Below are 57,490 nucleotides of genomic sequence, written 5' to 3' on the forward strand. Positions count from 1 at the left end.
TTGAGCAGCGCGCGGCGCAGCATGCGCTTGGTCGACTCGTCGAGGTAGCCAAAGTTGTAATGGTCGTCGCGGGCAATGCCCGTGGACTGCGTAGCCTGGGCGGAGGTCATGCCAGGGTCTCCTCTTGCGTCTGCGGTTGCGTCTGGACGGCAGCGGGCACGGCACCATCCTGGTCCGCGCGCAGCCGGCGCAGCAGTTCCAGGTTGGCCTGGAAGTCCACGTAGTGAGGCAGCTTCAGGTGCTGCACGAAGCCGGAGGCCTCGACGTTGTCGCTGTGGTACAGCATGAATTCGATGTCATTGGCCGGGGCGTCGGCGGCTTCGCCCAGCTCTTCGGCGCGCATGGCGCGGTCGGCCAGCGCCATCGACATGGCCTTGCGCTCGTTGTAGCCGAACACCAGCCCGTAGCCGCGCGTGAAGCGCGGGGCTTCGTCGGCATTGCCGGCGAACTGGCTCACCATCTGGCATTCGGTCAGTTCGATCTCGCCGATGGTGACGGCAAATCCAAGCTCTTCCACGAACAGTTCGACCTCGGCCGTGCCGTAGCGGATCTCGGCCGCGAACGGGTGCGAGTTGCCGTAGCCGCGCTGGGTGGAATAGCCCATCGACAGCAGGAAGCCTTCGTCGGCGCGCGCCAGGTTCTGCAGGCGCGCGGCGCGGCTGGCGGGGAAGGACAGCGGCTCGCGCGTCAGGTCGGGCGGCGTGGGGTCGCCGGCGGGGATCGCGTCGGCCTCCACCAGTTCGTCGGCTTCCAGCAGCCCGGTCACGCGCGGCATGCTGGCGGCGAGGGGTTCGGGCGAGGGCGGCAGCGGTTCGGGATCGCGGCCGGCTTCAAGCGAGAAATCCAGCAGGCGCTGGGTGTAATCGTAGGTCGGCCCCAGTACCTGGCCGCCCGGCACGTCCTTGAAGGTGGACGAGATCCGGCGCTGCAGGCGCATCGCGCCGGTATCGACCGGCTGGGTGTAGCCGAAGCGCGCCAGCGTGGTGCGGTAGGCGCGCAGCAGGAAGATCGCCTCGATCTGGTCGCCGGCGGCCTGCTTCAATGCCAGCGCGGCCAGGTGCGGGTCGTACAGCGAGCCCTCGGCCATCACGCGCGATACCGCCAGCGGCATCTGTTCGCGGATCTGCGCCAGTGTGAGTTCCGGCACCGCGGTATCGCCGCGGCGGTAGGCATCGAGCATCTGGTACGAGTTGAGGATGGCGCGTTCACCTCCTTTGACGGCTACGTACATGTCATTCCTCCACCAGCGTGGTGCGCGTCAGGGCGCAGAAGCGGTCGCCGCTGGCCAGCAGCAGGTCCACGCCGAGCGGGAAGCCGGCGTTGTTGGCACGCCAGCTGGCACCGAAGTCCGCGGGCAGGCCGGCCACGCGCAGCAACTGCGTGGTGTCGATACCGGGGCCGCGCAGCGTGAACGGGTCGCCGTTGGTCAGCGAGGCGACTTCCACCAGCAGCGTGGCCGAGCGGTCCGGGAACGCCGGGTCGCCCTGCGCGCAGTCCGCCAGGGCCGGCATGGCGTATCCGGCGGGCACACATACGAAGGCCGCGGCGCCGACATCATCGGTAAGCGGGCAGCCACAGTGAAAGCGCAGGAACGCGCGTGCCGCCGCCGGCACGCCGGCGGGCAGCCAGACCGGGGTATCGGGATCGGCCAGCGTCAGCAGCAGCGCGGCCAGCGCGGGCGACAGGCCGTCGGGCAGACCGCTGGTCACGGGCAGTGTTTGCAGCCGGCCCGGATGGGCAAACGCCTGCAGCGCGGCGCGGAACACCTGCTGGGCGTCGTCGACCGGGTTATTGAAACCCGGCAGCAGCGAGGCGGCAGGCGCGGACAGGATCGGTTGGGTGGCAGTCATCTCAGTCCTCTCCCCGGACCATGGTGAAGAACTCGACGCGGGTCTGGGCGGCGGTGGCCGCCGCGTGCGCGGCGCGCTCGGCCTGTGCGCCGGCCAGCGGCGCGAGCACGAGCTCCTGCACGCGCTGGTGCCAGGCCGGGCGCTGCAGCAGCGCGTCCAGCACTGCAGCCTGTTCCGCATGGCTGGCGCTGCGGCCCTGGATATAGGCCACGCCCGCGGTGGCGCCGGCTGCACCGTCTTCCAGCACGACCGCGCAGCGCGTGACCGTGATTTCCCCCAGGTTGAACTGGGCGCCGGTACCGCCCGCGCGGGCCCGGACCATCGCCATGCCGGACTCCGGCTTGCGCAGCAGCCGGTAGGCCGGCAGGGCCTGTGCCTGGCCGAGCCGCTGGTAGGCGCCGTCGAGCGCGTCGGTGGGCGCGGTCGCCAGGATCCGGAGCCAGGCGGCGCGGGCGCTACGGTCGGCATGAGCCTGCGCGGTTTCGCTTTGCATCATCACCCCTATACGTCTATACGTTTAGATGTCGTTGCTGGAACACGCAGCTACTAGACCACATGCAGATGAATGTTTCATGACTAGGCAGGGTATCGCTCGGGCACCGGCGCCGCGGGGCGCCAACTCAGGCACAATCGCATGGCATTGGTGAACGCTTGATGACAAGAGGCAGCGCAAGATGTCTGATCGAGAAGTGGAACGGGGTTCGGGCGTGGCCGTCTGGCGCCAGATTGGCGAGGCGCTGGCGGACGACATCCGCAAGAAGCTGTACCTGCCCGGCGAACAACTGCCCCCGGAACCGGAACTGGCCACCCGCTTTGCCGTGAACCGCCACACCATCCGCCGCGCCATGGGCGAACTGGAGCTGAGCGGGCTGGTGCGGATCGAGCAGGGCCGCGGCACCTTTGTGCAGGAGCATGCGATCGACTACGCGATCGGGCGCCGCACGCGGTTCTCGCAGAACCTGGCCGCGCAGGGCATGCGCGGACATACCGAGATCATCGACAGCCAGGTGGTGCGCGCGCCGGACGTCGCCAAGCAGCTTGGGCTGCCGCGCACGGCCGAGATCCTGCACGTGCAGATGATCGGCAAGGCCGAGGACCGCACCATCGACGTTGCCGAGCATTACTTCGATCTCAAGCGCTTCCCGGGTATCGACGAGGTGCTGCGCGCCAGGCAATCGGTGTCGCGCGCGCTGGCGCATTTCGGCATTGCGGACTACACGCGCAAGTGGTCGCGCATCACGGCAGCCATGCCCAGCGCGCCGGTGGCGCGGCTGTTGAACCAGCCCAAGACGCGCCCGGTGCTGCAGGTGGAGGCGCTCAATGTCGATATCGACGGCGTGCCGGTGCAGTACAGCGTGGTGCGCTTTGCCGGCGACTGGGTGCAACTGACGGTTTCGGACGGCGAGTGAGGCCGTGGCGACCATGGCGGGGGCGCCGTGCAGGCAGCCGGACCCTGACATTGGTCTAGACATCCGGCTGTCATCTGCTCGCGATAATGTGTCGCAGACAACCACCAAAAGACCAGGGCAATCGCCGCCGGGCGCCACTTGCCGCTGGTAAGCTTGCCGCATGACAGCGCACCGTTACGCCATCTACCTCTCGCCAGACGAGCCCTTGCTCACCTTTGGCAACCAGTGGCTGGGCCGCGACGCCGGGTCCGGCGCCCGGCTGCCCGCCCCGGAAGGCATGGCGCCGCCCCCATCCGACTGGGTCAGGGCGCCGGCGCACTATGGCCTGCATGCCACGCTGAAGCCGCCGTTCCGACTTGCGGACGGCACCGATGGGCCGATGCTTGACGCCGCCGTCCGTGGTTTCGTGCAGGGCCTGGCGCCGTTCGGCGCGCCGCTGGCATTGCGGGCGCTGCGCGGCTTTGTCGCGTGGTGCCTGGCCGATGCCGGCTTGCCGGAAATGCAGGCACTGGCCGATGCCTGCGTGCTGGCGTTCGAGCGCTTTCGCGCGCCGCCCTCCGCTGAAGAACTTGCCCGGCGCAAGCCGGACCAGCTGACCGGCGAAGAGCGCCGCATGCTCGACGCATGGGGCTACCCCTATGTGTTCGGCACGTTCGTGTTCCATATCACGCTGACCGGCATGCTCGACGCCGCCGGGCAGGCCGCCGCGCTCGAGCGTTTGGGTGCCGCCAGTGGGCGTTTGCTGGAAACGCCGCTGCATGTGGACGGGATCAGTGTGTTCGTGCAGCCGGCACCGGGCGATGACTTCATCGTGGCGCGCCACTACGGCTTCGACGGCAGCACCACCGACGGCGCCGGGGCGGCGCATCTGGCGGCATGACGGCCCGACCTCCGGCCGACGGACACGGCCTGTTCTACGTGATGGGGCCGTCCGGCAGCGGCAAGGATTCGCTGCTGCGGGCGCTGCGCGAGCGCCTGCGGCAGGACGACCCCATCGTCATCGCGCATCGCTATATCACCCGCGAGGCCGATGCCAACGAGGCCTCGGTTGCGCTGACCCGGGATGAGTTCCGGCGCCGCCGGGCGCTCGGCTGCCTGGCGCTGGACTGGCACAGCCACGGGCTGCACTACGGCATCGGCATCGAGATCGAGCAATGGCTGGCCAGGGGCCTGAAGGTCATCGTCAACGGCTCGCGCGAGTACCTGCCGCAGGCCGTGGCGCGTTACCCGAAGCTGTGCGCGGTGCACGTGCGCGTTCGGCCGGAGGTGCTGGCCTCGCGGCTGCGCCAGCGTGGCCGCGAGTCGGAAACAGCGATTGCCCGGCGTCTGGCGCGCGCGGCGCAGGCGTTCCCCGTGCCGGCAGGGTGCCGGCTGGTCGAATTCGACAACAGCGGGGCGCTGGAGAACGCCGCGGAAGCGTTCGCGCGACTGGTCGGCGCGACATCGGCAGCGCATCAACTTTAAGCTAGCCAGGGCGTGGAGCGCAGCATCCGCCTGCTGGCCTTGCCATCAGAGCCCGATGCTGAAGCTGATGCCGTGCTCGATGAAGCCCAGCTGTCGATAGAACTGATGGGCCTGCAGGCGCCGCGCGTTAGACGACAGCGCCAGCCTGGCCGCACCGGCCTCGCGGGCCAGGCGCATCGCTTCCCGCATCATCGCCTTGCCGATGCCCATGCCGCGCGCCGACGGCGCCACCACCACGGCCTCGACAATGGCCTCGGGCCGCCCGTCGTGGACCATCACGGGAAATACCAGCAGGCTGAAGGTGCCAACCGGCACCTCGTCCTCGTCCACCATCATGTAGCAGCGATAGTCCGGATAGCGGCGCATGGTGGCGTAGCGCTCGCGCATGGTGGCCAGCGGCAGCGGCGGTTCATCGTCCATGGCTGCCAGCAGCGCGGACAGGTGCCGCAGTTCCGAGTCGGAACCGCGCACTTCGCGCAGGGCAAGCACGGCGTCCGTCATGGTATTCAGCGTTTCAATACGGGACAGGGTCAGCATGGTGTTAAACCAGTACCTTGCGGATCTGGGCGGAGAGGATGTCGATGGCCGAGACGAACAGGATGATGATGATCATCACCGCACAAGTCTCCCCATACTGGAAGCTGCGGATGATCTCCCACAGCACGGTGCCGATGCCGCCGGCGCCGACGATGCCCACCACCGACGCCGAGCGCACGTTGGACTCGAAGCGGTACAGCGCGAACGACAGCCACAGCGGCAGCACCTGCGGAATCACGCCGTAGACGATCTCCTCGATCGGGCCGGCGCCGGTGGCGCGCACGCCTTCGACGGGGCGCGGGTCGATGGCCTCCACGGCTTCGGCGAACAGCTTGGCCAGCACGCCGGTGGTGTGGATCCAGATCGCCAGCACGCCGGCAAACGGGCCCAGGCCGACGGCCACGATGAACAGCATGGCAAACACCATCTCATTGATGGCGCGGCACGCGTCCATGATGCGGCGCGCGGGCTGGTAGGCCCACGCCGGCACGATGTTGGCCGAGCACAGCAGCCCCAGCGGCACCGCCATCACCACGGCCAGGGCAGTGCCCCACAGCGCGATCTGCACGGTGACGAGCATTTCGTCCAGGTAGTGCTGCCAGTCGCGGAAGTCGGGCGGGAAGAAGTCGGCGGCAAACTTTGCCATGTTGCCCGAGTCGCGCAGCAGGTCCAGCGGGCGCATGTCGGCGCCTTGCCAGGACAGGGCCAGCATGGCCAGCAGGACCGCCCAGGTCAGCATCACGGCAAGGGAGGTGCGCGGCGGGCGCACCTTGCTTTGGGGCGTGGGAGGCAGGCCGGGCCTGGCGGTGACAGTCATGGAGCGATCCGGAATCAAGCGGGGGAAGCGAAATCGATGCGGGGCCGGCGGCGGCTTGCGCCGTCGGCCCCGGTAGTGCGTGCTTATTGCGTGCTGGTGGCCTGGCCGGCGGCCTTGTCCAGCTCAGCCAGGCGGCGGCCCACCTCGGCCAGACGCTTTTCCTTGTCGGCGGCGGCCAGGGTGGTGTCCGATTCGATCCTGGCCTTCTCGCGGGCCAGCTCGATCTGGCGGATCGGCACCAGTTGCGCATCGCTGGCGGTGCGGAAGCCCTGGTAGGTCAGCGTGGTCAGCACCTGCTTTTCACGCGCCGCGGCGGCGCCCTTGCCGTAGTTGACGAAGAAGGCCTGGATCTTCTTCTTCATTTCCGGCGGCAGGTCCTTGCGGTAGACCATCGGGTCGGCCGGGATCAGCGGCGACTTCCACAGCACGCGCACCTGGTCATAGGCGTTCTTGCCCGTGTTGATGCGATAGCGCTCCAAGTTTTCCGTGTTGTTCACGGCCACGTCCACTTGCTTGTTCAGCACCGACAGCAGGTTGGTCTCGTGGTTGCCGATGCGGACGGCCTTGAACAGCGTCTTCGGATCGACCTTGTTGGCGCTCCACAGGTAGAAGCCCGGCACCGCCGTGCCCGAGGTGGAGTTGGGGTCGCCGGCGCCGTAGCTGAGATCCTTGCCGCGCCTGATCACGTCCTCGACGCTCTTCAGGTCGCTGTCCTTGTTGACGATCAGCAGCGACCAGTAGCCCGGATTGCCGTCCTTGTCGATCACCGAGGCAAAGACCTCGCCGCTGGCGCGGTCCACGGCCTCCATCGCCGACTTGTTGCCGAACCAGGCGATCTGCACCTTGTTGAAGCGCATGCCTTCGATGATGCCGGCATAGTCGGAAGCAAAGAACGGCTTGACCGGAACGCCCAGCGTCTTGCTGAGATCGTCGATCAGCGGCTGCCAGGCGGACTTCAGGTTCGACGACGATTCGGTCGAGATAAAGCCGATGTTCAGGCTCTTGGCATCCTGCGCGAAAGCGGGCAGGGCAACCACGCCCGAGGCCACGACGGCGAGAAAGGTTCTGCGAAGCATGGACAACTCCGGTGGGAAGCGGTTTGGGGTAAGGCGGTTGGGTGGATCGGCCGCCGTTCAGGCGGCTGCCAGGTGCATCGTGACCATCGCCGGTGCCGGCATGGCGGTGGTGGATTCGCCTTCTTCCGGCACGGAATCGAGCAGCAGCTCGTCGGCTTCCGTGCCGTAGAGATCGCGCAGCATGCCGGGTGTGAGCGCCGCGGAGGGGCCGTCATAGACCACCTTGCCGTGGCGCAGCGCCACCACCCGGGGGCAGTAGCGCATGGCCACGTCCACCTGGTGCAGCGACACCAGCACCGCGACCTTGCGCGTGCGGTTGATCTGCCTGAGCAGCGACATCACCCGGCGCGAGGATTCCGGGTCGAGCGAGGCGATCGGCTCGTCGGCCAGGATCACCTTTGCGTTCTGCACCAGCGTGCGGGCAATGGCCGCGCGCTGCTGCTGCCCGCCCGACAGCGTCGAAGCCCGTTGAAACGCATAGTCGTCTATACCAACTTGCGCAAGCGCATCGAGCCCGCTCTGGACTTCATCGGCCCTGAAGATGCGCAGCAGGCTGCGCCACTTGGGTACCCGGGCCAGCATGCCGACCAGCACGTTGGTGATCACCGGAAGCCGGCCCACCAGGTTGAACTGCTGGAACACAAAGCCGATCTCGCCCCGCACCTTGCGCACATTGCCGGCCAGGCGGCCGTTGCGCTGCACGTGGCGCCCGTTCACGAGGACCTCGCCGGTGCCGGCATCGCCGGTGACAAATCCCGCCACGTGGCGCAGCAGCGTGGACTTGCCCGATCCCGATGCGCCCAGCAAAGCGACCATCTCGCCTGGCGCGATCCGCAGCGTGACATCGTCAAGCGCCTTGCGGTCCGCGCGGAACGATTTGGAAAGGCCGCGGACTTCAATTGCGTGCGTCATGGCGACTCCGTGACTTGAATGACCTGCGCATTCTGGCCGGGGTGGATGACAGAACGATGACTTGGGGTGCGATCCGGACAGGAGATGCTGCCGGCGTGATCCCAGTGGCGGTTATGCACGCGGTAAAGTCTCGTATATTCCCGTGCTTTGGGCAGATTTCCGGTTGCGCCATGCCAGCGCACTCATGCTTCGAATGCATGCATCTGCCCCGACTCCTGGCTGCGACGTCCAAAACTAAGTGTCTGAGATGAAAAAGCTTTTCCCAAAACGAATCTGGGCCCTCGCCGCCGCGGCCCTGCTTTGCGGCACCAGTGCCCACGCTGCCGACCGCGTCGATCAGGCGGGGCTCGAGCGCGCCGTCAACGAGGCCATCCGCCCGGTTATGACAGCGCACAACGTGCCGGGCATGGCCGTGGCGGTCACGGCCGGTGGCAAGCAGTACTACTTCAACTACGGCGTCGCCACGAAGGAGGGCGGACGCAAGGTCGACGCCGATACGCTGTTCGAGATCGGCTCCATCAGCAAGACCTTCACCGCCACGCTCGCCGCCTATGCGCAGGCCGGCGGCGCCTTGTCCCTTACCGACAACGCAGCCAGGTACCTGCCCCAGCTTGCCGGCAGCAGCCTGGGCAAGACCAGCCTGCTGGATCTCGGCACGTATGCGGCGGGCGGGCTGCCGCTGCAGTTTCCCGATGCCGTCACCGATATGGACAAGATGGTCGACTACTTCAGGAACTGGCGTCCCAGGTATGCGGCCGGTACCCACCGGCAATACTCGAACCCCAGCATCGGCCTGTTCGGTTACCTGGCCGCCAGGAGCATGGGCCAGCCGTTCGATGCACTGATGGAGAAGACCCTGTTCCCGGCGCTGGGGCTGCGCAGCACCTATATCACGGTGCCGAAGGCGCGCATGGGCGACTACGCCTATGGCTATGCCAAGGACGGCAAGCCAGTCCGCGTGACACCCGGCGTGCTGGATGCCGAAGCCTACGGCGTGAAGACCACGTCGGCAGACATGATCCGCTTTGTCGAAGCCAACATGAACAGCGCCGGGCTGGATGCCAGGCTGCAGCAAGCGATCGCCGGCACCCACACCGGATACTTCAGGGTGGGCGACATGGTGCAGGGGCTGGCCTGGGAGATGTATGCCTGGCCTGCCAGGCTCGACAGCGTACTGGCCGGCAGCGCGCCGCAGGTGGTGTTCGAGGCCAACCCGGTGACCCGGCTGGAGCCGCCGCTGTCCGCATCCGCCGGCACGCTGGTCAACAAGACCGGCTCGACCAATGGTTTTGGCGCCTATGTGGTCTATGTGCCGGCGCAGCGCATCGGGGTCGTGATGCTGGCGAACAGGAACTTCCCGGTGGCGGAGCGGGTGAAGGCGGCATTCAGGATACTGGCGGTGCTGGAGGAGGTGCCTGGCGGCGGCCGCGCCGCGGGGTCCGAATGACGGCGACATGCAAGCCGTTCAGCCAGGTCAGTCGAGCGGCTTGACGCGCCGGAATGCGCGGAGGAGCGCCAGGTCATAGGCAATCTTGAGCACGCCGCACGCAACCAGCGGCGTTCCGACCCAGCCGACGGCCAGCAGCGCGCCGGCAAGCGTCGGACTGATTGCGGCAGCCAGGCTTCTGGGCACGGCGGTCAGGCTTGCAGCCGCCGGCCGTTCCGGCGGCGTCACCACGGCCATGACATAGGCGGTCCGGGTCGGCACATCCATCTGCGACAGGGCGCTGCGTGCCAGCAACAGCGCCAGCGTCGCTGCCAGGGAAGGGGAGAGCGCGGCCGCGATCAGGCAGACGCTGGATGGAATATGGGTGAACACCATCGTATTCAGCAACCCGAACTTGCGAGCCAGCGGCGCGGCAACCAGTTGGGAGCCTGCGCTGAGCAACCCTGCACAGAAGAAGAACTGGCCAGCGGCACCAGCGGAAAGACCGAAGCGCTGCATCAACCAGAGCGCCAGCAGGGAGTTCACCACCAGGCCGCCGGCAAACGCGTCGACGCTGAAGAGCAGGGCAAGGCGGGTCACGATCCGGCGGGACGGACCCAGCGGGACTCTTGCCGAAGCCAGGTGCGGCAGCGGGTCCGGCATGCGGGCATAGAGGAACCAGAGCGCGGCACCGGTCAGGGCATAGACCATGAACATGGCTCGCAGGGCGCCCAGGACAGGGATCCCGAATCGTGCCGCGAGCCAGTCCGGCAGCGCCGCCGCCAGCGCGCCAATGGCGGCGCAGAGGCCTCCGGTCAGGCTGTAGCGGGCAAACAGCGCCGTGCGGGCATCGGCGGCAGCCGCATCGGCAAGGCCCGCGTGCTCCAGGGGCAGGAAGACGCTGACGTCGCCGGAGCTGGGATTGAGCGTGCCAATGAATGCGACGAGCAGCAGCGGCCAAAGGGAAGACAGCCCGGCGAAACCAATCCCGGTCGCGGCCATCAGAGCCGCCGCCGCCACCAGCAGGCGGCGCTGCGGATAGCGGTGCCCGACGACACCCACCAGAATGGTCGCAAGTGCTGAGCCGATCAGGGTGGCACTGCTGATCAGTCCCACTGCCAGTTGCGCGAAGCCGAGAGCCAGCAGGTACGCCGGCAACAGAACGGCGATGAACCCGTCACAGAAGCCGCGGAGCGCGCGGCCAACGAGCAGCGGCACGGCACTGGGGTGGACGCCGTCAGGCAGTGCCATGCGCGCAAGCCAGCCCCCGCCACTGGTCATAGCGGCACCGTCAGGATGAACAGGCGGATGATCGATTCAGCCGAACCGTGAAACATGAGCCTTGCCCTTCTGTACTGGCGACGGAAATCTGCCCCTGATGCAGTTCAACCGCCAGCTTGACTAGATACAGTCCCACCCCCGCGCCCGCCGTGCCCGTCACGTTACCGCCGCGGACGTAGCGCTCGAACAGATTCTCGACATCCTTCTTGGGGATGCCGATACCGCGATCGGTCACCGCGACGTGGATAGCATCCGCCTCGCCGGATACGCGCACCGTGATTGGCGAACCCTCTGGAGAATACTTGATGGCGTTCCCGAGCAGGTTGCTGAAGGCCTGGAACAGCAACTCGGCGTCGCCGCGAAAGGCTGTGGCCACCTGTGTGTCGACGATTGTCTCGATCACAGCCGTCGGCGTACTGTCCCGGTGCATCTCGCAGACGTCGTCCAGAAGTTGCGTCAAGGAGAACTCTGTCCGTTGAAGCGTGCTGAGCGTGGCGTTCTTCAGCAGTTGCGAGGAATCAAGCAAGTGGTCGATCAGGTTGGTCATGCGCAGCACGGCAGCCCGGATCTTGCCACAACGCTCACTGATGAGCCCGGCGGAAGGTGGCTCCTTCATCCGGGTCAGCCGCTGGGCATGGCCGTCGATCACATTCAGCGGTGTGCGGAACTCGTGTGAAGCCATCGTGACGAAATTACCCTGCATTTCCGCCATGCGGCGTTCATTCGCGAGTGTCTCCTGCAGCACCGCCGCCTGGGCGGCAAGCGCTGCCTTGTTGCGCTTGAGCTCGACGGTGTTATCGCGAAAGCGCACCACCGCGCGCGCAATATCTCCGATCTCGTCCTGCCTTGCGGCACCAGGAATCTCGATGCTCAGCTCGTTATCCGTGATGCGGTGCATGCGTTTGACCAGGTCTGCGATCGGGTTCGAGATCGATTTGACAACGTAGGCTACCGCTACGATCACAAGGAGGGTCGATATCAGGATCGCTGCGGCGATCAGGCCGAGGGCTTCCTGATAGGCTTGCGCTTCGCGTTCGGTTGCCTCGGTAGCCCCGGCGATATTGCGTGCCGTCAGGGTGTCAAGCGTGCGGTTGGCTATGTCGAAGGCGCGCCGTGATTCGCCCTGGTACAGCGAGATCGCCGCGGCTGTCTCGTGCGCCTTCGCCAACGTCATGACCCGGGTGGCCAGCCGCCGGTATGCCTCCCACTGGGTGCTGAATTGCTCAAAGAGCGCAAGCTCGCTCGGAACGTGCTCGAATTTCGTGTAGCGGATTCCCCCCTCCGCGATGACGTCGCCCAGTATGACCAGCTGCTGTGCCGCCGAGTGCAGATCGGCGCGAGAGACGGCGATCAGCAGATCGCCCTCGCTGCCGCGGAAATCGGAGATGTTGTTGTTGAGCTCGCCCAGGATACGGTTGCTCTGCAGCCAGCGGCCGCTGATCTGGGCGGATACGTTATGGAAACTGGCGAGCCGATCGATCCCGAAGGCTCCCACCCCGATAACCAGCATCAGGAACAGCACGAGCACCAGCGAAAGCCGGACGCGAATCGGCCGCAGCATCGGCACGGCACCAGGCAGGCGGGCAAGCCGCCACAGCGCTGCGCGCCTGATTGGCCTGCGGGGCGTCGCTCGCATCGAGCCATTCATCGTTCGACCCGCTTCGGGCTCTGCCAGCGCGCCACCGCTTTCGCCGCGGCGGCAAGTGGACGGACCATGTGCCGGCATGATTTGTCACCTTGGACGGATTCGCGTAGCCGCCGGGGCTAGTCTTGGGCTCGCCCCGCACCTGGAAAGTGTCATGGCTGGGTGCCGGCCTCGATGGCGGCGCCGCCGTCCGGCCCCTTGTCCTTGCCCAGGAATACCATCCGCAGCGCAGGCACGATCACCAGCAGCATCAGCGGTCCCACCAGCATGCCACCTACCACCACGGTGGCCAGCGGGCGTTGCACCTGGCTGCCGATACCAGTGGAAATCGCCGCGGGGAACAGACCGATGCAGGCTGACAGCCCCGTCATCAACATCGGGCGCATACGGTGCTGGGCGGCCTGGAACATCGCCTCGGTTGAGCGGAAGCCTTGCTGCCGCAGATCGTTGTAGTACGTGATCATCAGGATCCCGTCCATCACCGAGACGCCGAACAGCGAAACGAAGCCAATCGCTGCCGAGATGCTGAAGTCGAGGCCGGTGAGAAACAGCGCCGCCACACCGCCGGCAATGGCGAATGGAATACCTGCCAGCGCCAGCAGGCTGTCGCGCAGCGAGTTGAACAGCCCATAAAGCAGCACCAGGATCAGCAGGATGCTGACCGGCACGATCAGCTCCAGGCGCTTCTTGGCCAGCTCCAGCTCTTCGAACTCGCCCGCCCATTCGATGTGATAGCCCTCCGGCAATTTGATTGCCTTCGCAATGCGCTCCTGCGCTTCAGTCACCGTGCCACCTAGGTCGCGCCCCCGCACACTGAACTTGACCGGGATGTAGCGCTGGTTGCGCTCGTGGTAGATGTATGAGGCCCCGGTGTCGAGCGTAATGTCGGCCAGCGCGCTAAGGGGAATGTAGGCGTTGCTCCCGCCCGGCGTCTGGTAGGCGACCTTGATACTGCGAACGGCGTCAATGCTGCCGCGATACTCCGGCGCCATCCTTACCGTCAGCGCGAACTGGCGATCGCCTTCGAGCACCGTGGTAGCCTGGGTGCCGCCGAGCGCGGCCTGCACCACGGTATTGACGTCACCAGTGTTCAGCCCGTAACGCGCCGCCGCCTCCCGGTTGACCTTGATGTTCAGGTTGGGCTGCCCCAGCACACGGAACACGCCAAGGTCTGTTACACCCTTGACCTGCCCCATCTCGTGCACGACCTGATCGGCCAGCTTCTCCAGTACGGCAAGGTCGCGGCCAACAATCTTGACCGAGTTCGCGCCCTTGACCCCTGACAATCCCTCCTGGACATTGTCCTGGATGTACTGCGAGAAATTCATTGAAACGCCGGTGAACTCGTCGGCAAACTCTTTCTGCACGTCTGCAACCAGCTTTTCCTTGGTCACGCCCGCAGGCCACTGATCGAAAGGCTTGAGCGGCACGAAGAATTCAGCGTTGTAGAAGCCTGCTGCGTCACTGCCATCGTCGGGCCGGCCATGTTGCGACACCACCGTCTGCACCTCGGGATGCTTGAGCAGGATCTGCCGCATCCTTGCCACCGGTGGGATACCGGCTTCGAGCGAGGCGGTCTGCGGCATGGTGGCGCGAATCCACAGATTGCCCTCCTCGAGCGCGGGCAGGAACTCGGTCCCCAGGCGGGGTATCAGCAGTCCGGTCACCACCAGTGCCAGGACGCCGACGGTAACCGCAGCCTTCTTGTTGGAAAGCGACCACTTCAACGCCGGCGCGTAGATGTGATGCAGGGCACGCACCAGCCACGTTTCCTTTTCCTCGATATGTTTGGGCAGCAGGTACGTGCAAAGCACCGGGGTGATGGTAAACGTCGCGATCAGGGCACCGAGCAGGGCATAGCCATACGTGCGCGCCATCGGACCGAAGATCTGCCCCTCCACGCCTTGCATGGTGAACAGAGGCACGAACGCAGCCACCGTGATCAGGGCCGAGAAGAAGACGGCTCTGTCCACCTGCAGCGCGCTGACAAAGATCATGCGCAGGCGCTCAGGCACGCGGAGTCCGAGTATTTTCGCGTCGCGACTGACCAGCAGGCGCTGCTGCTCCGCAAGGGGCATCTGCAAGTTTCGGAACACGTTCTCCACCAGGATCACCGAGGAATCCACGATGATGCCAAAGTCCACCGCACCGACCGACAGCAGATTGGCCGATTCCCCTAGCAGCACCAGGATGATGATACTGAAGAAGAGGGCAAATGGTATGTTGACGCTGACGATAATCGCGCTGCGCAGGTCACCCAGGAAGACCCACTGGATGAAGAACACCAGCAGGCAGCCAAAGATCAGGCTGTGGAGCACAGTATGGGTGGTAACCGAGACCAGTGACGCGCGGTCGTAGTACGGCGCAATCTTGACGCCGGCCGGCAGGGTGCCGTCGCTGTTGATCTTCTCAATTTCGGCCTTGACGCGGGCGACCACGTCATTGGTCTGCAGGGTCCGGTTCATCACCACGATTGCGGTGACGACGTCGTCCTCATTGTCCCGCCCGGACTTGCCCAGCCGGGGCGTGAAGCCGACCTTCACCTTGGCCACGTCCTTGACCTGTACCGGTACGCCGTTGCTCTGTGTGAGAACCACCTTCTCGATGTCCTTGAGGTTCTCGATCAGGCCAACGCCACGGATATTGACCGACTGCTGGCCGAGATTGATGGTGCGCCCGCCCACATTGATGTTGGCGTTGCCAAGGGCGGTGATCATCTGCGGCAGCGTGATGTTGTACGTGTCGAGCTTGTGCAGGTCGGCCTCGACGTCGTACTCTTTGGTGGTACCGCCCCAACTCACCACCTGCAGCACACCGGGCACGGTTTTCAGGCGACGCTGCAGCACCCAGTCCTGAATGGTGCGCAGGTTGGTCAGACCGAAGTGCTCAGGCCCCCTCAACTGGTAGCGATAGATTTCGCCCACCAGGCTGGATGCCTGGATCTGAGGTTGCACGTTATTGGGCAGACTGACGTTCTGCTGCAGGCTGAGTGCGGCCTGCGTGTAGGCGAAGTAATATGGAATGTCGTACCGGAAGGTCACACGCACAAACGACAGCCCATAGAAGGAGGTCGAGCGGATGCTCTCCACCCCCGGCGTGGCGGCAAGTCCCACCTCCATCGGCACCGTGTAGTAACGCTCCATCTCCTCGGCGGACAGCCCGGGGGCCTGGGCCGTGATCTCCAGGATCACCGGAGCCGGATTGGGGTAGGCCTCGATATTGAGCCTGGAATAGGCGAACAGGCCCGCGCCGATGAATACCAGCAGGAACAGCAGAATGAGCGGTCGCCGCGTCAGCGACAACCGGAGAATGGCCCTCAGCACGGTCTACCTCTTTGGGAATCTTCGATGGATCGGCAATACTGGACAGGCCGCGTTATCGGCTGGCAAGCGCGGCGGCGTTGCTCAGGAAGAGGGCACCTTCATTAGCAGCCAGTTCGCCAGGCTTAAGTCCATCCACGATCTCGATCAGACCATCCTGCGACTGACCGAGCTTGACCACGCGGCGCACGAAGTGCTGGCGGTCCGTGGTGACCCAGGCCGTCATGGTCCCGTCGCCTTCACGGACGATGCCGTCGGCTGCAATCGCGGGCGAGCGGCTCGCATCGCCGGTACGAATCTGGAACGACGTGAACATGCCTGGGCGCAACTCATGCTTGGGGTCCTTGACCTCCGAGCGCACCAGCATGCGGTGCGTGCCGGGATCGATGGTGGCGCCGATGGTGGTAACGGTAGCCGCGAACACGCGGCCCGGGTATGCCATGGCCTTGACCTGGACTGACTGGCCCACGTGCAACAACGGGGTGTCGACTTCGGGCACGAACGCCTGCATCCACATAGTGGAGATGTCCGACACGGTAAACGGCGCAGTACCGCTGCCGGGCTGGACCAGCAGTCCGGGTTGCGCATTGCGGGCGGTAATCCGTCCGGCAATCGGGCTGGTCACGGTCAGGATCGAATTGATTTTGCGTTGTTCGACGATCCGGTCCATCTCGGCGGGGCTCGTGCCAAAAATCGCCATCGCATCGCGTGCAGCCTTGTAGGTCGCTTCGGCAGCCTGCTGATCGGAGATGGCCTGGTCCAGGTCCTTGTGGGCAAGGCCCTGGATCTCGAACAATTGCCGCGCGCGCTCTAGCACCTGCGTGGTCAACTTGCGCGTGCCCGCCGCGGAAATAAGCGTGGACTGGGCCTGCACGTAATCGGGGCTGTCGATATCAAACAAGGGCTTGCCCTTTGCCACATCGTCGCCGATCTTGGCGAACACATTGCGGATCTTGCCCTGGTAGGAGGTAAACACCTGGACCGAGCGGTCCTGGTTGAAGTCGATGTTGCCGATCGCCTCGCGCTGGTTGGCAAACTCGTGCTCCTCTACGGGCGCCACCTGGACGTGCTTCATCTGGGTGGCGGTCAGCGTGACCGTCTCGCCTCGCGGAGCTACCGTAACGGCCGAGGCCCCCCCGCGGCCGGGCTCCGGCTGCGGACCGTACAAGGCACTCGGCTGAGTCCGGCCCGCGAGTGCGAACATCAGGCCCGCTACGACAATAGTGGCTGCGCAGCCCCCGATGGCGGCGGATTTTGCATCGATACGCACGGCAGGACCCCCAGTTACGGAATTTTGGACGCATGATGCGCGCGCCCCGCGGGCCAGGTCTACTGTGATCTTTCACAGTACGCGGCCAAGCCGTTCGTGCATAGAATCGCCGCAATTCCATCGCTGACAGAGTATGGGCGCGCCATGCCGACTTCCGGCCACAAGCTGAACGCAGTCCTGAACGCAGTCCCCTCCCGCGCCGTCGCCGCGGCGGTGGCGGCCGGCATGCTGGTGACGGCCTGCGCGGTCGGACCCAATTTCAGGACGCCGGCCGCGCCCGCGGCCGACGGCTATTCGCCACAGCCGCTGCCGGCCCAGACCGCTTCCGCACCCACCCAGGACGGCGAGGCACAGCGCTTTGTCGCGGGTATGCGGATTCCGGAGCAGTGGTGGCAGGTGTTCCAGTCGGCCAAGCTGGACAAGGTCATCGACGACGCCCTGAAGGCCAGCCCGACCGTGGCGGCGGCACAGGCTGCATTGAAGCAGGCGCACGAGCAAGTACGTGCTCAGCAAGGCTTCTTCTTCCCGACCATCCAGGGATCCTATTCGCCGAGCCGCCAGCGCAATCCGATCGGCACTATCTCACCCACGCTGACATCGGGCGACGCAATCTTCAATCTCCACACGGCCCAGCTCACCATCTCGTATGCGCCCGACGTATTCGGCCTCAATCGGCGGCAGGTGGAATCGCTGCGGGCACTCGAAGACGCGCAGCGATTCCAGGTCGAGGCGACCTACCTGACGCTCGCCTCGAGCATCGCGGTGGCCGCCGTGCAGGAAGCCTCGCTGCGCGCGCAGATCGATGCACAGCAACGCATCGTGGCGATCAACACACGCCTGCTTGACATTCTGCACAAGCAGTTCGCGCTGGGCTTCGTGAGCGGCCTTGACGTGGCCGCTGCGCAGACGCAGCTGGCGCAGGCAGAACAGGCGTTGCCGGCTCTGCAGAAGCAACTGGCACTGCAGCGTGACCTGCTTGCGGCGTTGTCCGGAAAGCTGCCCAGCCAGGGAATCGGGGAGACCTTTACGTTCGACGATTTCACGCTGCCGCAGGAACTGCCAGTGTCGCTGCCGTCCGAGCTGGTGCGACAGCGACCCGACGTACGCGCCGCCGAGGAGCAGTTGCACTCTGCGACCGCGCTGGTCGGCGTGGCCATTGGCAACATGTTGCCGCAACTGACGATCACCGGGGCCAAGGGCGGCACGGCGACCGTGTTCAGCGAAATGTTCAGTGCCGGCAATGTCTTCTGGAGCCTGGCTGGCAATGTGGCGCAAACCTTCTTCGCCGGTGGCACGCTGCTCGCCCGCAAGCGGGCGGCAGATGCGGCCGTCGAGCAAGCCGAGGCGCAATACCGGGGCACCGTAATTACCGCCTTCCAGAACGTCGCGGACACCCTGCATGCCCTGGACGCCGACGCAGCAGTCCTGAAAGCAGCATTGAAATCAGAGCAGGCTGCACGCACCACGCTCGATATCACGGACAAGCAGTTGGCGATTGGCCACGTCAATGTCCTGGCAGTACTGAACGCTGAGCAGGCCTACCAGACCGCCGCGCAAGCCACCATTCAGGCGCGCGCCAACCGTTACGCCGACACGGCCGCGCTGTTCCAGGCGCTGGGCGGCGGATGGTGGAACCGGGCCGCCGACGTCGCGGTAGCCGAGCAGGGTGCGCAGCCAGCCGCCCAATAGTGAGCGCGACGGCGATCTCGCTACCGTGTCGCAAATCCAGCCCTTCGCAATCACTCGCCCCGCGCCTCGTACTCCTAACCTTGATCGTCTAATGAGTCGGCCTCAACGACAATCGCGGGTCCATTCGGGATCCGGCATCTCTCACGCCGCCATTCTGACGAGCGCGACGGACCTGCCCTACCCGAGCGATCCCCGACAAGCCACAGCGCTGCTGCGCGTTCGGCCATCCCATCATCCTGACGGGAGCAACCACGATTTGGCGGCATTCCTGCAATCAGCCTGGCGCAGGCTGCATACGCGCAGTCGTCGCCCAGTGCGCTGTCCTCGCTGCCATGCCGGTGGAACTCGCTATGACGGCGTGGATGGCAGCGGGCTCCCACAGTTCTTCTGCGTCCACTGTCAACGCCGATTCAATCGGGTGACCGATACCCCGATGGCCAGGCTGAAGTCGCCAGACAAGATGCTGGCGTACTTCCATCTCATATCGCAGCCCATTTCAGTTGCCGAATGTGCAAGGCAACTCGACATCCGGCACGAAACGGTCTTGACCTGGTCGTTACAGACGCGCTTGTGGTTGCTCATGCTGGACCCCACAGGCAGTTGGGAGCGCCGCGTGCGGCTTGGCGTCCGCTATGCGGTGGCGCCGGGCAGCGCGCTGGAGCGGCCAATCGTCCCGACGCAGGGCTGCAGGTGCGTGCTGGTGAAAGGCGAGGGCGCGTCTGAACACGTCGCTGACAATGCACCATTGTTGATGCGCGTTTGCCCGCTATGTGAGCGGGCGCGCAGCCTTGCAAAGGGGTAGTTGCTCCGCCAGCGGGCACCGCCGTTCACGGCACATTGCTCTGCGTAAAGTCAAAAGGCTTGCCTGGCACCGCATAGGCACCGCCAAACTCAAACAGTTCACTCCCCGACGCACCGATGCCGATATGCAGCGGCTTATTTCCGCCTTGCAAGGCAATCGGCGCATAACGGTAGTTCATCACCTGCTTCCCGGTGTAGTCCGTAATGGTAATCACGCTGGTCAGCAGAGGACTCTGCTGAGTCTCGTCCACGGTGATGGGATCAACGATGCGGGAGTCCTGAAGCGTTTTCTCAATGGTCAGGCCGACCAGATCCACCAGCTGGATCTTCTGCGTGCCGCGTGACACCACCCACATCTTGGTATTCGAGTTGCCAAGTCCCACGTTCACGTGGTGGGCCATGCTGGTGGGATTTTTTCCCACCTGGAGACTCTTCATTTCCTCGATCAGCCTGGGGTCCAGGTTGCGCCCGGATTGCACGCCGGCGACGAAGAATGCACGAATCTTCCCGTCTTCGGTTGCGACCCATGCGCGGCCGGGATTCGGCAGGATCGAGACCTTTACTGCTGTCGGCTTTTCCGGCAGCTTCATCGACTTGATAACGGTCGGCGCATAGTTGTCGACGGCAAAGACCGGAGGCCACTGGGCATCGCCCAGGCCAGTGTTCGCGAGGGTCGCTCGCAACGAAGCATGGCTGCCATCAAAATAGGCGTTGTTGACCTTGGCAAACAGCGGCTTCAGGTTGAGGAACATCACCTTCTTTTCGGACTTGGAAATCACCGCGGCAACGCCGGAACGCGAAATCAGTTTAGCGTTCGTGCCACCCTTTGCAAAACTCTTCTGATTGGCTTGGCTCGTGGCCGGATTCAGTTCCGTCATGGTCTTGCGGGGACCACCGCTACCGGTCGGGCCAAATAGCCAACCCTGGGCAATGTCGTCTTGCATGACACCAAAATCAGTGACCGCGGAAATAGCCGTCGGCGCCACCATGCCAGGCAGGTCGACAAAGCCGAGGAGCTTCATGAACACGAAATCGGAAACGTTTCGCAGGCCCGGGTAGAGGCCCGGCCACGACAGCGAGTTGGCCGCCGGGTCGGTATCGTACGGACCGCCTACCTTGCTGCCGTCTGAAATGCTGCCCAGTGCGATGACTGCTACCTGCCCCTTGAGGTTCACCGTGTCCCAAATGGTGACCAGGGCGAACTCGGAATTCGTCGTGATAGCAATTGCCGTGGGCACCTTGCCCGCAGGCAGCTTCACTGAGGCGGAATGCGAGGCGGTATTGCTGCCGACGTTCGCAATCAGGCCATTCTGAAAGGCGATCAGCGCCTGGGCGCAATCGTGCTCACTGCACCGGCCCATGGCGATCGGGCGCCTGGGCAATACACCGCCATTGGCAGCGATATGATTCTTCAAATGGGGATTGCTCGAAGCATGGCCGTAGACCCAGGGCAACTGTGGTTTCTCGGCAATCGTCCCGGCGCTCAAATCCAAAGTCAGCAGGGATGTGACGCCGGGATCGGTCGGCGCATCGGCCCGGTATATGACGTCCCCCGTATTGCTGCCGTAATCGTTCCTGGAGCAATCCAGAGCGCCTAGCTGGTAAGTGATCCTGGGTCCGGTATCCGGCGCGTCCTTGGGAAACTCCTTTTGGTAGCAAACATTCGCATGGGGATAGAAGATCTTGTCCTTGGGTTGCCAGTAAGTGGGCGCCGCCGCCACCGGTTTCGTGCTTGGCGGGCCATAACGATAGGCGATAGCTTCTTCGCTGCTGTAGTCTGAAGCAATTGCCACATAGGCTTCAGGCACCAGTTTGCCGGAGGCGTCCAGGATGTCATCGAACCGGGGGCGCGGGGCGGGCGGCGCTGGTGCGGCCACAGCGCTGGGCATGGGAACGGCAGGCACGGATGAGTTGCCGGGCGTCGCTGGTACGCCTGCGCTCCGATCTCCGTCACGATCGCAGCCCGACAGCGCGACGGCGGCGCAGGCGGCGACCATCAGGGGCAGGCCCCGGAGGCTGGAGGTATGGCGCGCTGGCAAGGATTTCCCTGGCATCAGTCTGTAGGTAGCTGGTGGAAAGGTCGGCAATTGCGCAAGCATCCGCCAGTTCCACCTTGGCAGCTATTCTGAGGAGGTTCAGTTCGGCAGCGCATATAGCCATGTCACCTAATCCTGACAATGTGTGTCTGGGACAGACGGAAAGCCGCCAGCATGCCAGCCCTGGCAAGGGGGTACGACATTTCTATTTGGCTCAAATGCGACATTACTATTTGGGCCTAACACCAACAGATCGCATAATAAGTATTATGTCAAATTAAGCCTATCGTGGCGGCTCGCAACACCGCCCTCGCAACCGCCGCGACGCCGCTCAACCCTGCATTCTGGTAGTCATACCAAGACCCATTCACACGGCAGCAGGCATTCAGCGAGAGCGGCGGGAATGACTCCGAACGGCACGGCAGCGCTGGAGCCATTCTCGCCCGGTTAATCCTCCATGTTCACATGCCGGACTTCATCGCGTATGATCCCGCCCAACGAATGATGGTGCCCTTCAAGGGTGAAACGGGAACACGGTGTGACGCCGTGGCTGCCCCCGCAACTGTAAGTGACGAGCCCGCATCAAAATGCCACCGGATGACCCCGGGAAGGCGATGCAAGGCGATGACGCACGAGCCAGGAGACCGGCCATCATCTCTTGTCGACGTGGGTTGAAACCGGGCGGGGTGTACTGGGGGATACAAAAAGAACGGCCCGGCCGTTTTGTCCTGGCCTGCGGCGATGCACCTTGCAAAGGGGCCCCTCTATGGCATCGCCGCTTTCGCGCCGTTTCGCCTCACAGCGCCATGCGCCGGTCAGCCTGCTCCTGGCGCTGATCGCAATCAATCTACTCGTCTGGGCTTGGGCAATGGTCGCGTTTGCGGGACAACCGGCCCTGCTCGGCACGGCCCTGCTTGCCTACCTGTTCGGCTTGCGCCACGCTGTCGACGCTGACCACATCGCCGCCATCGATAACGTGGTGCGCAAGCTGGTGCAGCAGGGCCAGCGACCGTTCTCAGTTGGTTTTTTCTTCTCGACGGGCCATTCCACGCTGATCGTGCTGGCCGTGTTCATCCTGGTTACCGCCAGCTCCGCACTGGAATCCCGCCTCGGTGCCTTCAAAGAGACTGGTGGCGGAATCTCTACGGCTGTCTCAGCCCTCTTCCTGCTCGTCATTGCCCTTACCAACCTCCTCATCCTCGGCGGCGTGTGGAAACAATTCATCCGCGTCAGGAATGGCGAACCGATCAGTGCCGAGGAAATGGATGTGCTGACGTCCGGCAATGGCCTGCTGGCACGACTGTTTCGCCCGATGTTCCGGCTGGTGACCAGAAGCTGGCACATGTTCCCGCTTGGTTTTCTGTTCGGCCTCGGATTCGATACCGCAACGGAAATCGGCCTGTTTTCCGTCTCGGCCGCCCAGGCCCCCAAGGGCGTTCCGTTCTTGTCTGTGATGGTGTTTCCGGCGCTGTTCACAGCGGGCATGGCCCTGGTCGACACGCTCGACAGCATATTGATGGTCGGCGCCTACGGCTGGGCCTTCGTTAATCCGATGCGCAAGATCTGGTACAACTTCACGATCACGCTGACATCGGCGCTGATGGCATTTGTGATCGGCACCATCGAGGCGCTTGGCCTGCTGGCCAGCCGCCTGAATCTCAGCGAAGGGCCTTGGGCCTGGGTTTCCCTGCTCAACGGAAGACTGGCGGAATTCGGTTATCTGGCAATCGGTGTGTTCATCCTGAGCTGGGCCGTCTCGGCCGGCATCTACCGCTGGAAGGGCTACGACAGCGTGCCGACTGCACTCACGGGCAACCAGCAATGAGACGCCACGACAGACATGTGCTGATGTGTACCGGTCCGCGCTGCACCGAGAACGGTGCCACGGCCGAGGAAATGTTCAAGGTGCTTGGCCAGGCGATCGACGCGTGCGACGGGTTGCACGTCAAGCGAACCCGCAGCCACTGCTTTGCGGTCTGCAAACACGGCCCGATCATGGCTGTGTATCCGGACGGCATCTGGTATCGCAGTGTGGATGCCGCCGCCGTCCGCCGCATCGTCAGCGAACACCTGGCGGGTGGCTGTCCGGTCGAGCCGTTGATCTTCCATCGCCTTGGTGTCGGTGATGTCGAACCGGAGGCTGCGTCATGACGAGTGCCGCCGCTCCCCGCATCGTGTTGCTCAGTCATGCCGGCACCGACCTGACCGCGCTTGCTCGCGCCCGTGCCGCCCTTCCCGGTGATTTCGTCGCGCTTGACGCGGTGAACCTGCAGACCGTCGCCAGCGCCGAAAGCATGGACGCGCTGCTCGCGACCACCTTGCCCGAAGCGCGCGTAGTGCTGGTACGGTTGCTCGGCCGCGCACACGACGTGCCGGGCTTTGACGCGTTGCGCAAGGCCGCGCGGATGCACAACCAGGCCCTGATCGTCGTCAGCGGCACCGGAGAACCGGACCCTGAGCTGGCTGCGCTCTGCAACGTGCCTCCGGCCCTGCAGCATGAGGTCACCGCCTACCTCCAGGCCGGTGGCGTCGGCAATATGGCCCAGCTGTTGCGCTGCCTGTCCGACCGCCTGTTGATGACCGGCTTCGGCTACCAGCCACCGGCCGCGCTGCCCGAACACGGCATCTACCATCCCGCGCTGTCGGTGCAGGCCACGCTGGAAGATTGGGAATCGATCCGCAACCCGGAGTGGCCAACCGTCGGCATCACCTTTTACCGGGCGCACTGGCTCAGCGGGAACACCCGCTTCATCGATGTGCTGGTCGACATGCTGGCAGAACGGTGCCTCAATGCGCTGCCGGTCTATACCGCATCCCTTCGCACGCTGGACGGATCCGGCCTGCCAGCCGCACTGGGACTGTTTGTTGTCGACACCGCGTGCGCCATCGACGTGCTGATCAACACCACCTCGTTTGCCATGGGCGACGTGAGCACGGATGGCCCCACCCTGCCCGGCTGGTCCGTGGCGGCGCTCGGGCATTTCGGTATCCCGGTAGTCCAGGCCATCACCAGCAGCATGACGCAGGCGCAATGGCAGGCGTCCGAGCGGGGCCTCAATCCGCTCGACACTGCGATGAACGTGGCGCTGCCGGAGTTCGACGGACGCATCGTCAGCGTGCCGATGTCGTTCAAGCACGAACAGGGCGAGACCCACTACGAGCCATTGGCCGACCGGGTGCGGCGCGTGGCCGGCATTGCCGCGCGTCAGGTGGCACTGCGCCGCACGCCGCCGGCGCGCAAGCGCGTCGCTTTCATCTTCACCAACTCCAACAGCAAGGCATCGCAGATTGGCAATGCGGTCGGACTCGATGCGCCGGCTTCCCTGTTTGCCCTGCTGCATGTCATGCGGGCACAGGGGTACCACATCGAAGGCCTGCCGGAATCGAGCGATGCGCTGATCCATGATCTCATCGATCGTGGTGCCTACGACGAGGACTACCTTAGCGCGGACCAGCTTCGGCACGCCATCGCCACCGTTCCGGCAGAGCAATATGCAGCGTGGTTTGGCCAACTGCCAGCCGTGCTGCAGCAGAAGATGCGGGAGCGCTGGGGCGAGCCCCCCGGGAGCGCCTACGTGCATGAGGGCAAACTGGTGTTTGCCGGGCTCGGGTACGGCAACGCCTTTGTCGCGCTGCAGCCGCCGCGCGGCTACGGCCTGGATCCCGACGCGATCTACCACACCCCCGACCTGCCGCCCACGCATCACTATTACGCCTTGTATCGCTGGCTGCGCGACGACTGGCAGGCCGACGCCATCGTCCACGTCGGCAAGCATGGCACGCTGGAGTGGCTGCCAGGCAAGGGCGTCGGCGTCTCGGAACACTGTTTTCCGGATGCGCTGCTGGGCGACCTGCCGATGTTCTACCCGTTCATCCTGAACGATCCGGGCGAAGGTTCGCAGGCCAAGCGCCGGGCCCACTCGGTGATCGTCGACCACCTCACCCCGCCGATGACCAGCGCCGACACCTATGGGCCGCTGGCGCAGCTGACACAACTGGTCGACGAGTACTACCAGGTCGAGATGCTGGACCCGGCAAAACTGCCGCTGTTGCAGCAGCAAATCTGGGACCTGATCAAGGAGGCCCGGCTCGATACCGATCTGGCCGCGATGCTCGGTCATGATCACGACCATCACGGCAAGGATGATCACGCCCACGGTCCCGAGCACCGGCACGTGCCAGCCCATGAGCCAGAGGCCACTGCCGCCAGGTACCGGCCGCTGCCCGCCGGCAAGGCGGCAGGCGCTTCGACCTACCGGCCGATGCCGCCTGGGAAGAAAGGCCACCATCACGGCAGCCATGATCACCACCACCATGGCGCCGGTCACCACGACCACGACCACGACCAGGGTCATGGTCATGAAGATCACAGCCACGAGTGGGACGCCACGCTGAACGAAGACGGCGTGCCGCGATCGCTGGCCAGGATGGAGGGCGTTGACGTTGCCCACCTGATCGAGGACATCGACGGTTACCTGTGCGAACTGGGCGCGGCACAGATACGTGACGGCCTGCATATTCTCGGCAAGGTACCGGCAGACGCCGCACTGGTCGACATGGTATGCGCGCTGGTGCGCCTGCCCAACCTGGCAATTCCCGGCCTGCCGGCCGGCGTGGCCGCCGCGCTCGGCGCCGACTGGGCCGCACTGCAGGATGACAAGGGCCGCCGGCTGGACGCGGTGCCGGCGGCGCTTCAGCGTATCGCCGATCGCCCCCTTGTCACCCGCTCCGATGCGCTTGATGCCATCGCCGCCATCGGCCGGCAACTGGTAGCCAGACTGGCCGAATGCAGCTTCGACGTGGCCTCGGTCGACGCGGCGCTGGCCCATGTGCTGCCTGGCGTGGCCGGCCTCGATGCCGTCCGCGATACCCTCGCCTACGTCTGCGGCGAACTGGTGCCCAACCTCGCGCGCACCTCGGAAGAGATCGACAACCTTCTCAAGGGTCTGGCAGGTGGCTATGTGCCGGCCGGACCGAGCGGCGCGCCAACCCGCGGCATGGCGCACGTACTGCCGACCGGGCGCAATTTCTATTCGGTCGACCCGCGCAGCCTGCCCTCGCAGGCAGCCTGGCGGATCGGCACCGAACTGGCCAATGAGGTGCTGGCCCGCCATCGCAAGGAGACCGGTCAGTTGCCCGAGTCGGTCAGCATCAGCGTGTGGGGCACCAGCGCCATGCGCACCCACGGCGATGACATTGCGCAGATCCTCGCGCTGCTGGGTGTGCGGCCGCGCTGGCAGGCCGAAAGCCGGCGCGTCAACGGTGTCGAGGTAATCCCGCTCGCCGAGCTTGGCCGGCCGCGCATCGACGTGACGGTGCGCATCAGCGGATTTTTCCGCGATGCCTTCCCGCATCTGATTTACCTGGTGGACGAAGCGGTGCACACGGTCGCCAGGCTGGACGAATCGCCGGACCAGAATTTCCTGCGCAAACACTACCTGGCAGACCTCAAGGACCAGTTGTTCAGTCAGTTGCCGAGCGAAACTGCCGACCAGCGTGCGCTGTACCGGGTGTTCGGCTCCAAGCCAGGCACCTATGGCGCTGGCATTCTGCCGTTGATCAATGAGCAGAACTGGCAGGAGGACGCCGACTTTGCCACTGCCTACATCAATTGGGGCGGCTACGCCTATGGCCGCAGCGACAATGGCACAGATGCGCGCGCGGATTTCCGGCACCGGCTGTCGGGCGTCGAGGTGGCCCTGCACAATCAGGACAACCGCGAGCACGATATCTTCGACAGCGACGACTATCTGCAGTACCACGGCGGCATGATCGCCACCATCCGCAGTCTGACCGGCCGCCAGCCGCGCCACTACTTCGGCGACACCCATAACCCGGACAACCCGGCGGTACGTGGACTCAAGGAAGAGGTACTGCGCGTCTTCCGCTCGCGGGTTGCCAATCCAAAATGGATTTCCGGCATCCAGAAACACGGCTACAAGGGCGGGCTGGAGCTGACTGCCACGGTGGACTACCTGTTCGGCTACGATGCCACGGCTCATGCGGTGGACGACTGGGTGTACGAACAACTGGCTGAAACCTACGCCTTGGCACCGGCGATGCAGCAATTCTTTGCCGAAAGCAATCCGTGGGCATTGAATGCCATCACCGAACGGCTGCTGGAAGCAGCGCAGCGCCAGCTGTGGGCCGAGCCCAGGCCGGAAACCCTGGCCGCGCTGCAGGCGTTGCATCTCAGCAGCGAAGCGATGCTGGAAGCGCGCGGGGAGATGCAGAAACGATGAGATACCACTACCCGTTCGCCGCCATCGTCGGCCAGGAACCGCTCAAGCGCGCGCTTTTGCTGTGCGCGATCGACCCAACCCTCGGCGGCGCTCTCATCCGGGGCGACAAGGGCACCGCCAAGAGCACCGCCGCGCGCAGCCTCGCCGATGTGCTGCCGCCGATCACCCGCGTGGCCGGCTGCGCGTTCAATTGCGAACCGGATGCGCCGCTGGCCGAATGCGACGCCTGCCAGGGCGAGGCGCGCCACGCCGCCAGCGCACCGGTGCCATTCGTGAACCTGCCGCTCGGTGCGACAGAGGACCGTGTGCTTGGCAGCCTTGATTTCGAACGCGCCCTGAAGGATGGCAGGAAGGCCTTTCAGCCGGGCTTGCTGGCTGCCGCGCACCGCGGCCTGCTGTACGTCGACGAAGTCAACCTCCTTGCCGACCACCTGGTCGACATGCTGCTCGACGTGTCGGCGATGGGCCGCAACACGGTGGAACGCGAGGGCCTCGCGATCAGCCACCCTGCGCGCATCACCCTGCTCGGCACCATGAACCTGGAGGAAGGCGAGCTGCGCCCGCAACTGCTGGACCGCTTCGGCATGATGGTCGAGGTGACCGCACCGCGCGATCCGACCGTCCGCGCCGAGGTGGTGCGGCGCCGCCTCGCCTTCGAGGCCGACCCTGCCGGCTTCACCGCCGCCTGGCGGCCAGAGACCGATGCCTTGCGCGCGACGATTCGCGCCGCGCAGCAGCAGGTTGCCAGCGTCGTGCTTCCCGACTCGCTGCTCACCTTCATCAGCCAGCTCTGTTGCGAGTTCGAGGTAGCCAGCCTGCGCGCGGACATCGTGATGCACAAGGCGGCGCGTGCGCTTGCCGCGCTCGGCGGCCGGACCGTCGTCAGCGCCGAGGACGTGGGCGACGCGGCCCAACTGGTGCTGCCGCACCGCCGCCGGCGCAAGCCGTTCGAGCCGAGCGGCCTCGACCGCGAGCGTCTGGATGAATTGATGCAGCGGGTTGCCAGGCCGCCCCACCCCGGCGCCGGGCGAGACAGCGGGACGGCGGAATCCGCGCCCGCCGACGGCGGCGCCGATGAGAATGAAGCTGACGATACGATGCCGTCGGGCGGCGCATCCGAGCAGTTGTTCGCTGGCGCTGCAGCCGGCGAGATGGGTCGAATCGACGTGACCGCATTGCAAGCGCATGGCGCCAGCGGCAGGCGCAGCCGTGTAGCCGGAGCACCGCGCGGCCATTACGTCAACGCCGTGCCGAGCGAGGCACCCCGCCAGCTAGCGGTGGACGCAACGCTGCGTCACGCGCTGCTGCGCAACCCGACCGGTTTCAGCGTCACCCGTGCCGATTTGCATGAGAAGGTGCGTGTTGGCCATCAGGCGAGCCTGATCCTGCTGCTGGTGGACGCCTCCGGCTCGATGGCGGCACGCCGCCGCATGGAGGCGGTGAAGTCTTGCGTGCTTGGCCTGTTGCAGGACGCCTACCGGCGCCGGGACGAGGTCGCGGTCATTTGTTTTCGTGGCGAGCATGCCGAGCTGGTGCTGCCGCCGACCCGCCAGGTCGAGCAGGCCGAACTGGCACTGCGCGAGCTGCCGACCGGGGGCCGCACGCCTCTCGCGCATGCGCTGCATCTGGCGGCGTCCACGCTGGCGCACCAGGACGGGCCCACACCGCTCCTGGTGGTGCTCAGTGACGGACGAGCCAATATCGCACTGAACGAAGGCGCCGATCCATGGCAGGAATCGCTGGCAGCCGCCGCAGGCCTGGCCGCCCGCGGCACGCCGGCACTGGTCCTCGACACGGAACAGGATTTCGTGCGGCTTGGCCGCGCCCGGGAGCTCGCTCAGGCGCTGCGTGCCGATTACCTGCCGCTGGACCAGTTGAGCGGCGAGCACCTGCGATTGACCATCCGGGAAAGGCTGCCGCAATGAGCCGCCGGGGCAAGGCATACCTGATCGGCGCGGGTCCCGGCGACGTTGAGCTGTTGACGCTGAAGGCCGTGCGCTGCCTCCGGCACGCCGATGTGGTACTGATCGACGATCTGGCCAACCCGGAGGTGCTGCAGTTCGTGCCGCCTGATGCCGAGGTCATCCCGGTCGGCAAGCGCGGCGGTGGTGCCTCGACCGCGCAGGCCGACATCGAGCGCCGCATGCTGGACGAAGCCCTGGCAGGACGCTGCGTGGCCCGCGTCAAGGGCGGCGACCCCTTCGTCTTCGGCCGCGGTGGCGAGGAGATGCAGGCCCTGCTCGCCGCCGGCATCGAGGTTGAAGTGGTCAACGGCATCACTGCCGGCCTCGCGGTGCCGGCAACCCTGGGCATCCCCCTTACCCACCGTGATCATGTCCATGGGGCGATGTTTGTCTCCGGCCACACCCACAAGGGCGACGGGCCGGACTGGCACTTGCTTGCCCGCAGCGGCATGACGCTGGTGATCTACATGGGCATGACCAACCTCTCACACATCAGCGCGCAATTGCAACGGGCCATGCCACCCGACACCCCGGCAGCCGCGATCCAGGATGGCACCCGGCCTGAACAGCGCCAGGTCGTGACTACGCTGGCGCGCATCGCCGACGACGTGGCGGCGGCCGGGCTCGGCAGCCCGGCACTCCTGGTGATCGGCCCGACCGTCGGCCTGGCCAGGCACTTGCCGGGCCGTTCGCGCGCCAGCACCCAAACATAAGGAAACGCCATGATCATTTGCATCGGTGCCGGCCCCGGCGACATCGGCTACCTGCCGCAACGCTCGGCGGAGCTGATCCGCCATGCCGACGTCGTCGCCGGATTCAACGCCGTGGTCGAAGTCGTGCAGACTCTGATCCCCGAAGCCGCGGAAGTCGTGCGGATGGGCTACCGCGACCAGGTCGCCCAGCTCGACAGGGTGGCGAAGCTGCACCACGCCGGCAAGAAATGCGTGGTCGTGTTCATGGGCGACATCCACTTCAGCGGTTTCCAGTACCTGGAGCGGGTCGAACGGGCCTGCGGGCACCCGGTCGACACCATCCCCGGCATTTCCTCGGCGCAAATCCTGGCTTCGCGCGCTAAAGTGTGCTTTGACGAAACCACCTTCATCACCTTTCACCGCCGCGGCGACCTGACCCCGTTCAAGCGCCACCTCGTGCATGTGCTCGAGGATCAGCGCAATGCCATCGTGATCCCCTGTCCGTGGGACGAGGCACGCTCTTTCATGCCGTGGCATATCGCCGCCTACCTGCTGGAGAACGGCATCCCGGCCGGGCAGCCGGTGGAAGTGTGGGAACATCTCACACGAGGCGACGCGCAATGGTGCGGAACCCTGGCCGAGTGTGCGAATCAGCGATTTTCCGACATGAGCATCATGCTGATTCGCTCCCTGAGCCCCATCCCGAGTCAGATCGAACCGCCGCCGGAGGCGCAATGACCGCGGTGACCGATTACGCCATCGTCCTGGCCGGACATGGCAGCCGCGACCCGGACGGCGTCAACGAGTTCACGGCGCTGGTCGAGCTGCTGCGTGAGCGCGCCAACGGCCGCACCGTCGCGCATGGCTTCCTCGAGTTCGCCACGCCCACCCTCGACCAGGCGGTCAACGCAGTCATTGCCAATGGTGCGCGACGGGTGGTGATGGTGCCCGGAGTGCTGCTCGCCGCCACGCACGCCAAGAACGACATGCCAAGCGAGCTGCTGGCACTCAGGCAGGCCCATCCCGGCATCGACTTCCATTTTGGCGCGGCGATGGATCTGCACCCCAGGCTGCTGCAACTGTGCCGCGAGCGCATCATCGAAGCGGAGGCGCGTTCCGGCAAGACCGTGGCGCGCGCCGACACATGCCTGGTCGTTGTCGGGCGCGGCACCTCGGATCCCGATGCCAATTCCGAAATTTCGAAGCTGACGCGCATGCTGGAAGAAGGCCTGGGGTTCGGCACCTCCTTCGTCTGCTATTCCGGCACCGCTAGGCCGCTTGTGGCCGACGGCCTGAAGGCAGCAGCGCTGCTTGACCACAAACGCATCGTGGTACTGCCGTACTTTCTGTTCGACGGCGTGCTGGTCAAGCGCATCTACGCCGCGGTGGACGACCTGGCGGCACGCAACCCCGGCATCGAGGTGCTCAAGGCGGGCTATCTCGGCGCGCACCCGCACGTGGCCGATGTGTTCCTGGAGCGCGCCGCCGAAGGCGTCGAAGGCCGCGCCACGATGAATTGCGCGCTGTGCAAGTACCGGGTACAGATTGTCGGCTTCGAGGAGCAGGTCGGCACGCCGCAGCAGGCGCACCACGGCCTTGTGCGCGGCCTCCTGGGCCGCGACGACGCTGCCCCGCCGCCGGTTGCCGAATGGCCGCCCTATGTGCCGCACCCGATCGAAGCCGAGAGCATGCGTATCATCGACGAGGGGCGCGACTGGTCCGGCGTGCCGGACGATCACCAGATCGTGCTCAAGCGCCTGGTCCATACCAGCGGCGACTTCGATATCGTCGATGACCTGTATTTCTCGCCTGGCGCCGTGGCGACCGGCATTCGCGCGCTGTTGCGTTGCCGCCGCGTGGTCGCCGACGTCACCATGGTCCAGACGGGACTCAAACGCGCAGTGCTCGACCAGCTGGGTGTGCAGACATGGTGTGGCGTGCATGACGAGGAGACCCGCTTGCTGGCGGAGGCGCATGGAATCACCCGTTCCGCCGCCGGGATTCGCCGCGCCTGGCAGAAATTCGGCAATGACGTGGTCGTGGCGATCGGCGATGCGCCGACCGCGATCATGGAACTGGTCCGGCTGGTGCGCGAACACGGCTGGCGCCCGCAGTTGGTAGTGGGACTGCCGGTCGGCTTCGTCGGCACTCGCGAATGCAAGGACGAATTGCGCCGGCTGCTGCAAGTGCCGCGCATCACCAACCGCGGCACGCGCGGCGGCTCGCCATGGGCGGCATCGGCGATCAATGCGCTGATGATCGCGGCCATCGAGCAGGTTTACCGCCAGAACCAGATGCAGTGACAAGCGTGCCGCTCCGCCGCCCCTTCGATCTTGCCACGCCGGCGCCCAATGGCCTGCGCCGTGGCCGCACGACAGGCAGTTGCGCCACCGCCGCGGTGAAGGCCGCACTGCTGTTGCTGCTGCGTGGCGAGGTGGCCGGCGAAGTCGAGGTCAGCCTGCCGGATCCGGACTATTACCTCGAGGTACCCGTTGAGAAAGTGGAACGGCTGGCAAACGGCGCGGTGCGAGCCGAGGTGAAAAAATATGGCGGCGACGACCCGGACAGTACCGACGGGGCGACGATCTTCGCCGAGGTGACGGTCAATCACCGCGGCGAGGTCAGCTTTCTTGCGGCAGAGGGCGTGGGCACCGTCACGCAGCCTGGCCTGCGCGTGCCGCCGGGGGAAGCGGCGATCAACCCGGTGCCGCGGCAAATGATGCAGATGGCGGTCGACGAGGTATTGAACGGTTCCGCCAACCCGGGATTCGATCTCGCCATCGGCTGCATCGATGGCGAGAAGATCGCGAGGCGCACCTTCAACCCGGTGCTCGGGATCGTGGGAGGCATCTCGATCCTCGGTACCAGCGGCATCGTCGAACCCATGTCACTTGCGGCATGGATGGCGTCGATCGAGGTATACATCCGCGTTGCGCTGGGCGAGCAGCCGGATGCGATCGCCTTCACCCCCGGCAAGATCGGCCGGGGATTTGCCGCGGACACGCTGGCATTGCCCAAGAAGCAGGTGGTGCAGATCGCCAACTTCGTCGGCACTTCCCTCGACTACACGCAGCAGGCGCTGGAAGAAGTGCAAGCGCGCCTGGGAACGCTATGGGTGCTCGGGCACCCCGGCAAGCTGGCCAAGCTGCTCGATGGCGTGTGGGATACGCACTCGAGCAAGAGCGGCATGGCGATGAACTCCGTCGCTGCCGTCGCTGCTGAACTCGGCTTCGCCAGCGGGCTTGTCGAACTGATAGAGAAAGCCAACACTGTGGAAAATATCGTAGAGATCTTGCGCAACAAAGCGGGCGCCCAGGCGTTCTGGACCGACATAGAACGGCGGCTCGCCGCATTGATGCAGCCCAGGGTGCCCAGCGTCGACCGCGTGGCGGTGCGCCTGTTCGCCATGGACGGCACACCGCTGGGAGAGGCCGCGTGAGCGCCCCCGGCCGTTTCGTCGGCATCGGCGTCGGCCCGGGTCCGGCAGGGCTGATCCCGGTCGCGGCACTGGCTGCATTGCGCGACGCCGATCTCATCTACTTGCCGCGAGCGCGCAGCAGCGAGACCTCGGTCGCGCGCCAGTGCCTGGCCGGGCTTGCGATTCCGGAAGCGAAGTTCCGCGAGATCGCGTTCCAGATGGACCCGGACCGCAGCGTGCTCTCGGAACATTATGGCGAGCTGGCGGAAGCGGTCGCCACCGAATTACGCCAGGGGCGCAATGTCGCCTACCTGACCATCGGCGACTCGATGACGTATTCGACCTACGGCTACCTGCTCGCGGCCTTGCGCGACAAGCTGCCCGGTTTGCACCACACCACGTTCCCGGGCGTTACCAGCTTTGCCGCGACCGCGTCGGCACTGTCATGGCCGCTGGGCGAGGGCAAGGAACGGATCCTGATACTGCCCTGCCCCGATGACATGGCCACCCTGCGCGCTGACATCGAGGACCACGACATCGTGGTGCTGATGAAGATCGGCGCACGCCTGCCCGCAGTGTTGCAACTTCTGAACGAGCTGGGCATCGCCGGGCACTGCGCTTTTGCGCGCCGCATCGGCCTGCCCGGCGAGCTGCTATGCCTGGATGTGTCGCAATTGGACGCCGACGCGAGCGGCTACCTCGCAACGATGCTGATCCGCCGCACCGCCAGGGAGAAACGTCACCCATGAAAGTCTATTTCATCGGCGCCGGCCCCGGCGCCGCCGACCTGATCACGCTGCGTGGCAGCCGCATCCTCGGCAGCGTGCCGATGGTGCTGTATGCGGGCTCGCTGGTGCCGACCGAAATGCTGCGGCACTGCCGGCCGGAAGCCGAAACGTTCGATACCGCCGAGTTGTCGCTCGATGAGCAGGAAGCGCTTTATCGCCGCGCGCAGCTTGAGGGCAAGGACGTGGCTCGGCTCCATTCCGGCGACCCGTCCATCTACGGCGCCACCGCGGAGCAGATGCGCCGGCTGGAGAAGCTCGGCATCGCCTACGAAATCATACCCGGCGTGTCGTCGTTCACCGCCGCCGCCGCCGCGCTCGGTAGCGAGCTCACCCGGCCGCAGGTGTCGCAGTCGGTCATCCTGACCCGGGTGTCGGGCCGCGCCTCGGCGGTGCCGGAACTCGAATCGATCCTGCGCTTCGCCGAACACCAGGCAACCATGTGCATCTTCCTGTCCGGCCAGCGCCTGAAGCAGACCGTGGCCGACCTGCTGGTGCACTACCCTGCCGACACGCCGGTGGCACTGGTGCGCCGCGCAAGCTGGCCAGACCAGGCGATTCATCGCAGCACACTGGGGGCGCTGATGGGCGAGGTGCAGAACAAGGACTGGCTGCTCACCACGCTGCTGCTGGTCGGTCACGCGCTGTCGTGCGAAGGTGGCGTGGAATCCAGCCTCTATGCGGCCGACTTCACCCACATCTTCCGCGATGGCAGCGACCGCAAGACACGGCGGCGCCCACGCAAGGGCGCGGCCGCGAAGGACGCCGCATGAAGCCGATCGCAGTCTGGCTGACACGCCGCGACGCGCTGCCACTTGGGCACAGGCTGGCCGCCGGGCTCGACGCGGACTTGTACCAGCCGTGGCTGAATGCAGGCGAGACCCCGCGCGAGCTGTTCCGCCGCCAGTTCCGGCTGCACCGGCAGTGGGTCATGGTGACGGCAGCCGGTATTGCCGCGCGCTACCTTGACGGCTTGCCGGAGAGCAAGCACCAGGATCCCGCCGTCGTGGTGCTCGACGAAGCGGCGCGCTTCGCCATACCGCTATTGAGTGGACACGAGGGTGGCGCCAATGCGCTCGCCTATGCCGTCGCCAGGCTTACCGGCGCCACGCCGGCCGTCACCACGGCGACGGAAGCGCTCCGGCCATTGACGCTTGGCATTGGCTGCCGGCGTGGCAAAACGGCTGACGCGATCGAGCAGGCGGTGACCAGTGCGCTGGGCCATCGCACTTTGGCCGAAGTGCGCGAGATCGCGACGATCGACCTCAAGGCCGACGAGGCGGGGCTGCTGGAATTCTGCACGCGCCATCAGTTGCCGTTGCGCGTGATTGCGCGCGCCGACATCGCCGCCCGTGCATGGCTGGGCCAGCCGTCTGCCTGGGTGCAGCAGCAGGTCGGCGTCGACGGCGTGTGCGAACCGTGCGCCCTCATCGCCAGCCCGCGCGGGCAACTGATCGTCCCCAAGACCGCTCTCGACGGCGTCACCGTTGCGGTCGTCGAAGACAGGATGACCCAACTTGAACAGGACTGACCCAACCATGACCGGCAAACTCTACCTGGTCTCCGTCGGCCCGGGCACTCGCGAGCTGATCCCGCCGATGGTGAAAGCCGCGCTCGAAGCCAGCGAGGTGATCGTGGCTTACGATCTCTACCTGACCTGGATCCAACCCTGGATTGCAGGCAAGGATATCCGCACGCTGCCGCTGACACAGGAGCGCGACCGCGCGCAGCTTGCCATCGAGCAGGCCCGCGCAGGCAAGACCGTGGCGCTGATCTCCAGCGGAGATATCGGCATCTATGCCATGGCCGCGCTCGCATTCGAGGACATGGCGGAAGACGACCGATACGATGTGCAGCTGATCCCCGGCATCACCTCGGCCAACGCCTGTGCGTCCTTGCTCGGCTCGCCGCTGTCGCACGACTTCGCCACGCTGAGCTTGTCCGACCTGCTCTGCCCATGGGAGTGGATCGAAACACGTGCGCGCCACATCGCCCAGGCTGACCTTGCCGCCGTTTTCTACAACGTGCAGAGCAGGCAGCGTCAGGAGGGCGTCTACCGGATTCTCGACATCATGCTCGAGCACAAGCGCCCCGAGACCTTGTGCGGCGTCGTGCGCAACGCCTACCGCGAAAACCAGGCCGTGGAAATCATGACGCTGGCCGAGCTGCGCGCGCGCCGCTTCGACATGCTGACCACCCTCGTGATCGGCAACCGTTTCACCAGACGCAAGCGCGGCTGGATCTATACCCCGCGCGGCTATGGCAACTGGGAAGACGCGCCGGACACCGTTACCGCCGCCGGTCTGCCCGCCAGGGCGGTCTGGGTGTTCTCCGGCACCAGTGACGGCAATGCCCTGGCACGGGAGATCGCCGCGGCGGGCCACGCCATCGTCGTCTCGAGTGCCAGCGAATACGGGGCCGAGCAGGTCGGCAAAACCTGCCCCGGTGCCGCGGTGATCGCCGGCCGCCTCGGCATCGAGCGCCGGCGCGAACTGCTGCGCGAGAGCCGCGCGTGCGCCATCGTCGATGCGACCCATCCTTACGCCACCGGGATATCGCTGCAGCTGATTGCGCTCGCCCGGGAGCTCGCCCTGCCCTACCTGCGCTATGAACGTCCGCGTGCCACGGGCCAGCAGCCCGCACCGCACGTGGCATCGATGGAAGAGGCCGCGCAGCTGGCCATGCGGCTTGGAAAGCGTATCTTCCTCGCCACCGGCTCCAAGGACCTCGCGAGCTTTGTCCAGGCCGAAGGTGCCGCAGCGCACCAGTGGTTCGTGCGTCTTGCGCCGGACCCGCAGCACCTGCAGCGCGCGATCGGCGCCGGCATCCCGCGCGCGCACCTCGTGGCCATGCAGGGGCCCTTCTCCCAGATGGCCAACGAGACGCTGTGGCGCGAGTGGGAGATCGACTGCGTCGTCACCAAGGATTCGGGCGACGCCGGCGGCTACCGCGCGAAAGCCGCCGCCGCCGCGGCACTCGGCATTCCGCTGATCGTCATCGATCGTCCCTGCATCGACTATCCGGCCCAGGCCACCGACTTTGCCGCGGTGCTGGGCGCATTGCCGAGGTTGCCAGCATGAGCCTGCCGCGCATTCCCGTCACTGTCATCACCGGCTTTCTCGGCGCCGGCAAGACCACGCTGCTGTCGAACCTGATGCGTGATTGCAGGCAGCGCCGCCTGGCAATCCTGGTCAACGAATTCGGCGAAGTCTCGATCGACGGCGCGCTGCTGCGCGCAGAGGGTGGCGAAGTCGAAATCCACGACCTGGCCAATGGCCTGGTGGCCTATGACGACGACGAGGACTTTCTGCCCACCATGCTGGCGCTATGGCAGCGCCGCGCCCTGATCGACCACGTACTGATCGAGACCTCCGGCCTTGCGCTGCCGAGTGCGGTGATGGAGCAACTCCAGGGTGAGGCGCTCGCGCCGTGTTTTGTTCTCGATGCCACGCTGGCTGTCGTCGACACTCCGCTCCTGCTGTCGGGCGGCTTCGGCCAGGCTACTGCCAGCGAGGACCAGGCAATCGGAAAATCGGTGGCCAGCCTGTTCGAGCAGCAACTGGCCAATGCCGATATCGTGGTATTGAACAAGATCGATGCCCTTGGCGACGCGGCCATGCTGCAGGCGGAAGCGCGCGTGCGCGAACTCGCGCCCTCGGTCCGTTTCATCGAGCTCGCCTACAAGGCGAAGCTCGACACCCGTCTGACGCTGGGACTGCATCTGCACGAGCCGGCCAATACCGAGCACCGTCACTACGGCCCCGTGGCGAGCATGCCGGGGCTGAAGATGCGCCCGCTCGCAAACCAGCGCCTGTTCGACGGCCACAGCCACGGCAGCCTGGGTGCGCACAGCCATGGCCTCGCTACGCACAAGCATTTCCACGAGCAGGATCCGGGCTGGCTGTCGTTCATGCTTCGCAGCCAGGACGCCCAGGACCCGGAGTCGCTGCGCCAAGCCATTGCCGCCATCGCACGCAATGAACCGCTCCTGCGCATCAAAGGTTTCGCGCCGCCGCGCAACGGCAACGGCCGGCTGCTCGTGCAGGGCGTACGCAGCCGGATCGAACTGCGGCACGAAGCCGACGCCGCACGGGCACGGCACGCACAACTCGTCTTCATCGGCTACCACCCGAGCCGCACGCGCGTTATCGAGCAGTTAAGCCGGTTGACGGGAACGACCTGGCGCTGAGTGGAAGACCAAGGGAAGGAATCCATCATGCAGCAAGCCAAGACCCGCTCGTGCCCCGCGCTGTTTCTGACTGCGCCGGCCTCGCACCAGGGCAAGACCACACTGACGGCCGGCCTCGCGCGCCATCATCGTAACCAGGGACGCACCGTTCGCGTATTCAAGACGGGGCCGGACTTTCTCGACCCCTGCATCCTCGAACGCGCATCGGGCAACCCGGTGTACTCGCTCGACCTGTGGATGACCGGCGCAGCCGACTGTCGCCGGCGGCTGCACGATGCCGCTGCCGACGCGGACCTGATCCTGATCGAGGGCAGCATGGGGCTGTTCGACGGCACGCCGTCGAGTGCCGACCTCGCCGCCGCTTTCGGCGTACCGGTGCTGGCCGTCATTGACGCAAGCGGCATGGCACAGACCTTCGCCGCGGTGGCACAAGGGCTGTCGACCTTCCGGCCAGGCCTGGCGTTTTATGGCGTCGTCGCCAACGGTGTCGCCAGTACCCGCCACGCGGAATTGCTGTGTGAGCTGCTGCCGTCGTCGCTGCGCTGCGTCGGGACCGTCATGCGTGACGAGGCAATGACGCTGCCCGAGCGTCATCTTGGCCTGGTCCAGGCGCAGGAGATCGGCGACCTGGAGCAGCGCATCGAAACGGCTGCGGCGCGCATCGCTGTGACGGCGCTGACCGACCTGCCGCCGCCGGTCGTATTCGCACCTGCGACGCAGGCACCCATACCGCGGCTGCTGGCCGACACCAGGATCGCCGTGGCCCGGGACCAGGCCTTCTCCTTCATTTACCCGGCCAATCTGGAACTGCTCATTGCGTTGGGGGCCGATATTGCGTTCTTCTCGCCGCTGGCCAATGATCCGCTGCCGGTCGCTGACGCGGTCTACCTGCCCGGCGGCTACCCGGAACTGCATCTCGACACGCTCAGCGCAAGCGGCGTAACCAAGGCGACGCTGCACGCACACGTTGCCGCCAGCAGGCCTCTCTTTGCCGAGTGCGGCGGCATGCTTTACCTGCTGGACTCGCTCACCGACCTCGCTGGCGCGACTGCCCCGCTGCTCGGGCTCCTGCCCGGGCGCGCCACGCTGCAAGGCCGGCTTGCCGGGCTGGGCCTGCAGTCGGTCGAACTCGAGGGCGAAACGCTGCGCGGCCACACCTTCCACTATTCGAGCCTGCAGACTTCGCTTGCTCCTCATACCCATGCCCGCCGCGCCAGTGGCACGGCCAGGGGCGAAGCGGTCTATCGCCACGGCAGCATTGTGGCAAGCTATCTGCATTGCTACTTCCCCTCCAACCCCGGCGCCACCGCCAGGCTATTCAAGCCATGAACCCGTCTCGTTACAGCGACAGCGAAATTGCGGCTGTCTATCGCGTTATCCGCGAGCGCCGCGATATGCGCCACTTCCGGCCGGACCCGCTCGACCCCGCGGTGCTGGAGCGCTTGTTGCAGGCTGCGCATCTCGGCCCAAGCGTCGGCTTCATGCAACCCTGGCGCTTCATCCGCATCACCGACCGGAGCCTGAGAGCGCAACTGCACGCGCTGGTCGATGCTGAACGCCGGCGTACCGCCGTGGCATTGGGCAAGCGGCAGGACGAGTTCATGCGACTCAAGGTGGAAGGGATCCTGGATTGCGGCGAAGTACTGGTGGCAGCCCTGATGGACGGACGCGAGCACCATATCTTTGGCCGGCGAACCATGCCCGACATGGATCTCGCTTCGGTGGCCTGCGCCATCCAGAACCTCTGGCTTGCCGCGCGCGCGGAAGGGATCGGCATGGGCTGGGTTTCTTTGTTCGACCCCGAACAGCTTGGTCAGCTGCTGCGCCTGCCGCCAGGTGCCAGGCCGGTGGCTGTGCTGTGCCTCGGCCAGGTTGACAGCTTCTACGAGAAACCGATGCTGGAACAGGAAGGCTGGGCCGCACGGCAATCACTGAACGAACTGGTGTTCGAGAATGGCTGGGCCCACAACAGCCCTGCGGACTCCAACCGCTCGCGCTAATTGAGAGGATTGAGCTTGATTGGCATGCAAGCCTGCCGGGCCACACACGCGGTCCGGAGAATACTGACCGCTCTCAACACGTTCCGCAAAGGAACCGGGTGGCCCAAGGCCGCACACAAGTCGTCATCACGACGATTTCCGTAACAGCGTTATGCTCCGCCCGCCCGCGGAGGCGCAGTCGGTTGGCGCACGCCGCGCGTCGCCCGGCTTTCCTTGGGGCTGCAACCAAATTGCGCGTGATACCAGCGCGAGAAACCGCTCGGCGCGGAAAATCCGAGTAGCGTCGCCACTTCGGTCAACGGACGATCGCTCTCGATGACATGACGCACGGCGAGTTCCGTGCGGATGTCGTTCACGATCGACGAGAAGCTCTGTCCTTCTTCCGCCAGCCGGCGCTGGACCGTACGGCATACCACGCCCAGGTGCTCGGCCACCTGCTCGATGCTGCAGCGCCCGCTGGGCAACAGCAGCACAATGATGCGCCGCACGTCTTCAAGCATTGTCGCTTGCTGCGACATGGCAGATGCGTCGATCAGCTGCTGTGTGTAGCGCACCATGGCCGGATCCGCAAACGGGTTGCGTGCATCGAGATCGGACTTCGCGCAGATGATGCAGTTGAAGTCGTAGTCGAACTCGACGCGCGGGCCAAAGAACCGCAGGTGCGTACTCAGGTCGCGCGGCGCCGGGTGCTCGAAGCATACGCGCCGCGGCTCCCAGTCGGGCTTGAGGAGTTGACGTATCAGGCGCACCATCACCCCCAGCGCCAGTTCAACCCTTTGGCGCGTGGGCTGATGCGCGCTGCCAGCCATGACCGCCTCGCGAATAATGACCAGTTCGCCGCATTCCTCGACCGCCAGTGACAGCGCCCCGTTGAGCAACGCCTGGTAGCGCATCAGCATGTGGAGCGAGTCGCGCAGCGTCGCCTGGTCGCGGATCAGCAAGCCCACCGCCCCAAGATTGGACAGCAGGCGCGATTCGGCCATGCACAGCCCGAAACTCTCATTGCCTGACATGCTCGCGGACGCCTGGAGCAGTCGGCCGACACGCTCCACCGGAATCATCAGGTCCGGCTCGCGCAGTATGCTCGGACTTAAGCCCGCATCAAGAAGCATCCGCACCGGGTCCAGTCCGGCTGCACGAGCGACCTCGCTGTAGTTGGTGAGGGCCGCGGCGCGGACAAGTGACGACATTTGGGGACGGAATCGAACGTTGACGTGGAATGATAAATACCTGTCATGTACTGTCAAGCGGGAGAAACCCCCGACCTCCACACTCGCAATGATCGATCGGCCGCATCGAAAAATCGGAGACAACATTCATGACGCAACGCCTCAAAGCGGCACCCGCAGTGGTCCGCGCCACCTCTCTGGGCAACTCGATCCGGGTCGAGCCAGTTACCTGCACCATCGGTGCGGAGCTCGGCAACGTCAATCTGGGCGCGGCTGCCGAGGACGAGCAGCTGATGGCAGAAATCCGGGCCCTGCTCTTGAAGCATCGCGTGCTGTTCTTTCGCGACCAGGACATCACGCGCGCGCAGCACGTAGCCTTTGCGCGCTACTTCGGCGAACTGGAGGACCATCCGGTGGTGGGAAGCCATCCCGATTACCCCGGACTGGTTCAGATCTACAAAACCCCGGACAGCCCCCCCGATCGCAACGAAAATTCCTGGCATACCGATGCCACCTGGCGCGAAAAGCCTCCGCTGGGCTGCGTGCTGCGCTGCATCGAATGCCCGCCCGTGGGCGGCGACACGATGTGGGTCAATATGGTCGAGGCTTATAACCAGTTGCCCGAGGATATCAAGACAAAGATCGCCTCATTGCGCGCGCGCCACAGCATCGAGGCGAGCTTCGGCGCCGCCATGCCGATCGAGAAGCGTCTTGCACTGAAGGCTCAGTTCCCGGACGCCGAGCACCCGGTTGTGCGCACCCATCCCGAAACCGGAGAGAAAGCGCTATTCGTCAACGGAAGCTTTACGACGCACTTCACCAATTACAACGTGCCGGCCAACGTGCGCTTCGGCATCGACAAGGCGCCGGGTTCCAGCAATCTGCTCAGCTACCTGGTCAGCCAGGCGACCATCCCCGAATACCAGCTGCGTTTTCGCTGGAAGAAGAACAGCGTTGCGTTCTGGGACAACCGTTCAACCCAGCACTACGCAGTGATGGATTACCCCCCGTGCCACCGCAAGATGGAGCGTACCGCCATCATCGGTGACGCGCCTTACTGAAAGATCGATATGACCTCTGCGGCACCAACCGTTCTCATCGTCCCTGGCCTGCGTGACCATGTGCCGGAACACTGGCAGACCCTGCTGGCGGCGAAGCTGCCTCGCGTAGTCAGCGTCGCCCCGCTTGAGCAGGACAAGCTGAGTTGCGCTGCCCGCGTCGACGCAATCGATCGCGCCCTGGCCACCATCGCCGGGCCGGTGATCATTGTGGCGCACAGCGCGGGGGCGATGATGGTCGCCCACTGGGCGGCCCGGGGCGCGACCCGCGAGATCCTCGGCGCACTGCTTTCAGCGCCCGCGGACCTCGAGACGCCGATGCCGGCAGGCTACCCGACCACCGACACACTGAGCGACCACGGTTGGCTGCCGATCCCTCGCGGAATATTGCCGTTTCCGAGCATTGTTGCGGCAAGCAGCAATGATCCTCTGACGCGTCTCGATCGCGCCCGCGAGCTGGCACAGGCGTGGGGAAGCCGCTTCGTCGAACTCGGCGAAGTCGGGCATTTGAATCCCGCTTCAGGCTATGGCGAGTGGCCGCAGGCCGAAGCGTTCATTCGCGAACTCTCGTGAACGGTAGCCACCCGGCCAGTTGCCCGGCCGGGTGACTGCCCGATTAATCTGGCTGGTAGTTAATGGACTTCAGCAGCGCGGACTGTTGCTGGTATGCCTGCTTCAGGTCCGCCATCAACTCTTCCGAGGTGGCGGCACCCCCCTCTTCCATGCCCATGTCCTTGATGTGGTTCTGCACTGCCGGTTGCCTGAAGTACGCCAGCGTCACCTCGCGGATCTTTTGCTGGACTGCCGGAGGGACATCCGGGCGCGACCACACGGCGAACCAGCCTGCTTGCGCCAGCTGCGGGTAGCCGAGTTCCTTGAACGTCGGCACATCCGGCAATGCGGCAATCCGCGTCGGATAGTTCAACGCAATCGCCTTGATCTTGCCCGCCCTGATCAGCGGCAAGGAGGTCGTCACCCCATCGAACATCAGGGGCACATGGCCGCCCATCAGGTCGTTCAATGCCGGGGGAGAGCCTTTGTAGCCCACATGGCGCATTGGCACATGCGTGAGTTGCCCGAGCAGTATGCCCGAGGTGTGGCCCTTCAATCCCGCTGCGTAAGAGGCGAATACAAGTCCGTCCTTCTGCGATTTGCCGTAGTCCACCAACTGCTTCAGGTTGGAGACCGGCACGTCCTTGTTGGCAACCAGCACCAACCCCGTGCGGCTGATCTGGGCCAGGGGCTTCAGGTCCGCAAAGGGCTTGTAATGGACCTTGTAGGCCAACGGCGCTTCGCTCACGACGCCGCCCTGGATGACCACCAGGGTATGGCCATCCTTGCCGTTGGATTGCAAATCGCTGATCGCCAGCGCGCCGGCGGCACCAGGCTTGTTCTCTACGATAACCGGCTTGCCCAGCTTCTTCTGCAGGCCTTCCGCCAGCAGCCGCGCCAACGCGTCGGCACTGCCACCGGCAGGCCCTCCCACCACCAGGCGGACAGGCTTGCTGGGCCAAGCCTCCTGGGCCTGAGCCATAGGCATCCCGCCGGAGACACCCATACCGATCGCCAGGGCGCAACTGCGCCACCAGAGGTTATTGGTTCGCTTCTTCATGTCTGTACTCATTTGATTGCTTCGCTTCGCATGTTTGGAGAGCTTTGTCGCCGATGGGACCGATGCGCAAGCGTTGCCGCGCATTCACCCTTTGTCCATTCTCGGATCGCACCGGGTCAACCGGCATGACCGATCACGACACGTTGTTGCCAATATGCGCAAACAGAGGGAAAACCCTGCCGGGATAGGGTGATCACGCTCTCAAGGAGATCCAGCGCTCCTTGCGTCAGCGGGCGGCTGTCACAAAAGGCCAAGTCCATGGCGTGCACGGTAAAGCGGGAAGTAGCGCCAGGTTAGATGATCCGATGCGAGAAGTGCTTATCGAGGCATCGTCAATGCTCTTGCACGCGATGATCAAAAGAAGCGCCCGGCGACGCGGATGCCCGGCAGGAACCACTGCAGACCCTGGCGTAGCGGCCTTGCTTCACACCGGTCACACGACAGCAGGCGGAACTGCTGATCATGAGTTCCGGGAGTCATTGGATGGAGACAGAATTGAACGTGTATACGAGTAATGCCATGCCGGCCGAGCCGGTTGTGGCTACCACTGGTGCCCGCACCTACGCGTGGGTGGTATTCGCATTGATGTTTTGCCTGCTGCTGTCTGACTACATGTCGCGGCAGGCGATCAATGCCTTGTTTCCGCTCCTGAAATTGCAATGGCAGATCTCCGACACACAGCTCGGTTCGATCAGCAGCGTGGTGCCGTTGGCGGTCGGCGTGCTGACCCTTCCCTTCTCCATCATCGCGGACCGCTGGGGACGTGTCAAAAGCATTGCACTGATGGTTTCGGTGTGGAGTGTTGCCACGCTCGGGTGTGCCATTGCCGGCAGCTACCATGAAATGTTCGTTGCGCGCTTGTTCGTTGGTGTCGGCGAGGCCGCTTACGGAAGCGTCGGATTCGCCATGCTCGTGAGCGTCTTTCCAAGGCACATGCGGTCCACCGTTGCCGGCGGCTTTACGTCTGCTGCTGCTTTCGGGTCCGTGCTCGGTGTTTCCCTGTCCGGCATCATTGCGACGCACTTTGGCTGGCGCTGGTCGATGGGCCTGATGGCGATCATTGGCTTTGTGCTGGTGATCATCTATTACTTCGTGGTCACCGAAGAAAGACTCGCACGCGCGCGGCCGGACCATGCGAACGGGAATCCGGAACACGGGCACGTGAAACTATCACCGCGTGCTTTCTTTGCTGCCTTGTTTCCGTCTGGTTCCGTCTTCTGCGCCTACCTCGGCTGCGCCCTGCAGATCTTCGTTCAAGGCACGCTTTTCGTATGGCTGCCCAGCTACCTGAATCGCTACTGGGGCATGCCTGTCAGCGAGGCGGCCGTACTGGCTGCCGGCCTTGTCCTTGTCAGCGGCCTGGGTCAACTCATGTGCGGCGTGATGACCGACCGGATCAGCGGGGATTCGTCCCTGAAGCGGTGGAACATGGCCATCGGCTATTGCTTTGTGCTTGGCACTCTGCTGGCGATCGCGTTCCGCTTGCCACCGGGCAATCTGCAACTCGCGCTGCTTGCGCCCGGGGTGTTCTTCCTTGCCAGCTCGTTCGGCACATGTAGCGCGATCATTGCCGGCGCCACGCCGCCAGCGATTCATGGCTCGGCTTTTGCGACGCTAACGCTGTTTAACAACATACTGGGCCTCGCAGCAGGCCCCTTTATCACCGGTATGGTGGCAGACGCAGTTGGCCTTCAGGTCGCCTTGCGCTGGCTACCGCTTGCGGCGGTTCTGCCTTTCATCGTGTTCCTCATCGGCAGATGGCGCTACGCCGCGCAGGCGCGACGCGGCTGAGCTGGGTGGTGAGGCAGAAGATTTGGCAGGTTGGGTAGAAGTCCCAAAAACATGGGGGAGACAATGTCATTACTGAAGAAGCTGTTCGCAGTTGCTCTGTGCGCCGAGGCAGCCATTGCCTTGTGCACGCCCGGCCCGGCCCAGGCACAGGAAGCCTGGCCTGCGCGCCCGATTCAGATGATCGTGCCGTCGTCTCCGGGATCGGGAACCGACGCGCTGGCGCGGGTCATGGCGCAGCGCCTTTCCGAAGCGCTGAAGCAGGCTGTGGTCGTGGAGAACCGGCCGGGCGGCAGCGGGGTGATCGGGACCAATGCCGTTCTCAAGGCGGCGCCGGATGGCTACACGATTCTCTACACGACGGCATCCAACATGGTGGTTGCGCCGGCCGTCATCAAGTCCATTTCCCAGGATGCAAGAAAGCGCCTTGTTCCGATCGCACAGACTGCTGTCGGCGGGGTGTTGCTGCTGGTGAGCCCGGATCTTCCGGTGCAAGACTTGCCCGGACTCATCGCACTCGTGAAGGCGAATCCGGACAAGTACAGCTATGGCAGCTGGGCCACCGGCTCGTCCGGGAACCTGACGATGGAGTGGCTGAAAAAACAGACCGGCATGAAGACCGAACACGTTGCGTATCGGACATCCAGTCAACTGCTTACCGAACTTTCTTCGGGGGTGCTGAAGATCGGCTGGACTGATCCCAGCGTGGCGGTTCCGTTCCTGCGATCCGGGAAGGTGCGCGGCATTGCGATTGTGGGCAACGTGCGATCCCCCCAGCTTGCCACCGTCAAGACGATGAGCGAGCAGGGCTACAAGTTCAATACGGTGGGATGGTTCGGCATGTTCGCGCCGGCCGGGACCAGTCCGGCGATCGTGAAGCGGCTGGCCGATGAGGTCAACAAGGTGCAGGCGTTGCCGGAGATCGCGGACCTGATGAAGAAACTGAACTTCGAGCCGCCTCCGGTAAAGTCCTCCGCACAGTTGGGCGAGATCGTCCAGAACGATCTGCAAGTCTGGACGAAGATCGCCAACGACGCTGCAATCAGGGTCGATGAATAGCACGAGCCGCGCGCGGCAACCTCAATCCTGCATCCGGATACGGCCCCTGCTCTGCCATGAAGGAACTATTGCGTGAATTGCTCTGAATTTTCGGGTACATGCCCTGCCCCGGCCTCATCCCGAACGCTGCGGGTTGTTTTCTACCTTGACCTGATTTACCCCTGGTGCCGGATCGGGTTGCGTAATCTGCGTTCGGCATGGGCAAGCTTTCACATTTGGCTAAGGCAGGCGTCAGCGGATCACTGTCATAAAAAGGAAAGTTCAAGGCGCGCAAGGTAAAGCGGGGAGCGGCGCCAGGCCAGATGATGCAATGGTAGTGAAGGACACTCTATCGAGCCTTCCCCAATTTGGCGACGTCAAAAAAATGGCCACCGTCATTCCCGTGCAGGCGGGAAGCCAGCGTCTTCACGTCCCTTTCGGGGATAAAGCCACTGGGTCCCCGCCTGCGCGGGGACGACGGTTAGCAAAGGCTGTCGTGAATTTTGAAAAATCAATAGTTTTCCCGTTGGCGCGCTCAAGCGGCAAGCCGCGGATGAACGGTCATACTTGATACAGAACAGGAGGCAGCATGGCGAAAGTCGTCAAATTTTACGAAACGGGCGGCCCCGAGGTCCTTCGTTTTGAGGACGTTGACGTTGGTGAACCAGGGCCGGGAGAGGTCCGCGTGCGCCACGTGGCCGTGGGCCTGAATTTTGCGGACACCTATTTCCGCGGGGGCACCTACCAGGTTCCGCTGCCCAGCGGCCTCGGCAATGAGGCAGCCGGGGTGGTCGAGGCCGTCGGTGCCGGCGTGACCCATCTGGCGGTCGGCGACCGTGTGACCTACACGGGCTTTATCAACACGCTGGGCGCCTACAGCACCGAGCGGCTGATTTCTGCCGCACCGCTGATCAAGCTGCCGGAGGCCATCAGTTGCGAAGTCGCGGCGGCCATGACCATGCGGGGCTTGTCAGCCGCCTACCTGATGCGCCGGATCTACCCCTTCAAGGCGGGCGACTCCATCCTGCTGCATGCCGCGGCAGGCGGTGTCGGCCTGATCGTTTCGCAGTGGGCCAAATTGCTCGGGCTGACCGTGATTGGCACGGTTTCGACCGATGCCAAGGCCGAGGTGGCGCGCGCCCACGGCTGTGATCACACGATCAACTACAGCCATGAGGATGTGGCCAGCCGCGTGCGGGAACTGACTGACGGCGTGGGCGTGAGCGTGGTCTTCGACAGCGTGGGCAAGGCCACCTTCATGTCCTCGCTGGACTCCCTCAAGCGCCGCGGCTTGCTGGTGTGCGTGGGTTTCGCCTCCGGCCCGGTCACCGGGTTCGATCCGGCAATTCTGGCCCGCAAGGGCTCGCTGTACCTGACCCGCCCGGGCCTGGCCGACTATATCGCCGATCCGGCCGAGAAGGCGGAACTGGTCGGCGAGCTGTTCGGCCACGTGGCGGCGGGCCGCATCCGCATCGGGATCAATCAGCGCTATGCCCTGGAGGAAGCCGTGCAGGCACATCGGGACCTCGAGGCCCGCAAGACCACGGGCTCGTCCGTTTTCGTGATCTGAGCGCTCGCCTTCGTGGGAGCGTGGCTGCGGAATAGCCCACACTCAGAATGGAATGCTGCAGAGCAAGCCGCCACGTCAAAGAACGATTGAGCTTTCCCTAATTCGCGACAGTGCAAAAACAACCACAGTCATTCCCGCGCAGGCGGGAATCCAGCGTCTTTGAAGTCACTGGGTTCCCGCCTGCGCGGGAACGACAAGCAAGAAGCGTTGTCGTGAATTTCGGAAACATCAATAAGCGCCGCGCGCATAGCGCAGAACGCCCTTCAAGCCCAGGCCTGAAGGGCGTTCTGCCTTGAGGGTCGGATCGGTCCCGCACGAAAGCAGGATTCCGTTAATTCCGATGGGTCAAAGCAACGAGGAGCCCTGCCGGCGGCTGCCAGATAGCCGCAGCCGCCAGGGGCTCTTCATTCAGGCGGGCGCCGCCTTTGCGGCCTGTTGGTCAATCTGCCGCCGCATTTCATCGGCCAGTGGATGCAGCCCGCTGGTGGAAGCGGCGGCGACCAGGCTGTAGCCCAGCCCCTGGTCTGCCCATGAGTATCCCGCCACGCCGGCCTGTTCGTGCGCCTTCATGGGCATGTCCCGTTCGACCTGCATGGGGCGCACCAGCATGGCCAGTCGGGTCCCGTGCCCGTCGTCATACATGAAGAGGCCGGCCGGCCCATGCTCGGTTGCCACCAGGCGCCCACCCATGTAGTGATAGCCAGCCTTGCTGAGATCCGGCAGGGAGACCGGACGCCGCAGGCGCGTGGATACCCAGCTGACCAGCGCAGCGCTGTCATTCGCGCTGATCTCCACCGGCCGGGTAGTGTCTGCGGCAAAGACCTGGTAACTGGCCGTGGCTTCGCGCGCGAGGGCAGCGATGCCGCCAGGCGCCGGCTCGGTTGCGCCGCGCCCGATCCAGCCGCCCATGCCGCCTATGCAGAGCGCGACCAGGATGGAAGCTGCCATTTGCCAGGGGCCGCCGGACCGCGTGCGGCGAGCCTCGAGCATATGGCACAGGTTCAGCTCCGGCGGGATGGGCTCATGGACGATCGGGGCAAGCGCCGCGCGCAATTGTTCGCGCTGCGCGATATAGCCCTCGATGCGACGAGCGACGTCCGGATGAAGCCGCATGTAGGCTTCGATCTCGCGTCGACGTGTGTCGTCCAGGGCGTTGTCCACATAGGCCAGCAGATCTTCTTCCTGCACGGGCCGATTCTCGCTCATTTGACCCTCCGCAATACCGGCATAGGGGCTGCCGCTGGCACACCGGCGCCCATGATCCTCAGAAGTTTTTCCCGCGCGCGCGACAGGCGCGACATCACGGTGCCAATGGGGATTTCCAGCACGCGGGCAGCGTCCGCGTACGACATGTCTTCCACCGAGACCAGCAACAGGACGCTACGCTGCTCCGCCGGCAGGGCATCGAGGGCGCTCAAGAGGTCGCGGTAGCGCAGCGCGTCCTCCTGCGTGGCGCGCGCCACCATCTGGGATTCGGCAACCTCGTCAATGGCGACGTGCATGCCCTGGGTGCCGGCACGCTTGCGCAATGCGGTCATTGCCAGGTTGTGCAGGATGGCAAAGACCCAGCTACGCGTGTCATCGTTGCTGCGGCGTGTAGTCCAGTAGGTGATGACTCTCTCCAGGCAGTCCTGCACCAGATCATCGGCGGCGCTCGTGTCGCGCAACAGTGCGCGCGCATAGCGGCGCAGCGCCGGGATCATCGGCTCGACCTGGAGCAACATGTCCTTCACTGCAATGTCCTGTTCCGGTACCTGTAGCCAACGGGTGGCAATACGGCGTCCGCGCGTCATACCTTCGCAGGCTGCCGCGCGGCCGCTCCTTCCATTACAACGCCTGCACCTGGACGGGCGCCGCGGGCTTGCCGTTCCCGGCCGGGGCGATGACCAGGTAACGGCGCGATTCGGCGCCCGCCCCCCCTTGCACGATCTGCCGGATGGGGCCGATCGCATTGACGATGGCCGAGCCCGCCGGGTTCGTCATGAAGGTGGCAAGAGGCTCCAGCGTGCCGCTACCGTCTGACCGGCTGCTTAGCGCAAGCACATAAGGCTGTTTAGGCTGCAGGCCGGTAGCGGACGCCTGCAGCACCTGGAGCAAGCCCTGATCAAACAGCGTAACACTCGTTGGCGGGTTGTCTGTGACGACTGGCTTGCCATCAGCAACCTGCACCAGCTTCAGCTGTGTGGTTTGTCCCGCCACCCCCAACTCCTGAAGACCCTGCGTCCCTGTCCCTTCGGCAACAGCATTGGGAACATAAACAATGGCTTGGGGCGCCTGACCAACCGGCATATTGGCAATTACGTTGTTGGTGGCTGTGTCAATGACGGCAAGGTTGTCCGCATTTTCAAGGCCGACGTAGACACGGGTCCCGTCGCCTGAGGGCCAGACGCCATGAGGCAGGCTGCCCACAGGGATGGTCGCGACCTGCGAAAAATCATCGGTACGGAAGACCTTGACCTGGTTCAGGCCCCCGATCGTGATGTAGGCAAACGTGCCCGCCGCCGTGTGCGCAAAATTCACATGGTTGGTAATGGGGCCGGTTTCCAGGGTCTTGATCAGGCGGAACGGGGGCCGGCCTTCAAAGACCTGGGTCTTGCCGATGTCCTTAAGCGTGAACCATACCTGCTTGCCGTCAGGCGTGGCAGCGATACTGGGACAGAACGGGCTTTCCTGCTTCACGCGGCCCACAATCTTGTGATCGGCGACGGTCACGACGGCTGTTTCCGGGTTGAACGACGAACAGATGTAGCCGTATTTGCCATCCGGCGAGAAGATCTGCATGCCCGGACCCGCGGCAACAGTGATGCGAGTCTTCTCCTCAAAGGTCCCGGCGTCAATGACGGAAATGTAGTTCTCGCCGCGAACCGTTACCCAGACTTCCTTGCCGTCCGGCGTGTAGAACGCCTCGTGGGGTGAACGCCCCACATAAGTCACATGCCTGACGGCATTGCTGGCCGTGTCGATGAAGGAAACCGAGTTGGACCCGATGGACACAACCGCCAGCGTCCGATGGTCCGGCGAGAAGCCCATGCCATGAACGAGCACCTGGCCGCGGTAGAGCGGGCTGAAATTGCCCGGCGCGGGGTCGCCCAGGCGGATGACGCCGAGGAGCTTGTTGTCAGCCGGATCCGTGACGGAAACCGTATTTGAGAATTGTTCGGCTGCGTAGATGCGGTCCCGGTGGCTGATGGGCACATCCGGGGCGCTCAATGCGCCCGGCGCCTGCCCGGCGAACGCTGGCCCGGCCACGCCGAGAAGGACTGTGAGGGACAGGGCTTTTCTGAACGAGTTTCGATTCATGGTTGGACCTTGCAATCAGTGCGTGTGCGCGGAATGGCTGTGGGAAACCGGCTGCGGGAGGGATTGACCGGCGCTGATCGGCTGAGTCGGCGCCGGCTCGGAAGGAGGCAGTGGCTGCCCGAGCGCAAGGCGCATCGCAGCGATTTCCTGCAGTTGCTCTACGACAATTTCCTGTGCAATGCGTCTGAGTTGCTCGTTCTTCCCATAGCGAAGCTCAGCCATTGCCATGTCGATGGCACCCTGGTGGTGCGGGATCATCATGGCCGCGAAATCCTCGTCAATGTTCCCACTTGGCTTGACAGCCATGCCATCCATCATCTTTGTCATGGCGGCATCGTTCTCGGCCATGAACTTCGCTTCGTCCGACCCGGCTTGCGTTGCGGCGGCGACCGATATGGACAGTGGCGCCATCAACGCCAGGGCGCCCCAGGCAAGCGCCCGCAGCCGGCATGAGCGGTGCAAGATCGTCATTTTTTCCTCTTTGTCGAGCGCCCCGAAACGAGGGCCGTTGCAAGGTAGACGAGTCGGGGTCGGCGCTTATTCCGGGCCGGATGAAATTTTCTTCGTGACTGGAGGGGGTGGAACATCCGACGCTCGGCGGAGGCGGCCGCGCCATTGCCAAGCAGCTGATTTGAAAAGGAAATCCTATCGATGAATTGGGGATCCAGACCCTGTCCGCCTCGTCCGCGAGCATTGCCAATGGTGCTTTCCTGCCGGGGTGCTGGCTGGCGTAGCTGCGGCTGCAATCGCTGCGCAGACACTGCTTGCCTGATCGCCGTTCAGGTGACCGGCGAAGAGACGCGAGCTTGCGCGGACTTATCGCTGCGATCCTGAACACCAGGTCACTCGACAGTCGTCAGCTGCGCATGCAGCATGCACGCCGGCAGCATCTGGGGGACGAGGCTTGTCCTGATGGTCTCGCCTACAATTACTCAGGCTGCACAATTTGACCCCAACCCATGCATTGCTGCGCAGCAGCGATCGCGCATGCACAGGCAGCCCGTTCCGCCGCGCTTGCGGCGGACCAGCGGTAGACCATGGCCGGGTCAAGGCGGGTCACGCACCACGGTGTGGCCAAGGAGCTGATCGATGCGCTCGCGGGGGAAGGATGCCATGCGCCTGAGACGGCTTGCGGCCTGGGTCGCGTCCGTCGTCGTCGCGCTGATCGTCGCGGGGCGCGTCACCGGCCTCATTGTTGACTGGCTGTGGTTTGGCTCGGTTGGCTACGCCGGGGTTTTCCGCACGATATTTGCCGCGCAGGCGCTGCTGTTCCTTGCCCTGTTCGCCGTTTCGGCAGGCGCGCTCTGGGTATCGGGCTGGCTGGCACACCGCTGCGCGAGGCAGGCTCAGGCCTGGACGCCGGAGGTCCTGGGCGAAGTGGTCGGCTCGATGGCGACGCGCCTCCCCTGGCGCGCCGCCATTGCCGGCGCAGCCGTCCTCGTGGGGCTGCTCATGGCGGTCGGTGAACTGTCGAGCTGGGACGTTGCGCTGCGCTATATCAATCAGGTGCCTTTCGGCAAGACCGACCCGATCTTCGGCAAGGACATCGGTTTCTACTTCTTCTCGCTGCCGGCGTATCTTGCCCTCAGGAACTGGCTGCTCCTGCTGCTGTGTTGCAGCGCAGTGATTGCCGGGATGGTCTACGGGTTGCGCGGCGATATCGCGCTGATCCAGTCCCCGCGCGGGCTTTCACCGGCGGCTGCGACCCATGGTTCGGCATTGCTCGGCCTGTTCTTCGCGCTGCAGGCGTGGTCCTACTGGCTCGACCGCTTCATCCTGCTCTACGGCGACAACGGCGTCGTGGTCGGCGCGAGCTATACCGATGTCCATGTCGGGCTGCCGGTTCTGTGGCTGCAACTCGGCCTGGCTGCCGCGGCTGCCGCCGCTTCATGGTCCAATATGCGCTGGCGGGACTCTCGGGTGCCTGCGGCCGCCGCACTCCTGGTGGTCGGCAGCGCATTCCTGCTCGGCACGATCTGGCCGGCATTGTTCCAGCGTTTCTATGTCAAGCCGAACGAGCTGCAACTGGAAACGCCGTATCTCGAACACAATATTGCGCTGACGCGGGAGGCCTATGGCGTGACGCAGATCGAGGCCAGGCCGTTTCCGGTCGAACAGAGCCTGAATCTCGCCTCGCTCCAGGCCAACCGCCCGACCATCGACAACATCCGCCTGTGGGACCTGCAGCCGCTGCGCGATACCTATGCGCAGTTGCAGGAGATCAGGACCTATTACAAGTTCCTCGCGACGGACATCGACCGCTACCGCCTCGACGCAGGCTACCAGCAAGTCATGCTGTCGGCGCGGGAACTGGAGCCAGCGCTGATTCCGGCCAATGCCCAGACCTGGGTGAACCTGCATCTTTTGTTCACGCATGGCAATGGCGTGGTGATGTCGCCGGTCACCGAGAAGTCCGCCGAAGGCCTGCCCACGCTCTATCTGCATGACATTCCCCCGCTCTCCAGCGGCGGCCCGGTCATCCAGGAGCCGCGCCTCTACTTCGGTGAAGGCGGCAAGGGCTATGTCATCGTCAAAGGCAGCATGCCCGAGTTCGACTACCCGAAGGGCAAGGACAACGTCTATACCGCCTACCGCGGGCGCGACGGCATCGAGATCGGCGGCATGGCGCGCCGTGCCCTGTTCGCCTGGCAGTTCGACGATCCCAATATCCTGCTGAGCGGCTACATCACCCAGGAAAGCCGCATCCTGCTTCATCGCAACATCCAGGACCGCGTGCGCACAATTGCCCCGTTCCTCATCTTCGACCGTGATCCCTATGCTGTCGTGAGCGATGGGCGCATCTACTGGATCCAGGACGCCTACACCACCAGCCGCTGGTTCCCTTATTCGCAGCCCGGCGCCGGCGATGGCGACAACTACATCCGCAACGCCGTCAAGGTAGTGATCGATGCATACAACGGTACGGTCGATTTCTACAACAGCGACCCGGCGGATCCGGTCCTGCAGGTGTACCAGCGCATCTTCCCGGGCATGTTCCGGCCGCTGGCAGCCATGCCGCAGGACCTGCAGCGGCATATCCGCTACCCTGAAGACCTGTTCCTGATCCAGGCGCAGATCTACCGCGCCTACCACATGGAAGTGGCAGAGGTCTTCTACAACCGCGAGGACCTCTGGGAGTTCCCGCGGCAGGTGTCGGGCATGAACGCAGCGAACGCTCCCGCCGCGCGGATGATGCCCTACTACATGATCCTGCGGCTGCCAGGGGAGGCGCGCGCCGAGTTCGTCCTCATGCTGCCGATGGTGCCCAGCCAGCGCGAAAACATGATTGCCTGGCTGGCGGCGCGCTCCGATTCCCCCAACTACGGCAAGCTCGTCGCCTACACCTTCCCCAAAGAGAAGCTGGTCTACGGGCCGTTCCAGATCGAGGCGCGCATCCAGCAGAACACCGAGATCTCGCAGCAGATTTCCCTGTGGAACCAGATGGGCTCGCGCGTCATCCGCGGCCATCTCCAGGTCGTGCCCATCGAGCACTCCATCCTCTATGTTTCCCCGCTCTACCTGCGCGCCGAGTCCGGCCAGTTGCCCGAACTCAAGCGTGTGATCGCCGCCTATGGCGATCGCGTCGTCATGGAGGACACCCTGGGCGCAGCGCTCGCAGCCCTCTTCAAGGAATCCGCCCCGGGGGCGATACCGGCGCAGGGCGCAGCGAATGCCCGCGCCCGCGAGGCACTCGGGCACTATGACCGTGCCATCGAGCGCCTGAAGGCGGGGGACTGGAGCCGCTTCGGCGCGGAACTCGATGCCTTGCGGCCACTGCTTGAGGCACTCGGGGCCGGGGGTGCCGACGAGCGGAAGTGAGCGGAGGGTTCAGAGTGGCGCATGGTCCGCTTGCGCTCCCGTTCCAGCGTGAAGCCGTCGGCATGAGCCGCCTTCCCGCCGGAGTTCGGCCATCTCCTATCATGGAATCACGCCTTGCCTCTGAACGAGCAGGCACGGGGCCCGGCGCGAACCGGCTTATTCATGTCGATGGGGTCTCCGACCGCCTCACACCCGGTTGCGCCGTGGCGGTTCCTCCTTTGGCGAACCCGGCGGTTTGCGCCCAGGCTGCGCGTCGCCGGCATGCATGTCGGGAGAATTCCATGGGCGACAATCAGCAACAAACCGTCATCGCGCTGAACCAGTTGATCGAGGCTGGCAAGGACAGCGAACTGGCCTGCATGAGCGGTGCCAGCGAAGTGCACGATGCGCAGATTCGCGACATTCTGACCAGCACCGCGGATTCCTGCCGGGCGTCGGTAAAGGAATTGCAGTCGCTGGTCAGTGCCATGGGTGGCGCGCCAGCTGACCGGGGCAGCATGAATGGCATGCTGTTCCGCGGCTGGATGGCGTTCCGCCACATGCTGTCGCCGAACAACGACGACACAGTGCTGGGAATGTGCGAGCACGAGGAAGATGCCGCCAGGCGTGAGTATCAGTCCGTCATGATGAAGCCGCTGCCACCCGAGGCCAGCGCAGCGCTGCAGCGCCAGTATGAGACGTTGACGCAGCATCATGGGCGGATTCATGCCATGCGTGGTATGCAGATTCACTGAGGACGTGGCCGCAAGCTTGCGCGCCAAAGGGGGCAGTCTTGCATACTCCCCCCCGCCATGTTGTGACAGAACGCGACCGTTCAGCACGCCGCACGGCAACCCATGACACCAGTTACCGTGCGGCGGCCGCACAGGCGCAGCCTTTCAGGCATGAGAGCCGTCGGTGAACGGATCGCGGGGGTCCGTGACCTTCTCGCCGTCCGTGAAGACATCGAATTTGCCTGTCTTTGCGCCGTCCGTGAACGGATCGCGAGGCCCGGCAACGTGGGTACTGCAGTCGGCGCAGGTACTGTCGGCGCGACCGGCGAAGGCATGGGATTGGGCGGCGAAGGATGCCAGCGCAACAGCAGCCAGCGGAATCAGGATTTTCATGTCAATCTCCAGATGCGGTAAGTCCAGGGACCGAGGCACAGAGCGTGTCGCTACGGGGCTGTGCCTTGGTGCTGCACGACGCTTGGTCCAGCGCGCCATGCACCTGTAAGACGCTGGCTGCGCGCGGATTATTCCTGCTCGTTTTGCGTGGCCCGGAGCGCTTGCACAAAGGCATGCAGGTGCGCGGGCTCCGCATCGGTGATGGCC

49 protein-coding genes and 1 riboswitch (2 of these 50 running past the window's edge) are annotated in these 57,490 nt (G+C 64.8%); of the genes, 28 read left to right on the plus strand and 21 right to left on the minus strand.

The features are described from left to right. The 4 genes in view from ACREYQ_RS24525 to phnG are tightly spaced (at most 1 nt apart) and all read right to left on the minus strand, a layout consistent with a single transcriptional unit that may run on beyond the window. Positions 1-110: the 5' portion of an alpha-D-ribose 1-methylphosphonate 5-phosphate C-P-lyase PhnJ gene (locus ACREYQ_RS24525; RefSeq protein ID WP_432260588.1), read on the minus strand. 793 nt of this gene lie to the left of the window's left edge; 110 of the gene's 903 nt are visible here — the first part of the coding sequence; its start codon is at positions 108-110; its stop codon lies beyond the left edge, outside the window. Continuing rightward, positions 107-1,231: a carbon-phosphorus lyase complex subunit PhnI gene (locus ACREYQ_RS24530; RefSeq protein WP_432260589.1), complete on the minus strand. Its 1,125-nt coding sequence runs from the start codon at positions 1,229-1,231 to the stop codon at positions 107-109. Before ACREYQ_RS24530 ends, ACREYQ_RS24525 begins: the two co-directional genes overlap by 4 nt. A gap of 1 nt (position 1,232) precedes the next feature. Further along, positions 1,233-1,850, minus strand: a complete 618-nt coding sequence (phnH, locus tag ACREYQ_RS24535) for a phosphonate C-P lyase system protein PhnH (RefSeq protein ID WP_432260590.1) — start codon at positions 1,848-1,850, stop codon at positions 1,233-1,235. Position 1,851: 1 nt separating this feature from the next. Beyond that, positions 1,852-2,346 carry a phosphonate C-P lyase system protein PhnG gene (gene phnG, locus ACREYQ_RS24540; protein WP_432260591.1) on the minus strand — a complete coding sequence of 165 codons (495 nt, stop codon included), beginning with the start codon at positions 2,344-2,346 and terminating at the stop codon, positions 1,852-1,854. A 178-nt stretch (positions 2,347-2,524) separates the two neighbouring features. On the opposite strand from phnG, the gene phnF reads away from it, so the two are divergent. From phnF to phnN, 3 genes are all read left to right on the plus strand, one after another. Continuing rightward, the gene (gene phnF / locus ACREYQ_RS24545) at positions 2,525-3,259 is read left to right on the plus strand and encodes a phosphonate metabolism transcriptional regulator PhnF (protein ID WP_432260592.1); all 735 of its coding nucleotides are present in this window, start codon (positions 2,525-2,527) and stop codon (positions 3,257-3,259) included. Positions 3,260-3,419: 160 nt separating this feature from the next. Continuing rightward, a complete protein-coding gene (locus ACREYQ_RS24550; RefSeq protein WP_432260593.1) occupies positions 3,420-4,139 on the plus strand; it encodes a DUF1045 domain-containing protein in 720 nt (239 codons plus the stop codon). Then, positions 4,136-4,723, plus strand: a complete 588-nt coding sequence (phnN, locus tag ACREYQ_RS24555; RefSeq protein WP_432260594.1) for a phosphonate metabolism protein/1,5-bisphosphokinase (PRPP-forming) PhnN — start codon at positions 4,136-4,138, stop codon at positions 4,721-4,723. The genes ACREYQ_RS24550 and phnN overlap by 4 nt, the downstream gene beginning before the upstream one ends. Positions 4,724-4,768: 45 nt before the next feature. Here phnN and ACREYQ_RS24560 read toward each other — a convergent pair whose 3' ends face one another. The 4 genes from ACREYQ_RS24560 to phnC all read right to left on the minus strand — a co-directional run bounded on the left by ACREYQ_RS24560 (position 4,769) and on the right by phnC (position 8,065). Further along, on the minus strand, positions 4,769-5,260 hold the full coding sequence (locus tag ACREYQ_RS24560) for an N-acetyltransferase family protein (protein WP_432260595.1): 492 nt from the start codon (positions 5,258-5,260) through the stop codon (positions 4,769-4,771). 4 nt (positions 5,261-5,264) lie between these two features. Further along, complete coding sequence (phnE, locus tag ACREYQ_RS24565) at positions 5,265-6,077, minus strand: phosphonate ABC transporter, permease protein PhnE (protein WP_432260596.1); 813 nt, start codon at positions 6,075-6,077, stop codon at positions 5,265-5,267. A gap of 83 nt (positions 6,078-6,160) precedes the next feature. Continuing rightward, entirely contained in the window at positions 6,161-7,153 is a 993-nt protein-coding gene (gene phnD, locus ACREYQ_RS24570) for a phosphonate ABC transporter substrate-binding protein (RefSeq protein ID WP_432260597.1), read from the minus strand. A 57-nt stretch (positions 7,154-7,210) separates the two neighbouring features. Then, a complete protein-coding gene (phnC, locus tag ACREYQ_RS24575) occupies positions 7,211-8,065 on the minus strand; it encodes a phosphonate ABC transporter ATP-binding protein (protein ID WP_432260598.1) in 855 nt (284 codons plus the stop codon). A 247-nt stretch (positions 8,066-8,312) separates the two neighbouring features. Here phnC and ampC point away from each other — a divergent pair, with 247 nt between their 5' ends. Next, positions 8,313-9,512 carry a class C beta-lactamase gene (ampC, locus tag ACREYQ_RS24580; RefSeq protein WP_432260599.1) on the plus strand — a complete coding sequence of 400 codons (1,200 nt, stop codon included), beginning with the start codon at positions 8,313-8,315 and terminating at the stop codon, positions 9,510-9,512. A 27-nt stretch (positions 9,513-9,539) separates the two neighbouring features. Here ampC and ACREYQ_RS24585 read toward each other — a convergent pair whose 3' ends face one another. The 4 genes from ACREYQ_RS24585 to ACREYQ_RS24600 all read right to left on the minus strand — a co-directional run bounded on the left by ACREYQ_RS24585 (position 9,540) and on the right by ACREYQ_RS24600 (position 17,007). Then, positions 9,540-10,772, minus strand: coding sequence for an MFS transporter (locus ACREYQ_RS24585; RefSeq protein WP_432260600.1), 1,233 nt, complete (start codon positions 10,770-10,772; stop codon positions 9,540-9,542). 10 nt (positions 10,773-10,782) lie between these two features. Next, entirely contained in the window at positions 10,783-12,333 is a 1,551-nt protein-coding gene (locus tag ACREYQ_RS24590; protein ID WP_432262648.1) for an ATP-binding protein, read from the minus strand. A gap of 236 nt (positions 12,334-12,569) precedes the next feature. After that, on the minus strand, positions 12,570-15,740 hold the full coding sequence (locus tag ACREYQ_RS24595; protein WP_432260601.1) for an efflux RND transporter permease subunit: 3,171 nt from the start codon (positions 15,738-15,740) through the stop codon (positions 12,570-12,572). A 52-nt stretch (positions 15,741-15,792) separates the two neighbouring features. Further along, positions 15,793-17,007: an efflux RND transporter periplasmic adaptor subunit gene (locus ACREYQ_RS24600; RefSeq protein WP_432260602.1), complete on the minus strand. Its 1,215-nt coding sequence runs from the start codon at positions 17,005-17,007 to the stop codon at positions 15,793-15,795. A gap of 225 nt (positions 17,008-17,232) precedes the next feature. Between ACREYQ_RS24600 and ACREYQ_RS24605 the strand changes: the two genes are divergently transcribed. Further along, entirely contained in the window at positions 17,233-18,696 is a 1,464-nt protein-coding gene (locus ACREYQ_RS24605) for an efflux transporter outer membrane subunit (RefSeq protein ID WP_432260603.1), read from the plus strand. Positions 18,697-19,129: 433 nt separating this feature from the next. Then, positions 19,130-19,498, plus strand: coding sequence for a DUF746 domain-containing protein (locus tag ACREYQ_RS24610; protein WP_432260604.1), 369 nt, complete (start codon positions 19,130-19,132; stop codon positions 19,496-19,498). A 25-nt stretch (positions 19,499-19,523) separates the two neighbouring features. On the opposite strand, the gene ACREYQ_RS24615 is transcribed toward ACREYQ_RS24610, so the two are convergent. Further along, complete coding sequence (locus tag ACREYQ_RS24615; protein WP_432260605.1) at positions 19,524-21,596, minus strand: hypothetical protein; 2,073 nt, start codon at positions 21,594-21,596, stop codon at positions 19,524-19,526. Positions 21,597-22,021: 425 nt separating this feature from the next. Continuing rightward, a riboswitch (cobalamin riboswitch) is annotated at positions 22,022-22,200 on the plus strand. 99 nt (positions 22,201-22,299) lie between these two features. Here ACREYQ_RS24615 and ACREYQ_RS24620 point away from each other — a divergent pair. From ACREYQ_RS24620 to bluB, 15 genes are read left to right on the plus strand one after another with little or no spacing between them, the layout of a single operon-like run. Then, positions 22,300-23,358, plus strand: a complete 1,059-nt coding sequence (locus tag ACREYQ_RS24620) for a HoxN/HupN/NixA family nickel/cobalt transporter (protein WP_432260606.1) — start codon at positions 22,300-22,302, stop codon at positions 23,356-23,358. Next, positions 23,355-23,684 (plus strand): (2Fe-2S) ferredoxin domain-containing protein, encoded by a 330-nt coding sequence (locus tag ACREYQ_RS24625; RefSeq protein ID WP_432260607.1) that lies wholly within the window; start codon positions 23,355-23,357, stop codon positions 23,682-23,684. Before ACREYQ_RS24620 ends, ACREYQ_RS24625 begins: the two co-directional genes overlap by 4 nt. Next, entirely contained in the window at positions 23,681-27,775 is a 4,095-nt protein-coding gene (locus tag ACREYQ_RS24630) for a cobaltochelatase subunit CobN (RefSeq protein ID WP_432260608.1), read from the plus strand. The genes ACREYQ_RS24625 and ACREYQ_RS24630 overlap by 4 nt, the downstream gene beginning before the upstream one ends. Then, positions 27,772-29,700: a putative cobaltochelatase gene (locus ACREYQ_RS24635; RefSeq protein WP_432260609.1), complete on the plus strand. Its 1,929-nt coding sequence runs from the start codon at positions 27,772-27,774 to the stop codon at positions 29,698-29,700. The genes ACREYQ_RS24630 and ACREYQ_RS24635 overlap by 4 nt, the downstream gene beginning before the upstream one ends. Next, the gene (cobA, locus tag ACREYQ_RS24640) at positions 29,697-30,452 is read left to right on the plus strand and encodes a uroporphyrinogen-III C-methyltransferase (protein WP_432260610.1); all 756 of its coding nucleotides are present in this window, start codon (positions 29,697-29,699) and stop codon (positions 30,450-30,452) included. The genes ACREYQ_RS24635 and cobA overlap by 4 nt, the downstream gene beginning before the upstream one ends. Before the next feature lie 9 nt (positions 30,453-30,461). Continuing rightward, positions 30,462-31,169: a cobalt-precorrin-7 (C(5))-methyltransferase gene (locus ACREYQ_RS24645; protein ID WP_432260611.1), complete on the plus strand. Its 708-nt coding sequence runs from the start codon at positions 30,462-30,464 to the stop codon at positions 31,167-31,169. Beyond that, positions 31,166-32,734, plus strand: coding sequence for a precorrin-8X methylmutase (locus ACREYQ_RS24650; protein WP_432260612.1), 1,569 nt, complete (start codon positions 31,166-31,168; stop codon positions 32,732-32,734). Before ACREYQ_RS24645 ends, ACREYQ_RS24650 begins: the two co-directional genes overlap by 4 nt. Before the next feature lie 5 nt (positions 32,735-32,739). Next, positions 32,740-33,870, plus strand: coding sequence for a cobalt-precorrin-5B (C(1))-methyltransferase CbiD (cbiD, locus tag ACREYQ_RS24655; protein ID WP_432260613.1), 1,131 nt, complete (start codon positions 32,740-32,742; stop codon positions 33,868-33,870). After that, positions 33,867-34,598, plus strand: a complete 732-nt coding sequence (cobI, locus tag ACREYQ_RS24660; protein ID WP_432260614.1) for a precorrin-2 C(20)-methyltransferase — start codon at positions 33,867-33,869, stop codon at positions 34,596-34,598. Before cbiD ends, cobI begins: the two co-directional genes overlap by 4 nt. Next, on the plus strand, positions 34,595-35,407 hold the full coding sequence (gene cobM / locus ACREYQ_RS24665; RefSeq protein WP_432260615.1) for a precorrin-4 C(11)-methyltransferase: 813 nt from the start codon (positions 34,595-34,597) through the stop codon (positions 35,405-35,407). The genes cobI and cobM overlap by 4 nt, the downstream gene beginning before the upstream one ends. Next, positions 35,404-36,165, plus strand: coding sequence for a cobalamin biosynthesis protein (locus ACREYQ_RS24670; RefSeq protein WP_432260616.1), 762 nt, complete (start codon positions 35,404-35,406; stop codon positions 36,163-36,165). The genes cobM and ACREYQ_RS24670 overlap by 4 nt, the downstream gene beginning before the upstream one ends. Before the next feature lie 7 nt (positions 36,166-36,172). Then, on the plus strand, positions 36,173-37,714 hold the full coding sequence (gene cobJ, locus ACREYQ_RS24675; protein ID WP_432260617.1) for a precorrin-3B C(17)-methyltransferase: 1,542 nt from the start codon (positions 36,173-36,175) through the stop codon (positions 37,712-37,714). Further along, positions 37,711-38,823, plus strand: coding sequence for a CobW family GTP-binding protein (locus ACREYQ_RS24680; RefSeq protein WP_432260618.1), 1,113 nt, complete (start codon positions 37,711-37,713; stop codon positions 38,821-38,823). Before cobJ ends, ACREYQ_RS24680 begins: the two co-directional genes overlap by 4 nt. 27 nt (positions 38,824-38,850) lie before the next feature. After that, positions 38,851-40,152 carry a cobyrinate a,c-diamide synthase gene (locus tag ACREYQ_RS24685; RefSeq protein WP_432260619.1) on the plus strand — a complete coding sequence of 434 codons (1,302 nt, stop codon included), beginning with the start codon at positions 38,851-38,853 and terminating at the stop codon, positions 40,150-40,152. Further along, on the plus strand, positions 40,149-40,823 hold the full coding sequence (bluB, locus tag ACREYQ_RS24690) for a 5,6-dimethylbenzimidazole synthase (RefSeq protein ID WP_432260620.1): 675 nt from the start codon (positions 40,149-40,151) through the stop codon (positions 40,821-40,823). Before ACREYQ_RS24685 ends, bluB begins: the two co-directional genes overlap by 4 nt. A 149-nt stretch (positions 40,824-40,972) precedes the next feature. Here the strand turns inward: bluB and ACREYQ_RS24695 are convergent, their stop codons facing one another. Continuing rightward, complete coding sequence (locus ACREYQ_RS24695; RefSeq protein ID WP_432260621.1) at positions 40,973-42,013, minus strand: AraC family transcriptional regulator; 1,041 nt, start codon at positions 42,011-42,013, stop codon at positions 40,973-40,975. 128 nt (positions 42,014-42,141) lie between these two features. Here ACREYQ_RS24695 and ACREYQ_RS24700 point away from each other — a divergent pair, with 128 nt between their 5' ends. Together ACREYQ_RS24700 and ACREYQ_RS24705 are read left to right on the plus strand one after the other, a co-directional pair. Continuing rightward, on the plus strand, positions 42,142-43,053 hold the full coding sequence (locus tag ACREYQ_RS24700; protein WP_432260622.1) for a TauD/TfdA dioxygenase family protein: 912 nt from the start codon (positions 42,142-42,144) through the stop codon (positions 43,051-43,053). Between the two features lie 9 nt (positions 43,054-43,062). After that, on the plus strand, positions 43,063-43,623 hold the full coding sequence (locus ACREYQ_RS24705) for an RBBP9/YdeN family alpha/beta hydrolase (RefSeq protein WP_432260623.1): 561 nt from the start codon (positions 43,063-43,065) through the stop codon (positions 43,621-43,623). Positions 43,624-43,666: 43 nt separating this feature from the next. Here the strand turns inward: ACREYQ_RS24705 and ACREYQ_RS24710 are convergent, their stop codons facing one another. Continuing rightward, positions 43,667-44,662, minus strand: coding sequence for a Bug family tripartite tricarboxylate transporter substrate binding protein (locus ACREYQ_RS24710; RefSeq protein ID WP_432260624.1), 996 nt, complete (start codon positions 44,660-44,662; stop codon positions 43,667-43,669). Positions 44,663-45,145: 483 nt separating this feature from the next. Here ACREYQ_RS24710 and ACREYQ_RS24715 point away from each other — a divergent pair, with 483 nt between their 5' ends. The 3 genes from ACREYQ_RS24715 to ACREYQ_RS24725 all read left to right on the plus strand — a co-directional run bounded on the left by ACREYQ_RS24715 (position 45,146) and on the right by ACREYQ_RS24725 (position 49,058). Continuing rightward, positions 45,146-46,453 (plus strand): MFS transporter, encoded by a 1,308-nt coding sequence (locus ACREYQ_RS24715; RefSeq protein ID WP_432260625.1) that lies wholly within the window; start codon positions 45,146-45,148, stop codon positions 46,451-46,453. Between the two features lie 63 nt (positions 46,454-46,516). Then, positions 46,517-47,509 carry a Bug family tripartite tricarboxylate transporter substrate binding protein gene (locus ACREYQ_RS24720; protein WP_432260626.1) on the plus strand — a complete coding sequence of 331 codons (993 nt, stop codon included), beginning with the start codon at positions 46,517-46,519 and terminating at the stop codon, positions 47,507-47,509. Between the two features lie 568 nt (positions 47,510-48,077). After that, positions 48,078-49,058, plus strand: coding sequence for a quinone oxidoreductase family protein (locus ACREYQ_RS24725; protein ID WP_432260627.1), 981 nt, complete (start codon positions 48,078-48,080; stop codon positions 49,056-49,058). A gap of 408 nt (positions 49,059-49,466) precedes the next feature. Here the strand turns inward: ACREYQ_RS24725 and ACREYQ_RS24730 are convergent, their stop codons facing one another. From ACREYQ_RS24730 to ACREYQ_RS24745, 4 genes are all read right to left on the minus strand, one after another. Next, entirely contained in the window at positions 49,467-50,264 is a 798-nt protein-coding gene (locus tag ACREYQ_RS24730) for an anti-sigma factor family protein (protein WP_432260628.1), read from the minus strand. Next, on the minus strand, positions 50,261-50,782 hold the full coding sequence (locus tag ACREYQ_RS24735) for a sigma-70 family RNA polymerase sigma factor (protein WP_432262649.1): 522 nt from the start codon (positions 50,780-50,782) through the stop codon (positions 50,261-50,263). The genes ACREYQ_RS24730 and ACREYQ_RS24735 overlap by 4 nt, the downstream gene beginning before the upstream one ends. 103 nt (positions 50,783-50,885) lie before the next feature. Beyond that, positions 50,886-52,358: a YncE family protein gene (locus ACREYQ_RS24740; protein WP_432260629.1), complete on the minus strand. Its 1,473-nt coding sequence runs from the start codon at positions 52,356-52,358 to the stop codon at positions 50,886-50,888. Positions 52,359-52,373: 15 nt separating this feature from the next. Further along, positions 52,374-52,829, minus strand: coding sequence for a DUF305 domain-containing protein (locus ACREYQ_RS24745; RefSeq protein ID WP_432260630.1), 456 nt, complete (start codon positions 52,827-52,829; stop codon positions 52,374-52,376). 618 nt (positions 52,830-53,447) lie between these two features. Between ACREYQ_RS24745 and ACREYQ_RS24750 the strand changes: the two genes are divergently transcribed. After that, positions 53,448-56,177 (plus strand): UPF0182 family membrane protein, encoded by a 2,730-nt coding sequence (locus ACREYQ_RS24750; RefSeq protein WP_432260631.1) that lies wholly within the window; start codon positions 53,448-53,450, stop codon positions 56,175-56,177. A 281-nt stretch (positions 56,178-56,458) separates the two neighbouring features. Next, complete coding sequence (locus tag ACREYQ_RS24755) at positions 56,459-56,911, plus strand: PA2169 family four-helix-bundle protein (RefSeq protein WP_432260632.1); 453 nt, start codon at positions 56,459-56,461, stop codon at positions 56,909-56,911. 144 nt (positions 56,912-57,055) lie between these two features. Here ACREYQ_RS24755 and ACREYQ_RS24760 read toward each other — a convergent pair whose 3' ends face one another. Then, positions 57,056-57,283 (minus strand): hypothetical protein, encoded by a 228-nt coding sequence (locus ACREYQ_RS24760; RefSeq protein ID WP_432260633.1) that lies wholly within the window; start codon positions 57,281-57,283, stop codon positions 57,056-57,058. Between the two features lie 128 nt (positions 57,284-57,411). Continuing rightward, positions 57,412-57,490, minus strand: partial view of an anti-sigma factor family protein gene (locus ACREYQ_RS24765; protein ID WP_432260634.1) — the 3' end only. 599 nt of this gene lie beyond the right edge of the window; 79 of the gene's 678 nt are visible here — the last part of the coding sequence; its start codon lies off the right edge, out of view; its stop codon occupies positions 57,412-57,414.

This window comes from Cupriavidus sp. TMH.W2, from assembly GCF_050847365.1.
GTDB lineage: Bacteria > Pseudomonadota > Gammaproteobacteria > Burkholderiales > Burkholderiaceae > Cupriavidus.

Coding starts and splice junctions, on each gene's coding strand:
- ACREYQ_RS24530 (WP_432260589.1), bottom strand. CDS start 1,231: ATGTACGTAGCCGTCAAAGGAGGTGAACGCGCCATCCTCAACTCGTAC.
- phnH (WP_432260590.1), bottom strand. CDS start 1,850: ATGACTGCCACCCAACCGATCCTGTCCGCGCCTGCCGCCTCGCTGCTG.
- phnG (WP_432260591.1), bottom strand. CDS start 2,346: ATGATGCAAAGCGAAACCGCGCAGGCTCATGCCGACCGTAGCGCCCGC.
- phnF (WP_432260592.1), top strand. CDS start 2,525: ATGTCTGATCGAGAAGTGGAACGGGGTTCGGGCGTGGCCGTCTGGCGC.
- ACREYQ_RS24550 (WP_432260593.1), top strand. CDS start 3,420: ATGACAGCGCACCGTTACGCCATCTACCTCTCGCCAGACGAGCCCTTG.
- phnN (WP_432260594.1), top strand. CDS start 4,136: ATGACGGCCCGACCTCCGGCCGACGGACACGGCCTGTTCTACGTGATG.
- ACREYQ_RS24560 (WP_432260595.1), bottom strand. CDS start 5,260: ATGCTGACCCTGTCCCGTATTGAAACGCTGAATACCATGACGGACGCC.
- phnE (WP_432260596.1), bottom strand. CDS start 6,077: ATGACTGTCACCGCCAGGCCCGGCCTGCCTCCCACGCCCCAAAGCAAG.
- phnD (WP_432260597.1), bottom strand. CDS start 7,153: ATGCTTCGCAGAACCTTTCTCGCCGTCGTGGCCTCGGGCGTGGTTGCC.
- phnC (WP_432260598.1), bottom strand. CDS start 8,065: ATGACGCACGCAATTGAAGTCCGCGGCCTTTCCAAATCGTTCCGCGCG.
- ampC (WP_432260599.1), top strand. CDS start 8,313: ATGAAAAAGCTTTTCCCAAAACGAATCTGGGCCCTCGCCGCCGCGGCC.
- ACREYQ_RS24585 (WP_432260600.1), bottom strand. CDS start 10,772: ATGACCAGTGGCGGGGGCTGGCTTGCGCGCATGGCACTGCCTGACGGC.
- ACREYQ_RS24590 (WP_432262648.1), bottom strand. CDS start 12,333: ATGCTGCGGCCGATTCGCGTCCGGCTTTCGCTGGTGCTCGTGCTGTTC.
- ACREYQ_RS24605 (WP_432260603.1), top strand. CDS start 17,233: ATGCTGGTGACGGCCTGCGCGGTCGGACCCAATTTCAGGACGCCGGCC.
- ACREYQ_RS24610 (WP_432260604.1), top strand. CDS start 19,130: ATGGCCAGGCTGAAGTCGCCAGACAAGATGCTGGCGTACTTCCATCTC.
- ACREYQ_RS24615 (WP_432260605.1), bottom strand. CDS start 21,596: ATGCTTGCGCAATTGCCGACCTTTCCACCAGCTACCTACAGACTGATG.
- ACREYQ_RS24620 (WP_432260606.1), top strand. CDS start 22,300: ATGGCATCGCCGCTTTCGCGCCGTTTCGCCTCACAGCGCCATGCGCCG.
- ACREYQ_RS24625 (WP_432260607.1), top strand. CDS start 23,355: ATGAGACGCCACGACAGACATGTGCTGATGTGTACCGGTCCGCGCTGC.
- ACREYQ_RS24630 (WP_432260608.1), top strand. CDS start 23,681: ATGACGAGTGCCGCCGCTCCCCGCATCGTGTTGCTCAGTCATGCCGGC.
- ACREYQ_RS24635 (WP_432260609.1), top strand. CDS start 27,772: ATGAGATACCACTACCCGTTCGCCGCCATCGTCGGCCAGGAACCGCTC.
- cobA (WP_432260610.1), top strand. CDS start 29,697: ATGAGCCGCCGGGGCAAGGCATACCTGATCGGCGCGGGTCCCGGCGAC.
- ACREYQ_RS24645 (WP_432260611.1), top strand. CDS start 30,462: ATGATCATTTGCATCGGTGCCGGCCCCGGCGACATCGGCTACCTGCCG.
- ACREYQ_RS24650 (WP_432260612.1), top strand. CDS start 31,166: ATGACCGCGGTGACCGATTACGCCATCGTCCTGGCCGGACATGGCAGC.
- cobM (WP_432260615.1), top strand. CDS start 34,595: ATGAAAGTCTATTTCATCGGCGCCGGCCCCGGCGCCGCCGACCTGATC.
- ACREYQ_RS24670 (WP_432260616.1), top strand. CDS start 35,404: ATGAAGCCGATCGCAGTCTGGCTGACACGCCGCGACGCGCTGCCACTT.
- cobJ (WP_432260617.1), top strand. CDS start 36,173: ATGACCGGCAAACTCTACCTGGTCTCCGTCGGCCCGGGCACTCGCGAG.
- ACREYQ_RS24680 (WP_432260618.1), top strand. CDS start 37,711: ATGAGCCTGCCGCGCATTCCCGTCACTGTCATCACCGGCTTTCTCGGC.
- ACREYQ_RS24685 (WP_432260619.1), top strand. CDS start 38,851: ATGCAGCAAGCCAAGACCCGCTCGTGCCCCGCGCTGTTTCTGACTGCG.
- bluB (WP_432260620.1), top strand. CDS start 40,149: ATGAACCCGTCTCGTTACAGCGACAGCGAAATTGCGGCTGTCTATCGC.
- ACREYQ_RS24695 (WP_432260621.1), bottom strand. CDS start 42,013: ATGTCGTCACTTGTCCGCGCCGCGGCCCTCACCAACTACAGCGAGGTC.
- ACREYQ_RS24700 (WP_432260622.1), top strand. CDS start 42,142: ATGACGCAACGCCTCAAAGCGGCACCCGCAGTGGTCCGCGCCACCTCT.
- ACREYQ_RS24705 (WP_432260623.1), top strand. CDS start 43,063: ATGACCTCTGCGGCACCAACCGTTCTCATCGTCCCTGGCCTGCGTGAC.
- ACREYQ_RS24710 (WP_432260624.1), bottom strand. CDS start 44,662: ATGAAGAAGCGAACCAATAACCTCTGGTGGCGCAGTTGCGCCCTGGCG.
- ACREYQ_RS24715 (WP_432260625.1), top strand. CDS start 45,146: ATGGAGACAGAATTGAACGTGTATACGAGTAATGCCATGCCGGCCGAG.
- ACREYQ_RS24720 (WP_432260626.1), top strand. CDS start 46,517: ATGTCATTACTGAAGAAGCTGTTCGCAGTTGCTCTGTGCGCCGAGGCA.
- ACREYQ_RS24725 (WP_432260627.1), top strand. CDS start 48,078: ATGGCGAAAGTCGTCAAATTTTACGAAACGGGCGGCCCCGAGGTCCTT.
- ACREYQ_RS24730 (WP_432260628.1), bottom strand. CDS start 50,264: ATGAGCGAGAATCGGCCCGTGCAGGAAGAAGATCTGCTGGCCTATGTG.
- ACREYQ_RS24735 (WP_432262649.1), bottom strand. CDS start 50,782: ATGTTGCTCCAGGTCGAGCCGATGATCCCGGCGCTGCGCCGCTATGCG.
- ACREYQ_RS24740 (WP_432260629.1), bottom strand. CDS start 52,358: ATGAATCGAAACTCGTTCAGAAAAGCCCTGTCCCTCACAGTCCTTCTC.
- ACREYQ_RS24745 (WP_432260630.1), bottom strand. CDS start 52,829: ATGACGATCTTGCACCGCTCATGCCGGCTGCGGGCGCTTGCCTGGGGC.
- ACREYQ_RS24750 (WP_432260631.1), top strand. CDS start 53,448: ATGCGCTCGCGGGGGAAGGATGCCATGCGCCTGAGACGGCTTGCGGCC.
- ACREYQ_RS24755 (WP_432260632.1), top strand. CDS start 56,459: ATGGGCGACAATCAGCAACAAACCGTCATCGCGCTGAACCAGTTGATC.
- ACREYQ_RS24760 (WP_432260633.1), bottom strand. CDS start 57,283: ATGAAAATCCTGATTCCGCTGGCTGCTGTTGCGCTGGCATCCTTCGCC.